The organism is Halochromatium glycolicum (assembly GCF_016584085.1).
GTDB lineage: Bacteria > Pseudomonadota > Gammaproteobacteria > Chromatiales > Chromatiaceae > Lamprobacter > Lamprobacter glycolicus.
In genome coordinates, this window is record NZ_NRSJ01000001.1 from 217,672 (window position 1) to 275,342 (window position 57,671).

Annotated in this window: 46 protein-coding genes, 2 tRNA genes and 1 pseudogene (2 of these 49 only partly in view); 20 read left to right on the top strand and 29 right to left on the bottom strand. The window is 59.9% G+C overall.

Annotated features, from left to right (window positions below):
* Both CKO40_RS00915 and htpX read right to left on the bottom strand, forming a co-directional pair.
* Positions 1 to 1,403: the 5' end (the start) of a 2-oxoglutarate dehydrogenase E1 component gene (locus CKO40_RS00915; RefSeq protein ID WP_200343839.1), read on the bottom strand. The gene continues 1,522 nt to the left of window position 1, outside the view; the window shows 1,403 of its 2,925 coding nt (coding positions 1-1,403); the start codon lies at positions 1,401 to 1,403; its stop codon lies beyond the left edge, outside the window.
* Between the two features lie 334 nt (positions 1,404 to 1,737).
* Complete coding sequence (htpX, locus tag CKO40_RS00920; RefSeq protein ID WP_200343841.1) at positions 1,738 to 2,625, bottom strand: protease HtpX; 888 nt, start codon at positions 2,623 to 2,625, stop codon at positions 1,738 to 1,740.
* Positions 2,626 to 2,795: 170 nt separating this feature from the next.
* Here htpX and CKO40_RS00925 point away from each other — a divergent pair.
* Positions 2,796 to 2,871, top strand: a tRNA-Ala gene (locus tag CKO40_RS00925).
* 66 nt (positions 2,872 to 2,937) lie between these two features.
* Positions 2,938 to 3,013 (top strand) — tRNA-Glu (locus CKO40_RS00930).
* A 140-nt stretch (positions 3,014 to 3,153) separates the two neighbouring features.
* Here CKO40_RS00930 and CKO40_RS25055 read toward each other — a convergent pair.
* A pseudogene (locus CKO40_RS25055) lies at positions 3,154 to 4,814 on the bottom strand (diguanylate cyclase).
* Between the two features lie 253 nt (positions 4,815 to 5,067).
* Here CKO40_RS25055 and CKO40_RS24795 point away from each other — a divergent pair.
* Positions 5,068 to 5,196 (top strand): hypothetical protein, encoded by a 129-nt coding sequence (locus tag CKO40_RS24795; protein ID WP_276570753.1) that lies wholly within the window; start codon positions 5,068 to 5,070, stop codon positions 5,194 to 5,196.
* Between the two features lie 739 nt (positions 5,197 to 5,935).
* On the top strand, positions 5,936 to 6,850 hold the full coding sequence (locus CKO40_RS00945) for an oxygenase MpaB family protein (protein WP_200343848.1): 915 nt from the start codon (positions 5,936 to 5,938) through the stop codon (positions 6,848 to 6,850).
* Here CKO40_RS00945 and CKO40_RS00950 read toward each other — a convergent pair.
* From CKO40_RS00950 to CKO40_RS00975, 6 genes are all read right to left on the bottom strand, one after another.
* Positions 6,847 to 8,151 (bottom strand): agmatine deiminase family protein, encoded by a 1,305-nt coding sequence (locus CKO40_RS00950; protein WP_200343850.1) that lies wholly within the window; start codon positions 8,149 to 8,151, stop codon positions 6,847 to 6,849. The genes CKO40_RS00945 and CKO40_RS00950 overlap by 4 nt on opposite strands.
* Before the next feature lie 22 nt (positions 8,152 to 8,173).
* Entirely contained in the window at positions 8,174 to 10,072 is a 1,899-nt protein-coding gene (locus tag CKO40_RS00955; protein ID WP_200343852.1) for an ABC transporter substrate-binding protein, read from the bottom strand.
* A complete protein-coding gene (locus CKO40_RS00960) occupies positions 10,069 to 10,803 on the bottom strand; it encodes an MIP/aquaporin family protein (RefSeq protein WP_200343854.1) in 735 nt (244 codons plus the stop codon). Before CKO40_RS00960 ends, CKO40_RS00955 begins: the two co-directional genes overlap by 4 nt.
* 239 nt (positions 10,804 to 11,042) lie before the next feature.
* Entirely contained in the window at positions 11,043 to 12,725 is a 1,683-nt protein-coding gene (locus CKO40_RS00965; protein ID WP_200343856.1) for a glycerol-3-phosphate dehydrogenase/oxidase, read from the bottom strand.
* A 69-nt stretch (positions 12,726 to 12,794) separates the two neighbouring features.
* Positions 12,795 to 14,303 (bottom strand): glycerol kinase GlpK, encoded by a 1,509-nt coding sequence (gene glpK, locus CKO40_RS00970; protein WP_200343858.1) that lies wholly within the window; start codon positions 14,301 to 14,303, stop codon positions 12,795 to 12,797.
* Between the two features lie 135 nt (positions 14,304 to 14,438).
* Positions 14,439 to 15,047, bottom strand: coding sequence for an HdeD family acid-resistance protein (locus tag CKO40_RS00975; RefSeq protein WP_200343860.1), 609 nt, complete (start codon positions 15,045 to 15,047; stop codon positions 14,439 to 14,441).
* A gap of 421 nt (positions 15,048 to 15,468) precedes the next feature.
* On the opposite strand from CKO40_RS00975, the gene CKO40_RS23915 reads away from it, so the two are divergent.
* Together CKO40_RS23915 and CKO40_RS00980 are read left to right on the top strand one after the other, a co-directional pair.
* Positions 15,469 to 15,627 (top strand): hypothetical protein, encoded by a 159-nt coding sequence (locus CKO40_RS23915; protein WP_207173299.1) that lies wholly within the window; start codon positions 15,469 to 15,471, stop codon positions 15,625 to 15,627.
* A gap of 443 nt (positions 15,628 to 16,070) precedes the next feature.
* Entirely contained in the window at positions 16,071 to 17,261 is a 1,191-nt protein-coding gene (locus CKO40_RS00980; protein ID WP_200343862.1) for a hypothetical protein, read from the top strand.
* A gap of 24 nt (positions 17,262 to 17,285) precedes the next feature.
* On the opposite strand, the gene CKO40_RS00985 is transcribed toward CKO40_RS00980, so the two are convergent.
* The 4 genes from CKO40_RS00985 to CKO40_RS01000 form a co-directional block, all read right to left on the bottom strand.
* Positions 17,286 to 18,824 (bottom strand): oligosaccharide flippase family protein, encoded by a 1,539-nt coding sequence (locus tag CKO40_RS00985; RefSeq protein ID WP_200343864.1) that lies wholly within the window; start codon positions 18,822 to 18,824, stop codon positions 17,286 to 17,288.
* 61 nt (positions 18,825 to 18,885) lie between these two features.
* Entirely contained in the window at positions 18,886 to 19,887 is a 1,002-nt protein-coding gene (locus CKO40_RS00990) for an NAD-dependent epimerase/dehydratase family protein (protein ID WP_200343867.1), read from the bottom strand.
* A gap of 9 nt (positions 19,888 to 19,896) precedes the next feature.
* The gene (locus CKO40_RS00995) at positions 19,897 to 20,910 is read right to left on the bottom strand and encodes a glycosyltransferase family 2 protein (protein ID WP_200343869.1); all 1,014 of its coding nucleotides are present in this window, start codon (positions 20,908 to 20,910) and stop codon (positions 19,897 to 19,899) included.
* Between the two features lie 124 nt (positions 20,911 to 21,034).
* The gene (locus CKO40_RS01000) at positions 21,035 to 22,153 is read right to left on the bottom strand and encodes a glycosyltransferase family 4 protein (RefSeq protein ID WP_200343871.1); all 1,119 of its coding nucleotides are present in this window, start codon (positions 22,151 to 22,153) and stop codon (positions 21,035 to 21,037) included.
* A gap of 127 nt (positions 22,154 to 22,280) precedes the next feature.
* Between CKO40_RS01000 and CKO40_RS01005 the strand changes: the two genes are divergently transcribed.
* A complete protein-coding gene (locus tag CKO40_RS01005) occupies positions 22,281 to 23,222 on the top strand; it encodes an NAD-dependent epimerase/dehydratase family protein (RefSeq protein ID WP_200343873.1) in 942 nt (313 codons plus the stop codon).
* Between the two features lie 29 nt (positions 23,223 to 23,251).
* Here the strand turns inward: CKO40_RS01005 and CKO40_RS01010 are convergent, their stop codons facing one another.
* The 11 genes from CKO40_RS01010 to CKO40_RS01060 all read right to left on the bottom strand — a co-directional run bounded on the left by CKO40_RS01010 (position 23,252) and on the right by CKO40_RS01060 (position 36,511).
* Positions 23,252 to 24,046: an FkbM family methyltransferase gene (locus CKO40_RS01010; protein WP_200343875.1), complete on the bottom strand. Its 795-nt coding sequence runs from the start codon at positions 24,044 to 24,046 to the stop codon at positions 23,252 to 23,254.
* A 94-nt stretch (positions 24,047 to 24,140) separates the two neighbouring features.
* Entirely contained in the window at positions 24,141 to 25,304 is a 1,164-nt protein-coding gene (locus CKO40_RS25060) for a glycosyltransferase family protein (RefSeq protein WP_200343877.1), read from the bottom strand.
* A gap of 42 nt (positions 25,305 to 25,346) precedes the next feature.
* Positions 25,347 to 26,597 (bottom strand): hypothetical protein, encoded by a 1,251-nt coding sequence (locus CKO40_RS01020; protein WP_207173301.1) that lies wholly within the window; start codon positions 26,595 to 26,597, stop codon positions 25,347 to 25,349.
* A 72-nt stretch (positions 26,598 to 26,669) separates the two neighbouring features.
* Positions 26,670 to 27,254 (bottom strand): polysaccharide biosynthesis/export family protein, encoded by a 585-nt coding sequence (locus CKO40_RS01025; RefSeq protein ID WP_200343881.1) that lies wholly within the window; start codon positions 27,252 to 27,254, stop codon positions 26,670 to 26,672.
* 223 nt (positions 27,255 to 27,477) lie between these two features.
* Complete coding sequence (locus CKO40_RS01030; RefSeq protein ID WP_276570759.1) at positions 27,478 to 28,464, bottom strand: NAD-dependent epimerase/dehydratase family protein; 987 nt, start codon at positions 28,462 to 28,464, stop codon at positions 27,478 to 27,480.
* A 28-nt stretch (positions 28,465 to 28,492) separates the two neighbouring features.
* A complete protein-coding gene (locus CKO40_RS01035) occupies positions 28,493 to 30,196 on the bottom strand; it encodes an FAD-dependent oxidoreductase (protein ID WP_200343885.1) in 1,704 nt (567 codons plus the stop codon).
* A 16-nt stretch (positions 30,197 to 30,212) separates the two neighbouring features.
* Complete coding sequence (locus CKO40_RS01040) at positions 30,213 to 31,142, bottom strand: aldo/keto reductase (RefSeq protein ID WP_200343887.1); 930 nt, start codon at positions 31,140 to 31,142, stop codon at positions 30,213 to 30,215.
* Positions 31,143 to 31,344: 202 nt separating this feature from the next.
* Positions 31,345 to 32,769 carry a sugar transferase gene (locus CKO40_RS01045; protein ID WP_200343890.1) on the bottom strand — a complete coding sequence of 475 codons (1,425 nt, stop codon included), beginning with the start codon at positions 32,767 to 32,769 and terminating at the stop codon, positions 31,345 to 31,347.
* A gap of 980 nt (positions 32,770 to 33,749) precedes the next feature.
* Positions 33,750 to 34,691, bottom strand: a complete 942-nt coding sequence (locus tag CKO40_RS01050) for a glycosyltransferase family 2 protein (RefSeq protein WP_200343892.1) — start codon at positions 34,689 to 34,691, stop codon at positions 33,750 to 33,752.
* A gap of 6 nt (positions 34,692 to 34,697) precedes the next feature.
* On the bottom strand, positions 34,698 to 35,468 hold the full coding sequence (gene rfbF / locus CKO40_RS01055; protein WP_200343894.1) for a glucose-1-phosphate cytidylyltransferase: 771 nt from the start codon (positions 35,466 to 35,468) through the stop codon (positions 34,698 to 34,700).
* A gap of 71 nt (positions 35,469 to 35,539) precedes the next feature.
* Positions 35,540 to 36,511, bottom strand: a complete 972-nt coding sequence (locus tag CKO40_RS01060; RefSeq protein WP_200343896.1) for an NAD-dependent epimerase/dehydratase family protein — start codon at positions 36,509 to 36,511, stop codon at positions 35,540 to 35,542.
* Positions 36,512 to 36,675: 164 nt separating this feature from the next.
* Here CKO40_RS01060 and CKO40_RS01065 point away from each other — a divergent pair, with 164 nt between their 5' ends.
* The 5 genes from CKO40_RS01065 (at position 36,676) to CKO40_RS01085 (ending at position 43,425) form a co-directional block, all read left to right on the top strand.
* Complete coding sequence (locus CKO40_RS01065; protein WP_200343898.1) at positions 36,676 to 37,530, top strand: class I SAM-dependent methyltransferase; 855 nt, start codon at positions 36,676 to 36,678, stop codon at positions 37,528 to 37,530.
* A 208-nt stretch (positions 37,531 to 37,738) separates the two neighbouring features.
* Complete coding sequence (locus tag CKO40_RS01070) at positions 37,739 to 38,971, top strand: methyltransferase domain-containing protein (protein WP_200343899.1); 1,233 nt, start codon at positions 37,739 to 37,741, stop codon at positions 38,969 to 38,971.
* 46 nt (positions 38,972 to 39,017) lie between these two features.
* A complete protein-coding gene (locus CKO40_RS01075; RefSeq protein WP_200343900.1) occupies positions 39,018 to 40,253 on the top strand; it encodes a glycosyltransferase family 4 protein in 1,236 nt (411 codons plus the stop codon).
* A gap of 58 nt (positions 40,254 to 40,311) precedes the next feature.
* Complete coding sequence (gene rfbG / locus CKO40_RS01080; protein ID WP_200343901.1) at positions 40,312 to 41,379, top strand: CDP-glucose 4,6-dehydratase; 1,068 nt, start codon at positions 40,312 to 40,314, stop codon at positions 41,377 to 41,379.
* Between the two features lie 30 nt (positions 41,380 to 41,409).
* The gene (locus CKO40_RS01085; RefSeq protein ID WP_200343902.1) at positions 41,410 to 43,425 is read left to right on the top strand and encodes a GumC family protein; all 2,016 of its coding nucleotides are present in this window, start codon (positions 41,410 to 41,412) and stop codon (positions 43,423 to 43,425) included.
* 53 nt (positions 43,426 to 43,478) lie between these two features.
* Here CKO40_RS01085 and CKO40_RS01090 read toward each other — a convergent pair whose 3' ends face one another.
* Both CKO40_RS01090 and CKO40_RS01095 read right to left on the bottom strand, forming a co-directional pair.
* Complete coding sequence (locus tag CKO40_RS01090) at positions 43,479 to 44,480, bottom strand: hypothetical protein (RefSeq protein WP_200343903.1); 1,002 nt, start codon at positions 44,478 to 44,480, stop codon at positions 43,479 to 43,481.
* Positions 44,440 to 45,834: an O-antigen ligase family protein gene (locus tag CKO40_RS01095; RefSeq protein ID WP_200343904.1), complete on the bottom strand. Its 1,395-nt coding sequence runs from the start codon at positions 45,832 to 45,834 to the stop codon at positions 44,440 to 44,442. The genes CKO40_RS01090 and CKO40_RS01095 overlap by 41 nt, the downstream gene beginning before the upstream one ends.
* Positions 45,835 to 46,155: 321 nt before the next feature.
* Here CKO40_RS01095 and CKO40_RS01100 point away from each other — a divergent pair, with 321 nt between their 5' ends.
* Positions 46,156 to 47,100 (top strand): glycosyltransferase, encoded by a 945-nt coding sequence (locus CKO40_RS01100; protein ID WP_200343906.1) that lies wholly within the window; start codon positions 46,156 to 46,158, stop codon positions 47,098 to 47,100.
* Between the two features lie 67 nt (positions 47,101 to 47,167).
* On the opposite strand, the gene CKO40_RS01105 is transcribed toward CKO40_RS01100, so the two are convergent.
* The 3 genes from CKO40_RS01105 to CKO40_RS01115 all read right to left on the bottom strand — a co-directional run bounded on the left by CKO40_RS01105 (position 47,168) and on the right by CKO40_RS01115 (position 48,838).
* A complete protein-coding gene (locus CKO40_RS01105; protein WP_200343908.1) occupies positions 47,168 to 47,473 on the bottom strand; it encodes a hypothetical protein in 306 nt (101 codons plus the stop codon).
* A gap of 132 nt (positions 47,474 to 47,605) precedes the next feature.
* Positions 47,606 to 47,785 (bottom strand): hypothetical protein, encoded by a 180-nt coding sequence (locus CKO40_RS01110; RefSeq protein ID WP_200343910.1) that lies wholly within the window; start codon positions 47,783 to 47,785, stop codon positions 47,606 to 47,608.
* A 303-nt stretch (positions 47,786 to 48,088) separates the two neighbouring features.
* Complete coding sequence (locus tag CKO40_RS01115; protein WP_200343912.1) at positions 48,089 to 48,838, bottom strand: IclR family transcriptional regulator; 750 nt, start codon at positions 48,836 to 48,838, stop codon at positions 48,089 to 48,091.
* A gap of 369 nt (positions 48,839 to 49,207) precedes the next feature.
* Between CKO40_RS01115 and CKO40_RS01120 the strand changes: the two genes are divergently transcribed.
* From CKO40_RS01120 to glcF, 7 genes are all read left to right on the top strand, one after another.
* Complete coding sequence (locus CKO40_RS01120; protein WP_200343914.1) at positions 49,208 to 51,433, top strand: phosphoketolase family protein; 2,226 nt, start codon at positions 49,208 to 49,210, stop codon at positions 51,431 to 51,433.
* A gap of 368 nt (positions 51,434 to 51,801) precedes the next feature.
* Positions 51,802 to 53,133 carry a four-carbon acid sugar kinase family protein gene (locus tag CKO40_RS01125; protein ID WP_476702794.1) on the top strand — a complete coding sequence of 444 codons (1,332 nt, stop codon included), beginning with the start codon at positions 51,802 to 51,804 and terminating at the stop codon, positions 53,131 to 53,133.
* A 64-nt stretch (positions 53,134 to 53,197) separates the two neighbouring features.
* Positions 53,198 to 53,410, top strand: a complete 213-nt coding sequence (locus CKO40_RS01130; RefSeq protein WP_200343918.1) for a type II toxin-antitoxin system HicB family antitoxin — start codon at positions 53,198 to 53,200, stop codon at positions 53,408 to 53,410.
* On the top strand, positions 53,407 to 53,592 hold the full coding sequence (locus tag CKO40_RS01135; protein WP_200343920.1) for a type II toxin-antitoxin system HicA family toxin: 186 nt from the start codon (positions 53,407 to 53,409) through the stop codon (positions 53,590 to 53,592). Before CKO40_RS01130 ends, CKO40_RS01135 begins: the two co-directional genes overlap by 4 nt.
* A gap of 147 nt (positions 53,593 to 53,739) precedes the next feature.
* Positions 53,740 to 55,224: an FAD-linked oxidase C-terminal domain-containing protein gene (locus tag CKO40_RS01140; RefSeq protein WP_200343922.1), complete on the top strand. Its 1,485-nt coding sequence runs from the start codon at positions 53,740 to 53,742 to the stop codon at positions 55,222 to 55,224.
* A 55-nt stretch (positions 55,225 to 55,279) separates the two neighbouring features.
* Positions 55,280 to 56,449 carry a glycolate oxidase subunit GlcE gene (gene glcE / locus CKO40_RS01145; RefSeq protein ID WP_200343924.1) on the top strand — a complete coding sequence of 390 codons (1,170 nt, stop codon included), beginning with the start codon at positions 55,280 to 55,282 and terminating at the stop codon, positions 56,447 to 56,449.
* A 190-nt stretch (positions 56,450 to 56,639) separates the two neighbouring features.
* On the top strand, positions 56,640 to 57,671 hold the 5' portion of the coding sequence (gene glcF / locus CKO40_RS01150) for a glycolate oxidase subunit GlcF (RefSeq protein ID WP_200343926.1). 330 nt of this gene lie beyond the right edge of the window; 1,032 of the gene's 1,362 nt are visible here — the first part of the coding sequence; it begins with the start codon at positions 56,640 to 56,642; the stop codon falls past the right edge of the window.

The window sequence follows — 57,671 nt, forward strand, 5'->3', positions numbered from 1 at the left end:
GCCTCGTTGTGGCCGAGGCGGCGATAGCAGATGAGGTCGACCACCACATCGCGCTTGAACTGGTTGCGGTAATCGAGCGCGAGCCGGGTCACGAAGATCACGGCTTCCGGATCATCGCCATTCACGTGGAAGACCGGCGCCTGCACCATCTTGGCGACATCGGTGCAGTAGAACGTCGAGCGCGTATCGAGCGGATTGCTCGTCGTAAAGCCGATCTGGTTGTTGACGACGATGTGCACGGTGCCGCCGGTGCTGTAGCTGCGCGTCTGCGACAGCTGCAGGGTCTCGGTGACCACCCCCTGCCCGGCGAAGGCCGCATCGCCATGGATCAGGATCGGCATCACCTGATCCCCGCTGTCGTCGCCACGGCGGCGCTGGCGCGCCCGCACCGAGCCCTCGATCACCGGGTCGATGATCTCGAGGTGGGACGGGTTGAAGCCCAGCGCCACATGGGTGATCCCGCCGGGGGTGTCGACATCGGTCGAGAACCCGAGATGATATTTGACGTCTCCCGCCAGCTGGCGCGGACTCATCCGGACCTTCCCCTCGAACTCGGCGAAGATCTCCTGCGGCGGCTTGCCGAGGATGTTGACCAGCACGTTCAGGCGGCCCCGGTGGGCCATCCCGATCACGATCTCCTTGACCCCCTTGCGCCCGGCGCGCTGGACCAGCTCATCGAGCATCGGGATCAAGGCCTCGGCGCCCTCCAGCGAGAACCGCTTCTGTCCCACGTAGCGGGTGTGCAGATGCTTCTCGAGTCCTTCGGCCGCGGTCAGCAGCGTCAGCAGCCAGCGCCGATCGGCGGCATTGAGCTCCGGGCGCGCCTGATAGCCTTCGATGCGTTTCTGCACCCAGCGCTTCTCGCTGGTCGAGGTCATGTGCATGTACTCGGACCCGACCGGCCCGCAATAGATGCGCTGCAGCAGGTCGATGATCCCGCGCAACGGCATCCGGTCCGGCGCGTATAGCGAGCCGGTGTGGAAGACCTGGTCCAGGTCGCTGTCTTCAAGCCCGTTGTAGCCGAGCTGCAGATCGGCGACCTTCGGAGCCGGCCGCAGCTTCAACGGGTCGAGGTTGGCGACCTGGTGCCCGCGATAGCGATAGCTGTTGATCAGCCGGATGACGGCGGTCTGCTTTTCCGCGGCGGCCGGCTCCAGGCGTTTCAGCGAGCGGCGCTGAGCCCGATTGCGGCTCTCGTGGGCGAGGCGCTGAAAGTTCTCCCGTACCGGTCCGTGCGGCACCTCGTTGGCCGCCTCCCGATGCATCGCCTCGAAGCGTTGCCGCCAGGCCAGGTCGATGCTCTCGGGGTCCTTGAGGAAGCGCTCGTAGAGGTCTTCGATGAAGGCGGCATTGCCGCCGTAGTAGGCAGAGCTGTTGCGGAAGAGCTCGAGAATGGCGCTCATAGCCGGGAGGGGTTGCTGCGCTGATGCGGTTGCTGAGCCAATCCCTAAGTCTAGCGCAGACCGCGCGCGTTCCGTGCACTCCGTGATACAGCGGTTGGCTCAGGCTGGGCGGGCGATCCGTTCTCACGACTCTGAGAACCCCGAATAAAAACGCTCTCGACTGAGCTGAATCGACTCGTTCGTGCGCCTGATGCGCTCATCAGGATAATCGCCTCAGGTCGCCTCAGGAGTGCGAGCGGCCGGGCCCGCCAGATGGGGCCCGCCAGCTGGGGCCGGCATCCTGCCCAGATTGAGAGGCGCTGAACGAATCAGCGCCCCACGATCCGGGACAGGATCAGCGTGCCGCCTGCAGCGCCGCGATACGCTGCTCGAGCGGTGGATGGCTTGCAAACGCAGCCTTCAGTCCCTGGGCGATCTTCCCGGAGATGCCAAACGCTGCGAACTCGCCGGCCGGCAGGTCTTGCGGCTCGTGCACCCGCTGCAATGCCCGCAGTGCGCTGATCATCTTCTCGCGGCCGGCCAGCCGGGCGCCCCCTGCATCGGCCCGGTACTCGCGGAAGCGCGAGAACCACATCACGATCATCGAGGCCAGGATCGACAGTAGGATCTCGGCGACGATGCTGACGACGAAATAGCCGATCCCATAGCCTTCCTCGTTCTTGAACACGACCCGGTCGACCGTGTGGCCGATCACCCGCGCTAGGAAGACGACGAAGGTATTGACCACGCCCTGGATCAAGGCCAGCGTCACCATATCGCCATTGGCGACATGGCTGATCTCATGGCCGACCACGGCCTCGATCTCATCCTTGTTCATGTGCTGCAATAAGCCGGTGCTGACCGCGACGAGGGCGTCGTTTCGGTTCCAGCCGGTCGCGAAGGCATTCGGATCGGGCTGGTCGAAGATGCCGACCTCGGGCATCTGGATGCCGGCCTGCTCGGATTGGCGTCGGACCAGGTCGACGAGCCAATGCTCAAACGGGGTCGAGGGCTGCTCGATGATCTGCACGCCCATCGAGCGCTTGGCCATCCACTTCGAGATGAACAGCGAGATCAGCGAGCCCGAGAAGCCGATCACCGCGGCGAACACCAGTAAGGCGCCGAGGTTCAGGTCGACGTTGTTCGCGGCCAATAGCCCGTCGATCCCGAGCAGCCGGAAGACGATGCTGACGACGACCAGCACCGCGATGTTGGTACCCAAGAAGAGCAAGATGCGCATCATTTGCGTGTGAACCTCATCAGGAAGTTAGAGTCCAGGCGACAAACTGCGCTAAACATGCATCCTGAGCAGGGTCTTGGCAAGAGGTGGTTCGGCGTTGCTGTCGCCGCGTTGTTCCAAAATGGGGCTGGACATCCGAGACCACTCCCCCTATACTTCCCGGCTCGCTCATCGGGGCCATAGCTCAGCTGGGAGAGCGCAACACTGGCAGTGTTGAGGTCGGCGGTTCGATCCCGCCTGGCTCCACCAAACATGACGAGTCCGGCGTCTCCGCAACGCATCTCGGAACGCCGGATTTTTATGTCGACCGCCTCTGTCCCCATCGTCTAGAGGCCTAGGACACCGCCCTTTCACGGCGGCAACCGGGGTTCGAATCCCCGTGGGGACGCCAACTCGATCAAGCGCCTGCCGACCCTCGGCGGCGCTTTTTCTTTCCCGGCAACCGCTCGCTAACGCTGGACGCTCAAGCGTTTCCGCCGAGCTTCGCCGTCTATTCGCACCCGATCATGACCTCCCTGCGCCGGCTCCGTTTCAGGCTTGCGGGTACCGGCCCGGTCCGGGAGCGCCGGGATGATGTCGCTGTGTCTTTGCGGCGTACATCGCACGATCAGCGGTGCGGGTTAATGTCTCGCGGTCCTCGCCGTCGTGGGGATGCATGGCGACGCCGATACTCGCTGAGACGGAGACCGTCGCGCCCGATTCGAGCGCGATCCGGCGCTCAATGGCGGCTCCGATCTTTTCGGCGAGTGCCTGTGCACTCTCGCGGGCGCTTGCGCGCGGCAGCAGAATCATGAACTCATCGCCGCCGACGCGCGCACCTGTTGCTTGAGGCGGATGCCCGTTTCGAACAAGACCTGATCGCCGGCGCGGTGGCCGAAGCGATCGTTGACCGGCTTGAAACCGTCGAGGTCGAGGTAGAGTAGAGCGAAATTCTGATCCCCGCGCTCGGCGCGCAGGCACTCCTGATCCAAGCGGTCTTCGAGCATGCGACGGTTCGGGAGCCCCGTCAGCAGGTCGTAGGTTGCCTGCTCCCAGGCGAAGAGTCTGTCGTCATGCGCGGCGCCGGAGAGGAGCGCGACGGCGACCGACACGGCGAAGATCATCTGGATCGCGATCGGTTGGATCGGGTGGGCGGTCCAGGCAACGCTCGCGTGGAGGTAGACCAGGCAGGCGATGCTTGCGACGAGGAAGCCGATGCGGATGCCGTTGGAGAGGCCGGCGAGGATGATCGGCAGAAAGATCAGCAACGCCATGCTCTGCGTGTCCAGCTGAAGCGCAGCGGGAAGCCAAGCGGCAGCGAGTGCGGTCCCGGTCGCAACAAGCGTGTAGACGAGATCACGTCCCAAACGATCCCAGCTGAGGTTGGGCCGCTCGCGGCGGGCGATCTTGGTCACCAGCTCGCGCAGCATCAGGATCGCCGGCACGCCCATCACGACGCCTGCGAAATCGCCGCCAAGGAACACGATGGCCGTCTCGCCGTTGGCAAGCAGGCCCTGAAACGGCGGGATATGCTGAATCAATAGCGCCGAGACCGCACTGGCCGCCAGTGCGACCAATAGGAAGATCGTCGCGGTCTTCAGCGTCACCAGCCGCGAGGCGTGCCTCCAGATCGGCCGCAGCGCCAGGCCGCCGAGTCCGTAGACCAGGGTTTCGCGCAGCGGATCGATGTAGCCGAACCCGGCAAACGGAAGCCCATAGATGAGCACTGCCATGCTGCAGATGGCCAGGTAGATCACGGGCAAGTAACCGGCACCCAGCATCATCGTGACCGCGACCGTCACGCCGGCGGGCAGGTAGGCGGCGCTGACGTACGTCGTGATCTCGAACACCGCGGCAAGGTGGTTCGCGACCCAGTAGGCAAGCACGATGACCGGCACGGGCAGCATCGCTGCGAGGAGCCGCCGCCAGTGGAGGTGGGCGAGACGGAAAGACGGGTTGGTGAGTGCGGTCATCGGCAGAGCGTAACCCAGCGAGCGTCTGCGGCGAACGGCGCCAGGGGGATCAGCGGGCTCGAGTGCCCGGGGCCTTGGCGGGGCCGGATGGCGGCGATCAGAAGGCGGTGGATTGTCGGCGGCCTGCCCGTTCCCTCGCAAGCCCCAGTTCGCAGGCGTCACACTTGAACCTAGAAACCGCAGTTGACCGCTTAGCCCAGCATGCAACCCTTGCCAATGGTTCCACTGTTGGCGCTTCATGAAGCGCACCCGTGGGTGACGGCCGCTACGACCACCCGTGCACGCCCCGCGCGGTGCCCAGCGTTGTTACAACGCGTTGAAATAGAGCGACTATTCACCCTCGTTGTGCCTCGCTGGCCAATTCCCGATCAGGCACGCGGGACGCACCCTGGCGGCCGTCCAACTACGGTTTCTAGGTTGAACTGTCGGTGGGTAGGGCGCCGCTCGGCTAGCCGCGGGCCTGGCGCGCGGCGGATTTTCGGACGCGGCGCTGATGCTGATCGAAGGGCTCTTCAACGCGGCGATCCACTTCGATCTGCACCGGCTGCCGGAACTGTTCTGCGGCTTCGACCGCAAGCCCGGCCAGGCGCCGGCCCACTATCCGTCGGCCTGTGCACCGTAAGCCTGGGCCAGCGGCGCGGTGTTCATGCTCGTCGAGACGATGCTCGGGCTGGACTTCTGAGTCGTTCCTTGTTTCAGACGGCTTCGCGCTAGAACCCGCCAGGTTGTTTGAAGGAGTGTTCTCCGTACTGGGCATTAAGGACGCCTCTTACCGAAAGCTCGGTCGAGCGATCGCCACAGCACCTTATCGACCTTTTTCGCTGCCTGATCAACCCTCGAAACGACATTTCGCTCGACACTCTTGGCTGTCACCGCTCGCATGAGTGTCTGGAAGTCTTTTTCACTACGCTCACCGGCTCTTCGCAGCCTAACCAGCTTTCCGGTTACATGGCTCAACGAACGTCTACTTACATCACCCATTGCACGCAGATCGTCCGCAGACTCGGCTTCCCGGTGCAGCAGAAAAGGGTGCGATAATCCTGTCGTTGGCGTCGACCGTGATTCAGCCGCTAGGTATCTTGAAACTGCCATCAAAAGCTCCTGTCTCATCGGAGATCCCGCACGACTCTCCGGGATCGTCAATTTAGAGATTTCGCCCCAACATCGCTATGCGCGGCACAGACACCAACTGCAGCACCGCGCTAGGACGAGATTCCTGGCTTGCGCGACTATTCCTCGAGCTTGCCGGTGAAGCCGACGAGGGGCCAAAGACCATGTCGACGCAGTCTTGGATCGTTCCCGTCGGTCTGCGCGATTCGATGCAGGGCGGGTGAAAGGGCGTCACGCCGCTGAGGTGATCAATGCGCTCAACGCTTTCAGTCCATTCTCCGGCGCTCGAGGCCCTGATCCCGCCCGAGATCCGCGCCCCGCGCTCGCGTTGGACCCGCGCCCGTTACATCGCCGGCCTCGATGCCGAGCGCGACTGCGAGCAGATCGGCTATCTCCTGGCCTCCTACGAGTTTCCTTGGGACACCACCCGTGCGCTGGAGCTCGCGCTGCTGCGCACCTTCGGGGTCGCGAAGGGCGCGCCGCTGCTCGCGCAAACCGGCGAGCTGACCGAGCGCACCCAGAAGCGCTACGACGATACCGTGCTGATCCTCGCCGAGATTCAGGAGAACGGGGTCGATCACCCGCGCGGGCGCGCCGCATTGCGGCGAATGAACACGCAGCACGGCCGCTATTCGATCCCGAACGATGAGTACGTCTACACGCTCTCGACCTTCGTCCTGGAGCCGATCCGCTGGAATGCGCGATTCGGCTGGCGCAGGCTGACCCGGCACGAGTGCGATGCCACCTATTATCTCTGGCGCGCGATCGGCCGCCGGATGGGCATTCGCGATATCCCGCCGAGCTACGCGGCGCTGGAACGGTTCAACGTTGCCTACGAGCGCGCCCAGTTTCGCTACGCCGACGCCAATCATCGGCTCGCGGTTGCGAGCCGCGACCTGATGCTCGGCTGGGTGCTGCCGCGCCGCCTGAAAGGGCTCGGAGCGCCGGTGATCGATGCGATGCTGGATCAGCCGATGCTCGATGCCGTCGGCCTGCCGGCGGCGCCGCGAGCGCTGCGGTGGGCCTTGAACCGCGGGATGCGCGCCCGCGCCCATCTGCTCCGACAGCTGCCCCCGCGCCGGCGACCCTGGCTCGCCACCCGGCGGCCGAACCGCACCTATCCCGACGGCTACCAGATCGAGCAGCTCGGGGCCGATCGGCGCTAGGCGCAGGGAAGATGCCCGGCGTCTGCTGCCGGCAGCTGCATCGTGATGCAGTGCAGGCTGCCGCCCTGGCGGATCAGCGCTCGGCAGTCGACCGGTTCGATCCGCCGGCCGGTAAAGCACTGCTGCAAGCGCTCGCAGGCCAGGGCGTCCGCTGGATCGCGATAGACCGGTACCAGCACCGCCCGGTTGATGATCAGGAAATTCGCGTAGCCCGCTGGCAGCCGCTGGCCTTCCGCGTCGAAGATCGGCCCCGGCTGCGGGAGCGGGACGAGCCGGTACGGCGCGCCGTTCTGCCGGCGCAGGCCGCGCAGCTCATCCGCCAAAAGCCTGAGTGACGCATGATCCGGGTCGTTCGGATCATCGCTCGCCGCATAGCAGATGGTCTCCGGATCGCAGAAGCGCGCGAGGGTATCGATATGGCCGTCGGTGTCGTCGCCGCTGAGCTGGCCGTGCTCGAGCCAAAGGATGCGCGCGACGCCGAGCCGCTCTCGCAGCTCTTGCTCGATCGCTGCCGCGCTCCATCCGGGGTTGCGCGCCGGATCGACGATGGTGCGGCGCACCGCGAGCAGCGTGCCGGCGCCGTCGCTCTCGACTGCGCCGCCCTCGAGCACCAGCGGACTCGACTCGAGGCGCGGGTGCGCTGAGGCGTTCGGGTGCGCCGTGGTCAGCGCCGCAAAGCCGCCGGCGGCGTGAATGGCCGCGGTGATCCGGTCGTCCAAAGCGGCCGGATACTTTCCACCCCAACCGTTGAAGCCAAAATTGACTAGGACGCGGTCTTCGGTCCCGCCATCGATGACGGTGATCGGCCCATGGTCCCGCGCCCAGGTGTCGTTGCTCGGTGCGAGCGCGAACTGGATGCGGCCGTACAGGTTCTGGCCGCGCCCCTGCTGCACTGGGTCGCGCTGCACTGGGTCGCGCTGCACTGGGTCGCGCTGCAATGGGTCCCGTTGCATTGGGTCGAGCTGCAATGGGTCGGGCTGATCGGGCGCGTCATTGACGCGGGTCCGCGGGCTGCTGGTCAGGTCGGCGAGCTGCGCCTGGACCGCGCGCTGATGCGCCTCATCACGACAGACGATCAGCAACCCCTGCTCGCGCGTGATCAGCTCCGCCAGGCGTCGGTAGACGGCTTCGACCGCATCGAGCTGCTCGGCCCAGTCGGTCTCGGCATGCGGCCAGGTCAGCATCACCGCCGCCTGCGGCTCCCATTCAGCCGGTAGACGACGCATCGCTAGACGCTGATTCCGGACAGCATCGGCCGTGCGGCGGGCGTCTTGACGGGGCTGCGGATGTCGCTCTGCCATCCAGCTTGTTGTGGGCTCATAGTCAACCCCCTGACTTCCAACTTGCAATGAGGTTCCGGTAAGCAATGGTGCGCCCCGGCGGCTTCTCTTTTTCGAGCGGGGGTTTGGGAGAGCCCGGCCGGGCCAACCAACTGGCCGGATCTTGAGTCTCGGCCAGGATTGGCGCACAGCGCGCATCGGCGCTGGCTTGCTCCAGCCGCTGCAAGGTCTCGTCTTGGGCCTTCGCCAGATCGTCCATGATCTCTTCTGGGCTCGCGCGCCCGCTCACCGCCTTGCCGATGCGCGTCCACCAGAGCTGGGCCAGCAGCGCATAGTCCGGCACATTGAGGCCGGTTGGGGTCCAAGCGGTGCGCGCCGGACTGCGATAGAACTCGACCAGCCCGCCGAGGCTCGGCGCGGCCTCGCTCATCGCATCGGAGCGGATGTCGCTGTCGCGGAACGGCGTCAGCCCCACCAGGGTCTTCTTCAACGAGACCGTTTTGCAGACGCAGAACTGGGCGTAGAGCCAGGCCGCCTGCCGCCGCTTCAGCGGCGTGCTGGCCGGCAGGGTCCAGGCGCCGCAGTCCTGATAGCCGAGCTTCATGCCCGGCTCCCAGTAGGCCCCATGCGGCGAGGGGGCGACCCGCCACTTCGGCGTGCCGTCCGGATTCATGACCTGCGAGCCCGGGCGGACCAGCTCTGGTGTGAATGCGCTGTACCAGAACACCTGCTGGGCGATGTCGCCGCGGGCCGGCACAGGTCCGGCCTCGCTGAATGTCATCTGCTTGGCCTCGGGTGGCGCGAAGCGCTCGAGCCAGTCCAGATAGGTTCGCAGCCCATAGACCGCGGCCGGGCTGTTGGTCGCGCCACCGCGGCTGACCGAAGAGCCAACCGGGTGGCAGTCCTCGACGCGGATGCCCCACTCGTCGACCGGCCGGCCGTTCGGCAGACCCTCGTCGCCGACGCCGGCCATCGCCAGCCAAGCGTCGGTGAAACGCCAACCGAGGGACGGGTCGACCTTGGCATAGTCCATGTGTCCCCAAATACGCCGGCCGTCAAGTTCCTTGACCCGGTTGGTGAAGAAGTCGGCGATGTCCTCGTAGGCGCTCCAGTTCAGCGGCACGCCGAGCGGATAGCCATAGCGCGCCTCGAACGCGCGCTTGAGGTCCTCCCGCTCGAACCAGTCGTGACGGAACCAATAAAGGTTCGCGAACTGCTGATCCGGCAGCTGATAGAGCTTGCCCTCGGGACCGGTGGTGAAGGGCAGACCGATGAAGTCGTCCAGGTCCAGCGTCGGCAGTGTAACCGCGGCGCCCTCACCGCTGATCCAGTCCGAGATCGGCACCACCGCCTTGTTTCGGCTGTGGGTGCCGATGAAATCGGCGTCGTTGATATAGGCGTCATAGAGGTTACGGCCGGTGCGCGTCTGCTGGCGCAGACGCTCGACCAACTCTCCCTCATGCAGCAGATCATGCTGGACGCGGATGCCGGTGATCTCGAAGAACGCGCGGGCCAGGAAGCGCTGTTCGTAGACGTGGGTTGGGATGGTCTCGGAGGCGATATGGATGCGCTCACCGCTGAACGGCCTCGCCTGCTGGATGAAGAAGGCCATCTCGGCCAGCTGCTCCGGCTCGCTCAGCGTCGAGGGCTGAAACTCGCCGCGGACCCAGCGGCGGGCGGCGGCCGCGCGCTGGGGCTCGAGCTCGCCGAGAGGGGCAACGCCCGGGCGCGCGCTAGCGAACTCTGCGGCGCCGGGGACCTGGCGCCACGGCCAGGCGGCAGCACCGAGCGCCGCAGCGATGAGGAGCTGCCGGCGCTTGCGATCGGCGACGGAGGCATGGGGAGCCTCGGCGCTCGCTGTACGACGTTGCTCGCCCGGGCCGGCGCCTTTGGGATTGCGAGCGCCGTCGCCGCTGGCGTGATCGCGCTGGCGATGGCTCATCGGAACTGCACGCTGGTCGGGTCTGCCAGCAGCAGATAAAGGCCGGCGGCCAGCGCGGCGCCGATCAGCGGTCCCACCACCGGTACCCAGGCATAGCTCCAGTCGCTATCGCGTTTGCCGCCGGGCATCGGCAGCAGGGCATGGACGATGCGCGGCCCGAGATCGCGCGCCGGGTTGATCGCATAGCCGGTGGTGCCGCCGAGGCTCAGGCCGATCGCCAGCACCAGCAGACCGACCGGCAGCGCGTCGAGCGCGCCGAGCCCGAAGACCGAGACCGCCAAGAACAGCACCGCGAACACCAGCACGAAGGTGCCGACGATCTCCGAGATCAGGTTCGAGACCGGATCGCGCACTGCCGGCGCGGTGCAGAAGCAGGCCAGTTTCAGGTCCTGATCCTCGGTGCGGGCGAAATGCGGACGATACATCAGCCAGACCAGCGTCGAGCCGAGCATCGCGCCGAGGAACTGGGCGGCGACGTAGCCGGGCACCAGCGCCCAGTCGAACTTGTCGGCGATCGCCAGACCGACTGAGACGGCCGGATTGATATGGGCGCCGCTGAATGACGCCATCGTGAACACCGCGACGAACACCGCCATGCCCCAGCCCCAGGTGATGACGATCCAGCCGGCGCCGTTCCCCTTGGTGCCGTTGAGCACGACATTCGCCACCACCCCGTTGCCGAGTAGCATCAGCAGGGCGGTGCCAAGCAATTCGGCGAGAAATGGCGTCATGGGCGAGTCCTCAGGATCATCGTTCTTGCTACCGCTCTTTTGAGTCCGTCCGGCCTGCCGACCTGTAGATTCAGCGTGCGCAAAGCCTAGGCCCTCTTTGCTCAACCTTGGTGGCGCGGCGCGCGATCCGGCCAAGTCGCGCCACGCACGCGGGCCTCTCTTTCAGAGCGCCGATGCGCGCGCATTGGTGCTCGGTCCGAAATGCCTCTGAAGGGCGGGTGGGCCGGCGATGGGACAGCTCAGGCCTCGGGCTGCTCCGACTGCGCCGGGGTGATCCGGCAATCCTCACAGAAATACTCGTCGTAGCGCGCCTGCGCCTGCGCCTCGCCGAACAGGATGGCGCAGGCCTCCATCAGGCCCTCGGCCTCCTGGATGGTCTGACGTGGCACCACCAACGCGATCTTCGACCGCCGCCGCAGGAAGTCCTCGAGCTTGACGATCATCTCCTGACGTTTGGCCAGCTGGATCTCGCAGCGCAGATAGTCGGTGCCCTTGATCAGCACCTCGGCCTGGCGCGGGTCTTCGCGGATCTGCGCAAGCAGCTCGAACGCCTGTTGATCGTAGCGGCGCCACAGCCGGCTCGAGAGCGGCTCGATCGACTCCGGCGCCGTGTAGCTGTCGAGATCCATCAGCCGCGCCTGGTGCATGTACTCCTCGTAGACCGACCGATGCGGCTCGCCATACCAGCGATAGCGCGGATGCGGCAGCTTGATCCCGAGCTCGGCAGCGATTGCCGAGACCTCGTTACCCACATTGACGCAGTCGGTCAGCTTGCCGCCGTAGATCGAGACATGCGCCTGGTCGTGATCGACATCGATCTCATGCTTGCGCGAGAGCTGCATCCAGTCGCGCTCGGCGCCTGCACCGTCGCCGCCATCGCCACCGTTGTTGCGCTCAGGCGTGCGCTTGACCACGAGCGGCCGCACGCCGCAGCGCTCGGCGATGATGTCCTCCCGGGTCAGCGGCCGCTTCAGGTCGAGGCGCTTGTTGATGTTCTCGAGCACGAAGTCGCGGTCGTCGTCGGAGACCTCGGTGAACGGGCTCTCGACCCGGGTGTCGGTCGTGCCGATGCAGGTCCGCACCCCCATCGGGATCACGAAGAACAGCCGCCCATCATCGGCGAAGAAGGTCAGGATGTGCTGCTGTTCCGTGACCTGCGGCACGATCAGATGGATGCCCTTTGAGAAGAGGTGCTGATGCTCGGTCTGCTCGCCGCTGTGCTGATTGAGCTCATCAACGAAGGGGCCGGCCGCGTTGACCAGCATCTTCGATCGGATCTGAAAGGTCTGGCCGCTCTGCGTATCGCGCGCCTCGGTGATCCAGAGATCAGCCTCGCGCCTTGAGCCCAGCGCCTCGACATAGTTCGCGGCGATGGTGCCGCGGTCCATCGCCGCGCGCACGAACTGGAAGACGAAGCGCGAGTCGTTGTCGTGCAGGTAGGCATCCGAATACTCGAAGCCGCCGGCCGCCTTACTGGTATTGACGACCGGCTCCTCGCGTTCGATGCGGGCCTTACTCAGCAGCCGCGGGATGCGCGTGTAGCCGTTGCCGAACAGCCAATAGACCCAGGTGCCGAGCCACAGGAACAGCGGCGAGAAGCGGAACCCTTTGTCGATGGTGGCGAAGAAGCGGATCTCCTGCACCCGGCTCGGGTAACTGTCGATCAGATGATTGCGGCTCAGACACAGCTTGCGCACCAGCCCGTAATCGCCGCTCTCCAGATACTTGATCCCCCCCCAGGCGAGATTCGACGACTGCTGACTGGTGAAGCCGGCGAAATCGCGCTGATCGATCAGCGCGACGCTCGCCCCCTTCCCGGAGAGCGCCGCCGCCGAGACCGCGCCGTTGATCCCGCCGCCGATGATCAGCGCATCAAAGACAGGCTCCCGCAACTTGGCGATATTGCTATCCCGCAGACCCATCGCTTCCCCCTTCACCCGTCAAACTTCCCACTTCAAACTTCCCCCTCTTCACCCTTCAAACTTCTCACTTCAAACTTCCACCGCCCAGCCCTTGGCCAGCTCCACCGCTCGGTGCCAGCGCTTGAACAGCTTCTCACGCTTGGCATCATCGATGCGCGGGCGGTAGCGCACATCGAGCGCCCACTGCTCGGCGATCTCGTCCCGGCTCTCCCAGAACCCGACCGCGAGACCAGCCAGATAGGCGGAGCCGAGCGCGGTGGTCTCGACGATGCTCGGCACCTCCACCGGCACGCCGAGGATGTCGGACTGGAACTGCATCAGCACGCTGTTCACCGATGCACCGCCGTCACAGCGCAGTTCCTTGAGCTGGATGCCCGAGTCGCGCTCCATCGCCTCGATCACGTCACGGGTCTGATAGGCCATGCTCTCGAGCACTGCGCGCGCGATATGGCCGCGGCTGGTCCCGCGCGTGATCCCGATCAGCAGTCCGCGCGCGTAGGGGTCCCAGTGCGGCGCGCCCAGACCGACCAGTGCCGGCACGAAGTAGACATCCTCGTTCTCGGGCACCGAGCGCGCCAGCTCACGCGTCTCCTTTGCGTGCTCGATCATCTTGAGCCCGTCGCGCAGCCACTGCACCGCCGAGCCGGTCACGAATATCGCGCCCTCGAGCGCGTACTCGACCGGCTGGTCGCCGACACCCCAGGCGATCGTGGTCAGCAATTGCTCGTTGCTGCTCACCGCCTCGGTGCCGGTGTTCATCAGTACGAACGAGCCGGTACCATAGGTGTTCTTCGCCATCCCGCGCTGATAGCAGGCCTGACCGAAGAGCGCCGCCTGCTGGTCACCGGCGATCCCGGCCACCGGAATGCCGCGCGTGCCGAAGAACATCTGTGGATCGGTCTCGCCATAGACCTCAGACGATGGGCGCACCTCGGGCAGCATCACGGCCGGGATATCCAACAGCTCCAGCAATTCATCATCCCACTGCAGCGCGCGGATGTTGTAGAGCATGGTCCGTGACGCGTTGGAATAGTCGGTGATGTGGCGCTTGCCGCCGGTCAGACGGAACACCAGCCAGGAGTCGATGGTGCCGAAGCAGACCTCGCCGCGAGCTGCCCGCTCGCGCAGGCCCGGCCTGTTGTCCAGCATCCATTTGACCTTGGTGCCGGAGAAGTACGGGTCGATCACCAGCCCGGTCTTGCGCTGGACCAGCTCGGCGTGGCCCTGGGCCTTGAGCTCATCGCAATAGGGCGCGGTGCGCCGATCCTGCCAGACGATCGCATGACCGAGCGGCTTGCCGCTCGCCCGCTCCCAGAGCACTGCGGTCTCGCGCTGATTGGTGATGCCGATCGCCTGGATGTCGTTGGCCGCAACGTTGCCGGCGCGCAGTGCATCGGCGATCACCTTCATCGTGACCACGATGATCTCTTCGGCATCGTGCTCCACCCAGCCCGGCTTCGGGTAATGCTGGGTGAACTCGGAGTAAGCGCGGGCGCGGATCTGGCCCGCGTGGTCGAAGATCAGCACCGTCGTCCCGGTGGTGCCTTGGTCGATCGACAGGATGACGCCGTCTTTCATCAGGGCCTCCTTCAGTGGTGTCGGCCGCCTGGTGCGTGTCGGGGCCGTTGTGGTGTCTCGCGCTCGGTGTTGGTTAGGCGACAGAGGGGTGTTGAAGGGCTTGGTTTGTTTCTTCTCGAGTTTGGCGCGCGGGCGTCAGGCGCTAACGGACCCGCCTCCCGCACGCCGCTGCTTGCCGGAACGGCGCGCGGCCAATGCGATGAACAGGTAGGACCAGCCGTTGAAGATCAGCTCGATCGCGATGAACAGCCCGATGATGAACAAGCCCGACTGGGGCCATTCGGCTAGGATCAGGCCGCCAAGCAGGAGCGAGATCAGCCCCGAGACCAGCGGCCACCACCAGCCCTTCGCTGGCTTAACCTGGAACGCCATGATCGCGCGCAGGATACCCACTGCGATGAACATCGAGCCGAGCAGCAGCGTCAGCGACACCGCCGCCAGCGTTGGGTGCAGCGTCATGTAGACACCGGCGGCGACATAGAGCAGCGCGATCAGCACATGCCAAGCCGTACTCTTCCAGCCGTTGCATTTGAGCGCGTCGAGCAACTGGAAGACCCCGCCGACGATCAGCAGGGCCGCGAAGAACACGATCGCGAGCTCGGTCAGCATGAAGGTCATCCCAAGGCCGATGGTGCCGAGGATGATCGACAGCAGCCCGAAGGCAAGCAACCAGCCCCAGTTCTTCTCGAGGTCGCCAAACGGTGGAATCGGCGCGACGGATGGGTTGGTGTTCATGTCGGTCATGTGTTGCTCTACTGTAGATGGTGGTCAAGACGGGGACGGGACAGCTGATGGTAAGCGATTCCGGCAAGCACTGGCTCGCTCGATCGCTGCGGCTGGATCATCCTTCAAACACAGTGGCTCTCTTCGAACTCTCGGATCAGGCGAAGCTAGCCACTGACAAGCCGTTACCTCTCGGCGACGAAGCGCCACCTGCAGGTGCGTTCTGCAAAGCAGGCCCCGCCAGACAGAGCGCGTTCATCTTAGCCTTGAGCGCTACGGGTACGACGTCGCAGTGCATCAAGGGCAAGTTGCAGTCACCGAAAGCGGAAGGTGGGGCCAGCATGGCGCAAGCCGGTGAGTGCGGTACGAGAGACGGGCGCCGATGCTTTCCCCATTTGTCGCTAACCCCATAATCCGTATTAAGGCGAAGTGAAATTTTCCGTTGTTCCTTACCAAGCATTGCTGGCTGAACAACTACCACCGTCCGATTCCGGCACGGTTTGCGGAGTTCCTGGAGCGGAATGGCAACTCGGAGGCTGTAGCGGCTATTGCCGAGGCCAAAGACAGCGAGATCGCCGTCTACAAAAGCAACGCGGCATAGACACGAGCTGCGGCTCTTACATCGCAAGAAGAGTTTCCTAATCATGGACCGTCAGCAGCGTGACCGCGGCCGTGTTCGTCTTGCCGCTGGCCGCCTTCTAGCCACCATCTGGGTGGCGGCTGAACGCTCAGACTGTGATGGAGTTCAAGAATTTACCTTAGACGCCTGGGCACAGGGCACAATCTAGGGCTGGGCCTTGCGCCACCATACCAACAAACCGTCAGTCGTTGGAGGCATCGTCAACATTCTGAGCCCGTCACCCTTGAGCTCGATGCCGGTGGCTTCACCGACCTGTTACCGCTATCACATACTGCGTCACAACAACTGCCTATAATTTATCAATTACTGAGCAGCTCGATCTATGCCAGGGTCCCTTTGCCCTTCTGCAAACCCTTGGCTCTTTACAGTGTTTTTTTTTGATCAACGACTTTGTGAGTTACAGCATGAACAAGAGTCCTGCGCTAGTGAACCTAATGCGAGTGGTCGTGTGGAGTTTGGTGATGGGCGCGCTTTCTGGACCTGCTAACGCTTTTTCCCTACTCGACAGCGGAATCTATCTAGGAGTGCAACCGGGCTTCGAGCTGAACGATCCCGATGGCGCCTCAGCTGCGGTCCAGACCAAGCTCCAGGAAGCATTCGATGCGGGTGTCTCTGTAGTGCCTGTCGGCGCCGAGTGGCCTGAGCTCGAACCATCGCGTAACAACTACAACAAGCAGGCGCTTCGGCAACGCTTGGAGTATGCGAAGCAGCGCGGGCTTAAGCCAGTGCCGTTGCTTTACCTCATTGACTCCGAGGGCGTGCTTCTTCCCAGTTACCTTAACCCTGATGACGAAGAGTTAATATCATTGAGTCAAGTCGATATCACAGATTCGGCGATCATGGAGCGCTACAAAGCCCTCCTAGATTGGGTCGTGCCAATGGTTGCAGAATACGACGGTTTCGCGATCATGGTCGGGAATGAGCCAGATAATCACCTAGAGGATCATCCAGGGGAAGCCGCGGAGGTCTTAGAGTTTCTGCGCCAAGCAAAGAGGCATATCCGCGGGATAAATCCTGACATGGCCGTCGCCATCGCGCTGTCAGATGGTTTCGATAAGTTACAGCCGTATTCGATCGATATCGTAGACGAAAGCGATTTCGCCAGCTTCAATTTTTACTGCTCGCTCGAAAACTTCGAAATTGATTCGGAACAGATTGCTGCGCGCCTAGACCGTCGCATAAACGCGGCCAAAGGGAAGCCGGTGATGATTCAGGAATTGGGCTGCGCGTCCGGTATAGACACTGATTCAGCCGCGGCAGCCGCAATGCTAGAGCGTCAGAAGCAGTGGTTTGAAACCACCTTCACGCTCATGGAGTCGCGCCCTTCTATTCGCGTTGCCATGGTCTTTCAGTTGATGGATTGGGGTGACTGGTTGCTTAACTACTATCGAGAACTCCTGCGGCCGGTTTTCATGGAGGAGACAAATAATAATGAGGAAATGACGAATATGATATTGGATACGGTAACGGCATCTCTGGGCTCAATTGGCCTCCTCAAAGCCGATGGGTCGCCAAAGCCGGCTTGGAACTCCTTTTTGAGCGAGCTGTCACCGCCTCGCCCAATCCCAACACCGAAGAATTTGCGAACCCCTTAAAGGGTTTTCCCTAGCTCTGTGTGCCTACCTCTGGATCGAAAAGGGATGCAGCCCTGCGATAAGGAGGCTGGCGATCGCCATTCCGATTAAAGAGAGCATTGAAGCCGCAAGGATTAACGAACCAATACCAGAGCCCAATGCTGTCGCTATCGGGTTGAGCAACCAGACCGCCGCTGCTATTATTAGAACTAAGAAAGTAGACAGAGTAAAAGAATACATGCTGCGGTCTCTCATTACGCGAAGGTGCGCAATAGAAAATAATAAGATGAGTGTGGGTGCCGTGGCCACGCGAGCCCAGCCGGCACCTTCAAGACCGGACGAAGGAATTAACATGAGCGATAGGGTAACCACGATAGCCCCGCTCAGCAAGTTGGCCACAGTCAACCAATGGGCGAACCCGGTGCCCATAAGCATGTAGACCGAGATTACACCGAGGCTACTGAATGTGAAAGCGACCACAACCAACCGCAATACCTGAGCCCCTTGATTCGCAAATGATTCGCTGATCCACAGTTGCAGCACTTCGGGCGCTAGCGTCAGCAACGGTAACGACGCTCCCGCGATGACTACTGCACTCAACTGCAATCCATAACGGTAGTGACGTCGCAATTCTGAGAGATTCCCCTTCTCATAGAGAGCAGAGGCGACCGGGAGAATGAACGCCATCGCTCGCAGCAGCAATGTCTGGACCTGCTGCCCGACCTGCATGCATACGCTGTAGACCCCCGCGCTGGAGGTATCGAGCAGGCTTGCAATAATGAACCTGTCCGACTGACCGCCGATCGCGGTAGCAACAAGTTGGTACCAGAGTGGGAGTCCCGTGTTCCATAACACCCGCACCTCCTGCAAGTTCAGCAACGGCTTCCACTTTAGCTCGGGAAGGAAGCGCCGGGAAAGCAGTTGCGCTTTCAACGCGGCCTGTACGCAGTAGGTACCGATCAGGGTCAGAAAGACGGCATTCAGGCCATAACCCGAGACAACGAGACCAATACTAACAAGCATGCCTGACGAGCGGGCCAGCATGTTGATACGAGCAGTTAGGTCGAAACGTTCGAAACCGTGCAGGCCTGCCTCACCAATCTGATCGACGAACAAGAGCAGGATCACGAGGCCCGTGAGACGGAACGCATTCGTTCCCGCATCCTGATTAGGGGCGCTGATCGTGAACAGATCAGAAGCCAAGAAAGGGGATAGTACGTACATCGCAGCCGCCACCAATACGCCAAGCACAACATGCAGCATGATTGCGGTGCGAAGCAGTCGCACGACCGCTGACCGGTCGTCTTGGGCCATGCGCGCCGCTACGAGCCGAATGGTTGCGTCGCGGATGCCGAGGCCGAAAATCACACTCGAGGCAACGAAGGCATTGCCGATCATCCAGATCCCGAACAGCTCGCTCCCCAAGCTGCGCAAGAAAATCGGGGTCGTCACCACCCACAACAACAGCAGTATCACATGGTCGCCACTGCTGTAGAGGATGTTCCGTAGCTGAGACCGAAACGCGCCCAGGTTGTGCAACCGCTGTCGCAGAAGGTCAATTATTACCAACATCGCCTCCTGCATTCGCGGTTGCTATCTCAACCTCGGGCTGCGTTCTCGATCTAAGGATGACTAGCTCGAGTCATCAATACAAATGCGTGTAGTCACATTCCCGATGCCAGTCGCGCAATGCGGCGGCAAGGTCATATTTCGGCGTGAAGCCAATGCTTGCTAGAGCATCGGCGTTCATGTGAGTCGAGTAGTAGAGCTTTTCAATGCGGCGATGATGCACAGCGGATTTCAGCATGCCGATCGCGTTCAGCCACTCGAACAGGTAGCCCCCTAGCAAGGCCAGCCGATACGGCACAACAGGAATCCGCTCCGAAAACCCAAACACCTTGCACATAGTTTGGCAAATTTCGCTAATGCTGGTCGGTTTTGGATAGGTTAGGTTGAATACCTCGCGTTGGCCTGAATCCTCGCTCAAGGCGAGCAGGAATCCGACAACATCCTTAACATAGATCCAGCTCTTAATGGTGGTTTTGCGCCCTATGTAGAAGAATAGGTGTCGCCGGATCGCGTGATAAAGGCGCGTGAAGTTCCCGTTCTCACCCAATCCAAATACCACACCAGGACGCACAATCCGAATCCGGCGACCGTCCGCAAGCGCTTGCCAGCGAAACACCTCCAGTTCACCAAGGAGCTTTGACATGCCATAGGCGGTATCCGGCGCAGTCAGGCTGTTTTCAAAATTCTCACGCTCTCCGGCTTGGAACACCATTTCGGTGCTCGTATAAACCATATTGTCAATGCCACAACGTTCTGCAAAGCGGCAGGTATGTAGAGTACCGACATGGTTGCTGCTAAAGTATTCGTGCCAAGGGAACCCCGGCTCCTTGCAGATCGCTGCTAGGTGAAAACAGGTGCCACCCGGCACGTCGAGCTCTAACCCGAGAGGTCGCCGAAGGTCAACAGCGTGATAAAAAATCCTCGAATCCGTGACCTGCGGAGGATTCAAGTCAAGCACGTGGATCGCCTGCCAACTCTCATCGAGCAACAGGCGCCGAAGTAAGTGTGTACCGATAAACCCCGAGCCCCCGGTAACGATACAGGCGCGAGCATTGGTTGGATTCTGGCTTGCGTCCATGATCGATACCTATTCAGCCTGCGGAGGCCGGTCGCCGACGCGAAACCTCGGATCACCGCTGATTCGCTTAAGTGTGCCGCGTGCTAGCCCCCAAGCGAGAGATCCTGCCCGACACACAATAAATAGCGGCGCAAACAGACCAACGAGGGGGTCGGCTCGCAAGCAGCGCAGTGTCAGAGGGACGCTGGACGCAAAGAACGTGAACACAAGGGCAAACAGGACTAACGAGGCCGATGGTATCAGCAAGGCGAGCGCGCTCAGCGGTAAGAACGCCGCGGCCAGCAATATCTGAATCTTCAGCGTTATCGGCGTGTGGCTGTCCCCGCTCGCCTTATTTGGGTTTTTAGCCAGGACCAAGACCTTCCAGAAGCCAATCTTATATTTCTTGCGGCAATATGAGCCGAGCGTGGTGGTATGCCGATGCCAAACACGAGCCTCAGGCACGAACACCATCTTGTGACCCGCATTGGCCAGCCGAAACGAGAACTCCTGATCCTCGACCGAGGCGGTTGTAAACGCGGTATCGTAGCCGTCAGCGGCTAGGAATAGGTTCCGCCGAAACGCGGCAGAATAGGTATCGACAAAGTCAATGTATTCGTGGCGCTCTAGTTCTTTGTACTTCTCCTCGTACTCCAACTGCACAAAACGCGCAATAGGCTCGCGCTGGTCACAATAGTAGGCGCCCTTTGCGCCTGCGACCTCCGGGCGCCCGAAGGGCGCAACAAGCTGTTTTAGCCAGTCGGGCTCCGGTATACAGTCATCGTCGGTGAATACGACAATCTCGCCTCTCGCCTGAGCAGCGCCATTGTTTCGGGCTGCTGCAGGACCAGCATTGGTTTGTGAGATCAAGCGGACATTTGCATACTCTTTGATGACCTCCGCCGTCTCGTCTGTTGAACCATCGTTGACGACAACGACCTCGAAAGGTGGTGCCTCCTGCTGCATCAGCACAGCATCCAGGCACTGCCTGAGGAGACGCCCCCGGTTATACGTTGGTATGATGATCGATACCTTGATGTCCATAGTGGAGTTGCCGGTTGGCATAGGGCAGACTTTGACAGACCTGGATCGAGCTACTGAAGCTATGGATGAGGGCTGAGATGACAATCTTCTAGCATCACCTTAGGGGCATCGAGCTAGTCGAGCGCTAAGCCGATTTTGGCGCGGTGCGTCCCAAGACATTCAGGTAGCACTGCTCGGTTAGCTCCGCGACCTGACCCCATGAATGCCTGCCTGCTGTTTCGGTAGCGCCCGCACAAAGTTCATGGTAAACCCTGCCATCACTGAGCATATTAATCAAAGCTTGTGCGAGGGCCGACGAATCGCAGGGTGGTATCAGCAATCCATTGTAGCGATCAACCACAACTTCGTCGAATCCACCCACGCGGGTCGCGATTACTGCTTTGCCATAGCCGAACGCGGACGCCAGAACTCCGCTGTTCCAACCGTAGCGATAGGGTAACGCCACGATATCGCAGCGTTCAAAGTAGCCGGCCATTTCGGCGAACGTCGCGTAGCCGGGCCGAAACGAAACGTGCTCAGTTAGGCCAAGGCATTCAATCTGCGCCTCGAGCGGCTTGGTATTCATGTATGCTTTGCCGGCAATAGCGAGATGTATGTCCGGTACCTGCCGGAGGGTCTCAGCAAATGCATCGATTAGGAGATCGACACCTTTGCGTTCCTGTATCTGGCCAAAGAATAGTACGACGCGACGGCCGTCCGGAATCGGCGGCGGTACGGCAACATCCTGCTCGCGCATGAACGCCAGAAGATCGGGCATTGGCAGCACGGTCAACTTGGCCCGGTCGACACCGAAGAGCTTGGTTGCGGTGGCAAGATTCTGCTGCGCATTAAGAAACACATGCGCCATGCGGCCATAGAAAAACCGCAGCATATGAGTGTGGTGACTACGCTCAGAAAATGGGAGAATATCCTGAGGGGTGTAAACGAATCTCGCTCGCGTCAGAAGCCGCAGCGCGATCCACGCAACGACATAGGTTGCCGGGCGCTGCGCGCCCTGAAAGTGGATGATCTCAGGACGCAAGACTCGCAACAGCCGTAGCAGAGCGGCTAGCCGCGAATATTGCAGGCGATAGCGGTCAATGACCTCTAGCAGCTGATAACGACGTGGGAACTCTGCAAGTTCGTAGCCCAGGCTGGTAACAAGGGTGATCTCGTGGCCCCGATCGGCCAGAGCATTCATCAGGTTATGATTGTACTGCGCAGTGCCTGCCTGCGCGGTCGGTGACAAAAACAAGATTCGCAATGGATTATTCCAACAACGATGAGCGCTGTGCATAAAGCCTCATGCAAGCTATTAACAAACGAGATTGTGCTAATAATAATACGCTTCCGAGCTCAAAGATAGCGTGGGTCTCGTTGAGGGACTGCCAGTGTTAGATTCACTCAACGGCCAGCGGGTACTTCTGACCGGCGCAAACGGCTTTATTGGCTCCCATCTTCTAGGCGCCCTGCAGACTATCGGGGCCGAGGTTACGGTGCTGGGTCGCGACAATGAAAACCTGGCATCGCTCCGAGCGCGAAGCAAGTGCGTCCACACTGTGCAGGCCGACCTAATCTCTGCAGCCTCAACCGCAGCGGCCGTAGCGCCGCTTCAGCCACAGATCGTGTTTCACCTCGCCGGTTACACGAATGTCGGGCGCGGAATGGAGCACGCGGTGCCCGCAATGCAAACCAACCTTCTCGGTACCATAAACCTCGTCAATGGGCTAAAAGCAAAATCTGTTAAGCGCTTTATCGCTGTCGGCTCTAGCGAAGAGTACGGTCTGGCGACGGCGCCCTTTGACGAAACTATGCCACTGGCCCCCGTATCTCACTATGCAGCCTCCAAGGCTGCTGTCAGCCACTGGTGTCGCATGGTCCATAGCACCCTCGGCTTTCCAACTGTGGTTTTACGGGTGTTTCTCGCCTATGGGCCAGGGGACCGCAGCGACCGGCTAATCCCAAGCGCGATTACCGCAGCGCTGCGCGGCGAAGATTTCCCGATGACCTCTGGCCGCCAGACCCGAGAACTGACGTACATCGACGATCTCGTACAGGGGTTTCTGCGCGCCGCAGTGGCGCCGAGCGCCGTAGGAGAGATCATCAACCTCGGCACCGGGGTCGAACATCCGGTGCGGGAGATCGTGCAGAAAATCTACGGACTTGCCGGAAAGGGGGGGCGCCCGCTGTTCGACGCGCTGCCGCACCGCAACGGAGAGTTATGGCACAACTACGCATCCGTGGATAAGGCGACCGAGCTTCTAAATTGGCGAGCGCAAGTCGGAATCGACGAAGGGCTTGCCCGCACCGTTGCCCACTACCGTTCCCTTTAGGCTACGAACATCCAAACCCGTGGCGTTCTCTATACCGCAGACGCAGGCAATGCTGAAACATTGACTGGCTTCAGAGGATGACGCAATAATAGCTCGCCTACGAATACCCAGTCGGCATGGGTTAAAACCGGCCGAGCGGGATCGCCATTCGCTTGCATGTAAATGCCAAAAAGAACAAACCCTTTATTGCGAAGGTAGCTATCGAGCTCAGCGTAGCCGATATGTTTGGCGGGAGTTGGATTCATGCCGCACTCAACCTGCACGATCCCGCACCGTTGAGAGGTCAGCATCCCGTCAGCACCATGCAAAACGTCAAGATCGTGACCTTCAGCGTCAATCTTCAGGTAATCAATGAAGTCGATTCGATATCGTTCGCAAAACGCATCGATAGTTGTTACGTCTACATCCTCAATGCCTGTACTCTTGCCGTCATTGCGAACAACTGTATCGCTCTGCAACCGGTTCGCAACATCACCCGGACCATAAATTAGCATCTTCGCCGTGCCTGAACCGGAGCTCATCGCTAGTCGATGACAATGAACCCTGCTAAATGGGCGCATGTTGGCTGCTAGCATCCTATAGGTGGAGTCGGCCGGCTCGAAGCAATGGATGCTCGCGTCGGGATACCAGCGCAGCAGCCGATCTGCAGACTGGCCTATGTTTGCGCCAATATCGAAAATCGTCCTTGGAGCAAAGGCCGGCAGGCGCTTAGCCAGGTCGCGGTATTGATCAACTCCATGCAGAGATGAAGCAAACTCCCAGAGCTGACTGTAAAACTTTGGACCAATAAGTTGCTTTAGCTTGATTCGGCCTACTCTGTTCAACTGTGCTCTCTACCTAAACCTAAAACTCTAGGTGGCGTATAGCATAAACGCGCCGATTGTGCCGAAAAATTATGCGCAAAGGCATGCACAGCCGTTAGAAGGTCAGATCAAGCATTTTGCCGATTCGGCGAAAGCGGGCGAGCCAGGTATGCTCTGCCTCAGAACGGAGCCTCGCTCGTTCACCGATTCTGCGGCGTTCCGCGTCCTGTTCGGGACGCAAGTAGAATCCCGCCTTGTCGACGAGCTCTTCCGCGCTTCCGTAGAACAACATCTCACGATCTGGCTCAAAGTATTCTTCGAGCTCCGGGAAGCGATTAACGAGGTGCACCCCACCGGACATCGCCACCTCGAACTCGCGTAGCCGGATAAACAGCAATGGTTGCCTAAACACATAGGTGCTGCAAAGCTCAATCGAACCGAGACTCAGGGCCATGCGGCTTAAAGCCGCGCTCATCCCTTCGAACGGCGGGCCGGGCATGTACTCTATGCGGCTGTTGTCAAGGCGCTGCTCCGGAAGATGTCCAGGCAACTCTTGTATCGACCGCCAGAGCAGGCTGAGCATGCACTGTCGTCCCGCGGGAAACCGGATGCCGTGGCGAAAGCGCTGCCAGGATTCGGGAAAATTGGCGATTGCCCGGGCAATCGGATTGCTTCCCTTGCCATCGGTCTGGTAATACTCATCCGGCGAGCGCCCGTGTACGCGCACCGGCAAGCCCGCCTGCTGCAAGTAGGCGATGTTGCGAGCCCGAGCGCCATAGGTTGTGCCGATAAATCCAATGACCCGATCTGCTGGCCCGGAACCGGGCTTAAACACATGCGGATTTGCGCCCCAGGGCATTGTGATGACGCGTGCGCCGTATCCCTGGATAATCGCAAGGTTTTCACGCACTGTGCTCCAGTTGAGGTCGAAGCGAGAGGCCACGCGAGCAACACGAAAGGGATGCGAATAGTCATCTGTAGACAGATTCACCGCAACGAGACCGCGACGGCGTGCCTCGTCTATCGCATCGGGCACAATCGTGTCATCTGTCGCCGTGGCGAAGAGCAGGTCATAGCGGTCGGCACCACTGGTCGGGGCCGCAATCTCATCGAGCAAGACCTGAGAATAGTCCGCTGAACTGCCAGTCCGACCAAGCACTGCAACCGGGTTCAGATAGTGAACGTCATGGCCCGCACGGCGTAGCTCATCCACCATGTGAAACTGGTGCCAGTCATAGATGAAGCCGCCGGCGTGAGCGCAATAGTGAAGGATGTTCACTCGTCAAAACCTTTTCTAAAGACGGATTGCCATCCGAGGCAATTACAGGCCCTTTACGATGCTGAAGGTCAGGCTGTTTGCATGCGTGGTGTCACCGGAAACTTCCTGTTGGCGACGGTTTAGTAGCCCCTCCAGCCAGATGTTGCTGCCAAGCGCGTAGCGAACGGCGACACCGATATCGATGGTATCGAACTCTTGCGGCTCGCGGTCTAGTGTTTTGAACCTGGTCAACGCGATAGTGCCGCCAACACGCAACCCTGCAAAAGGGCGATTCTCGACGTCGAATGCCAGTCGGTTTCTCAACAACGGTGCACCGATGCCTGCCACGACCGTCGTGTCGCGCGAAGCATCAAGGGTGGCCAGCTGGTTCGTAGTCGCAGCCCTAAGTTGGGCTCGACCCTGCCAGTCTTCGTCGGCAAACGGACCGGGCTCCAGAAAACCCAACTCGATGTCGGCTGCGAGATTCCGCGCCAGCGCGCGCTGGTAGCCGACCCGCAAACCTTGGATTATCCCGTGATCATCCCGCGCGTTCGCCGCAGCACTGCTGAGCGTCGCCGGCGGTAGATCGAACCTCAGGTACTGCGCGTTATAGCGAGCAGTGAGTCGAGCAGCGCGCCCGAGAAGCCAGCGGGCCTGGGCGTCGAATGCGTAGGCCTGAGCATCAGCGCCGTCATCGTCACTGGTCAGCAGCAACTGATGGCTAACGCCCAGGTTGACATCCGACGTCCGGTTAGGACGAAGCGTAGCTAAGGTGCTGAGGATGTTGGTGGTAAACCGCGTCGCAGGCGACGCCGCGGTAACCAGCGCCTCGGCCGTAGGATCATGGGTCTGTTGGAACAGCTCGCTGACCGTGATCCCGAATAGCGGCGATGCGTTGTAAGTTGCTGATAAAGAAACTGTTTGCGCGTCGAGCAACCGATCAAGCTCAGTATTGTCCCGATAAGCGGCTGCCTCAAAACCGTAGTCGAGTCCGACGCGCCACTGAGGGCTGTTGGCGACATAGTTAAACCCCGGACTCAACAAGGCGATGACATCATCCTCCTGTTCGGTATTGGAGAAGGACAAATTGTCAGTATATTCGAAGCCAAGCCCGATCCGCGGTTCGAAGCCGGTGAACTTTTGCCGGGGTGGCGCGCTAATGCGGCCACCCCACTCCTCGAGCTCTCGTTCCTGCAGAGGGCGTCGCTGCGACAAGCCGCTCGCGTAGCGAGGCTGAACCTGCTGGAGCAGATCGAGTTCCGGGTTGCGGTCATCGTTACCGGATACCTCGGCGTACGCCGATTGGCAGCTCAATGCAACAAGAATACTAGCCAGAGTGCCACAAAACCGGGACATCGTTACCGTTGGCCTATTCGCAACAAGAGGTCAACGGACTATAACCGTGTCGCCAGGCAACAAGAGCGGGTCCTCGCTATCTTCCGCTCCGTCAATGAAGGCTTTGTAATCGAAGCGAATTGGCGCGCGATCCGCCTTCCGGTTGTACACCAAGATGTCCTTACGTTTGGCATAGGCGGTGAACCCGCCGGCCATCGCGAGCGCTTGGACCAGTGTAATGGCGCTGCGCGGGGCGAGCTCACCAGGCGACATCACCTCACCCATGACATAGATGCGATAACTGTTGAGCGCTTCGAGACTGACTGTGACCTCCGGCTCCTCGTCTTGGAGCATGTGGCGCCTAAGCGCCTCGGCTAGCTTCGCGCTCAGTTCGGGCGCGGTGAGTCCGGCGGCTTGAATCTCGCCAACGAGCGGATATTGGATCTTACCGGTTGGGCTGATCACGACGCGCTGCGACAGCTCCGGCAGACGCCAAACAATGACCTGGATACTGTCTCCGGGGCCTAGCCGGTCAAGGGCTCCAGGTACTTGATCCTCGCCACCCCGAGCTCCAAAGGCTGCACAAAGCACGAGGCAGCCCAGAATCGCCACAACCAGTGTCTGGCGCAGGTACAAGATCATGCAGAAACACCTATTTATGCGCAGGCTAACCGTGTGTGGGCGCGCCGGCCAGGCGCTCTAAGAGGCCCTGTCAAGACGGCTGCGTGACTCGCGCAAGCTCCGGATTTATCAAGCCGCAGGAGCCATTCTGTTAGGGCTTCTAAGTCACTCGCCACTTGAGTCAGTCTCAACTGGTACTACAAGTTAGATAAAAAAAAGGATAAATGAGTGCCTAAGTCTAGCAGCGCTCTGCGACCCATTGATAAAGCGAAGACATGCCCGTCTTTAGATCGACCTCTGGAGCCCAGCCGAGCACTTCGCGAGCTCTACTAAAATCGGCACACCGGCCGCGATCGCCTTCTGGCTTAGATGTGTCGAATTCGATCGAGATATCTTTGCCCGACACCTCGACGAGGGCCTCGGCGATATCCTTAATTGACGTACACACATCAGGTCCGATCTGGACCAGCCCCTTACCAAGCCCCTTCTCCATGGCAAGCACCAGCGCAGTCACGACATCGTCTACATGCACGAACGCGCGACCCTGGGCGCCGCTGCCCCAGACTACGAAAGGCTCGGCCGGATAACGCGCGGCCTTGCGCGCCAATGACGGGATGACTTGCGAACGCTCGGCGTCGAAGTCACATGGCGTGCCATAGACGTTGTGCAGACTTAATACCGATACTGGGATGCCAGTTTCACGCTCCATCAGCAAAGCCTCATATTCGCCCATCAGCTTACTCCAACCGTAGGCCGATTCCGGCCATGCTGGATATTGATCTTCCTCCCTGAGCGGCGGCGCATCGACCCCCGTCTGTTTGTCGGCCGGAAAGCTACAGGCGGTGCCGACGTAAATGTAACCTTTAAGTGGGCGATCGCGCAGCGATGCAATGGTATTCGTATTGATCAGCAGGTTTTGACGGAAAACGCTGCCCTCATTACTGAACACATAATCTACACCTGCCACCACATCAGCAAGATGATAGACATAATCAATGCCTTCGGTGATCATATCAAGCGCACCAGGCACAGTAAGATCCAGCTCATGGAAGTCCCGCTCCATATTGATAATATACTCCCCATGCTCGTCTAGAAGGTTCTCGCGTTGGCCTCGCCAAAGGTTATCAACAGCCTTTACTGAGTGCCCCATGGACACCAACCGCTTGATAAGGTTGGAGCCGATCATCCCTGCACCTCCAGTGACCAAAATACATGCATTGTTCATAAGCAATCTCGCTATCTAGCTCGAAACATTAGGCATGCACCGCCACTGCAGAATTGTCAGACGTCGGTGACATCATTCTTTGATCCATACTCTCCCACGGTTGCCCCTTCAGATGATCAGCGAGCCGGATGGCGAGCGCGACGATCGTCAGCGTGGGATTCGCCTGGCTACTCGTAGGAAATACTGCGCTGCTGGCAACATATAGGTTCGCTGTGCCAAAAACCCGACACTCGGGGTCAACGACGCCCTGGCGCGAGTTCTCCGCCATTCGGAGGCTACCAATATGGTGGCCGAGAGTTGCCTTTTGGGCGCGTATCTCGTCATCCACGTCGTCAGAATTGTACTCTAATTCGCCGACACCGGATTTTCGAAACGCTGTATCAAGCAGTTCATGAGAACGCCGCAAGCTGTCAACATCCATGTCTGTGATCCGGAAGTCGACCATTAAGCGCGGCTGACCTAAGGCGTCGCGTTCCTCGCTTAAAGCGATGCGGGAAGACATGTCTGGTACCTGCTCGGCGTGGAAGTAAATGTGGAACAGGTTGTTCTTGGGCTTCACCAGAAGCGAAGGCATCCGTCGTTCTTGCAAGAAACGACTTCGGCTCCAAGACGGCAGCACACTGAGCATTTCAGGTGATCCAGCAAGCACATTGCGTAGGTGCTTCCAGTACAGTTCGTACTTGCCTGACCTGGTGCTATCGCTCGACTCCAGCTTGCCCGCTAAAGTCTTGACAATAAAAGCCAACGACATGATGCTGCTGCGATGATCGGCATCCTCGAGTAATGGCCGATCCAGCGTAAAGTAACTGTTGAGTAGCCGAAACCGCCGTTGCACTGCTGCGGGAATCCAGAAACGGCGCCGGCAATAGACGCCATGGCGATCGATTTCATACCCAAACTTGACCCGTACATCGGGCTTGAAACGCGCTCGGGCGATCACCCCGTTAAGGTGGCACATGTAGCCTCGCCCAAGCCACGGCGAGTCTTCGCCTAAGTTTGCGCCATCGCGTGCGTTGCTACTCAGCAGTAAACGAGTGCTTTCGAGGCACCCACCGGCGAGCACGGTGCGGCTGGCGCGAATTTCGAAAGTCGTTCCGCTTAAAGTAGCCACTTCCAATGCCTCTATATGGCCGCCAGTTTGCGCTACGCGCAAATGGTGGCAAGCCGCATTGAGTAACACGCGCAGGTTCCGCAGTCGCTGCAACTGGCTAGCGTAGCGTTTACCAAAACGCGTGGGCGGCCCCCAACGCTCGATCGTATCTGTACTAACGTCGGGATCGTGAAGGCCTTCGACGAGCTCGCCTCCTTCCAGCGCGCTCGTCGCCTCGTAGTCAAACTCGCCGCACTCACAGTAGACGTGGGCGCGTCGGTAGTACGGATCGAGATCAGAGCGATCGATCGGCCAGCCACTATCTCGCACGTAGTCGCGTTGCTCGAAATCAATCGCGTCGTACGGGACACAGCGTCCACCCCACAACGCCGACGTACCTCCTAACTGGCGATAACGGGCCTTCTGCGTCGGCAAGTGGTAGGCCGGGTCTACCAGTTCGCCGCGGTACAGATCCAGGCTCTTGCCAGCATGATTGCGGCCACCCGCTTCAAGCACGATAACGGATCGGCCGCTCTCGCCAAGCTCTAGTGCCAGGGTAATGCCAGCTGGGCCTGCTCCGACGATGCACAGGTCACATCGCAGCACCGAATCTCGTTGAATGTGATAGGCGTCTTCGATCATTTGCAATGGCCGCCGGTCAGGTCACGCAACGAAACTGGGTCATGAGCTCTTGCGGCAAGGGCTGCGACGCCAATGCATTGAGATTGGCGTTAAGGTGAGCGCGGGTAGTGACGCCTATCACGACGGTACTGACCTCCGGCATTTGCTGGACGAACTGTAATGCGAACTCAAACCATTGCAACCCTGGCCGTTGCACAGATAACTGGCGAATTGCTGGATGATCGCGCAGCCGCCCGCCCGCAAAGACCTCCCGGGCGATAACCCCGACACCACGGGAAGATGCCATCGGCAGTATTTCGGGCAACATTTCCCGGTAGTCGAGACTCACTGGCACCTGAATGCTATCGATCTCCTCCCAGGCCAGCGCAGCCCGAGCGCTAGCTACGTCATCACAAGAGACCCCGAGATACCGAATCTTTCCGGCGTCGCGAAGATCGATTAGGAGACGGTGCACATCCTGGTTCTGCAGCACCTCAACCGGCGGTGAATGCAGCATGAACAGATCAATATAGTCAGTACGCAAGCGCCTGAGGCTGGACTCGATACGTTCACGCAAAAAACCTGGCTCAAAGCGTTTGCGCTCACTTGCAAGGCGATTCTGCGCCACGCTCCGCCGCCCACCTTTCCAATGACGTAGTAGCGGATTGGCAAGCGGTTTTGCAAGCCGAATCATCGTTTGCGATATGCTCAGCGTCAGGCCAGCTTTGGTGGCAAGAATAATGTCAGCACGACGGCCGGAAAATACGTCGCCAAGCATTCGCTCGCTATCGCCCTGGCCATAGATATCGGCGGTATCAAAAAAGTTCACACCCGCATCAAAAGCCGCATCTAGCGTCGATCGAACGGCCCGTGGCGAGCATGCTGTGGTCAATGATGCGATGCGGGCACAACCAAACCCGAGCCTTGACACTCGCAGCGACGTGTGGCCGAGGTTTACATACTTCACTTAGACATATCCCAGCTGTTACTTCATGGCCGATATTGGCAAGACGGCTTGCAGTAGGCCACTAGGACGCCCTATGAAAATGCCCACTCGCCTACACAAATAGTTAAATTCTAGGCCGAAAAAGGTATTCTGTTCGGGTTTTTGAGGTATGCTTCTAGCATCCATCCATTCCCACCTACCAAAATTGGTGATAGACGTTTTCTTAGTAAGCCCCTCTACGCAACAATACAGCAGGAATCGTTCCGAGCAAAATGGCAAAATCGCGCGCGAGAGACCATCCATCAATATACTCCATGTCCATCTCCATCCAACGCTCAAAACTGATGCCGCTGCGGCCGCTTATTTGCCAGGTACATGTCAGGCCCGGCGGAAAACTAAAGCGTCGACGATGACTATGTTCACTGAATAGAACGACATCCCGGACCGGCAATGGTCGTGGGCCGACTAGACTCATATCACCTCGCAGTACGTTCACTAGCTGCGGCAGTTCGTCGAGGCTAGTGCTGCGCAAGAAACGTCCGAGGCGAGTAACGCGTGGGTCGTTCTGAATTTTGAACGCTGGGCCAACCAACTCGTTAGCTCCTTCCAGTTCCACCTGCAGTGCTTCTGCATTCTCAACCATCGTACGGAACTTATACATACGGAAGATTCGCTTGTTGCGGCCCACACGGTCCTGCACGAAGAGTACTGGCCCCGGGCTGCTCATCTTCACCGCTAGAGCGATCAACAGCAAAACCGGACTCATCGCTACCAACACGGAAAACGAAACAATCACGTCGATAAGTCGTTTGACGGAAAGCTGCCAATCGATATTCGGGCCATTATATAGCGTTATTGTTGGCAGTTGAAAACGATGCTCGACACGCATCTTGAGGCTGTCGATATCGAAAAAATCCGTCGCTAGCGTAACGGGTATGCCCTGCTCTTCACACCGCACGAGCACGTTCTCGATCTCTTCATAACACGACTTTATCGGTAGCGTCAAATAGACCTCATCGACTGAATGTTGGGCGAGAATAGAAGACAGCTCTTTAATGTCACCGAGATAAGAGATAGATTGACCCAGCAGTTTTTCCGAAATCACATCAGGACTCGTGTCCACGAAACCGACAACGCGGTAGCCAATCTCAGGCTGACGCTTTACAGTCTGGGCAAAACGGAACCCACGGTCTCCCGCGCCGACTACGATGACATGGCGAATGTTATGGTTGTGCGCCCGGAGCTGGCTCAGGAAAACGCGGAGGACAAGTCGAGACCCAAGTGCCAGCAAGGCAAGCATGGCCCAGAACAGCCAGACAAACTCCCCGGATAGAAACTTAACGTCCATGATCACACCTGCCGTCGCCACCGCACCGGTGGCGAGAAAGGTGGACCGCAGAAGCCGCGCGAATTCCGCGATAGGGCGTTCCAGTCGCCGTGATCGATAGGCGCCACTATTAACTAGCGACAGATGCCAAGCTAGCATCACGATCGCGACCAGAGCCAGGGCTCGAACGTCAACCAGAGGGGTAAGGGCGTGATGGTCGGTCGTTAGATAAAGCGACGACACGATAGCCGCCAAAATCAGTAGAACCTCGTAGATCTGGTACGCTATAATGAGTAGGAATCGACGGTGTAGCTTATACATGATCAGCGTTCCGGAAAGCGCTATGAGCGGCGCCCTGTTAGTGCTTCGTTTACTCGTGTCAAGGCGAGACACTCATTCAATGGAGACCAGTTTGCGTCGACGAGTTTGCTGCACGGACGAACACCAAAAGAATTGTTATGTGAGCTAGGGGCTTTTTTGGGGCCTGTCCTGCAGATACGTCAAATGAGCAACCCTGGCTACGTGTGCCGGCGAGCATAAGCGACCGTGGCTTGCCGCAGCCCTTCTATTGCATCTGTTGGCCCGACACAGGCCAGCTCAGGCCGTGAGCGCTATAGGTCTTGAGTGGGCCAGTGAAGTCGAAGCAGGCCCCGTTGCGACAAACTATTGATGGCATGGCTCGCCTCAGCCAAGCACCCCTCGCAAAGTGCAAATTACGATCAAGCGGACGGCCCAGTTTCATCCTGCCGTCTTGAGCGGTGCACGCCGGCAATTCCCGCAGCTAGCGTACACCCGTCCGAGAGCGTATGGTCTTCTATCTAATCCGTGGCTTAAGAAGCCTAATCTCATGCATCAAACATGCCGGAGAGGCTGCTTGCCGCCAACGAGCCAATCCTGAAGGTATCTGATTAAACTGAACCCGAAAAAACAAGCACTTACGGGACTGAAAACGCTATGTCTGTCGTAAAGAGCGTCATCGCTGTAAGGTCACGAGGGGCATCCTGGTGTTTCTTTGGAGTATTCTTTACAGTCGCAGCAGGCTAAATCACCCTCGAATTTGTAGAAAGAGTCGTGAAAAGAGCTAAGTCCATGAAAAAAAAGGAGAGTTTTTGAGCGTGCATGTGTAAAGGTTTTCGACACTTGCGCCCATTCCAAAGAAGTCTTTCGCTGCTTTCAAGCGATTAGTTTTCGAAGCTTTTTCCGAGCATAACGTGCTTGAGGACCGCCTGCTCAGGCTCAGTTTGCATCCATAGCTTCTTCTGTCAGCTCGATAAGGTCCGGTCTTGAATGTGGGGTTCCACTCAGGGGTATCGGCTAATTCGATTCAAGGCCCAACCGACCAACTTCTTAGTCTTCAGCTTGGCGGTGCTGATTCGTGGCAGAGCAGGCATCAGATCGTCTCGGATGATGAACCGACCGTCGTGTTCGTCGCGCTCTAGCGTTGCCGCTTCGACAATCCGCTCTTTCCACTCCTGTCCGGAAAAGCTCAGTAAGTGCTGCGCGGCCTTTTTCGCGTTCTGATCCACATCCTTGTCGAGGAAGCTGTTCGGGTTGTCCATCACCTGTTGCCAGTCCGGTAGCACCTCGTGAGGGAACGAAAATCCGCCCTTGGCAGCGTTGCTGCGCCTTACTTCGATGCGCCGCTGGATCGATTCAGGTGATCGGTATTGGTAGTGCTTGATACGGATGCGCATTGGTGCCGAGCGACCGAGGATCGGCCAAGAGCGTTTTGGCGGCCAGTAGATGGTACGGTCGTAGCGGAAAGCGCGCGGCTCTGACCAATTGTTCAAGTAATACCGGCACTTCTGTTCCACCGGCAGAGAGTCTGCGTAGGCCGATGGGTCTTGTTCATAGCGACGCAGGTCTTCATCGGTAAAGTAGTACTGCAGCATAGCGCCCCACACGACGTCGTAATCACGCGGTACTCTGGGTAAGAACTGGCGCGGGTCGTCAACATAGATTTCATCGGAATCGAGGCGTACCCACCAGTCGCCGGGCGCGTTGTTCTTGGCATAGTGGAGAAAGATGTCGCGGCGCAGGCTCTCGACGAAGGTACAGTCATCTTGCTTGAATGGGACGATTGTAGGGTTATTGGCTGCTAGCGATTGAACGATCTCCCAGGTACCATCACCGCTTCCGTTGTCAAACACGTAGATATAATCGCACCATTGGGCGGCGCTGGTTAACGTCTGAGCAATGATGTCAGCCTCGTTTTTGATCACGCACATGCCATGGATGTTCATTGGCGCCTACCAGACCTTCCACGGGGCTCGACCGGAAGCCCATGCTTGCTCGAGGGCCAGCTTGTCGCGCAAGGTATCCATTGGTTGCCAAAAGCCTTCGTGCCGGTAGCTTCCAAGCTCGCCGTTCCGTGTCAGACGCTCGAGCGGGTCGCGTTCCCACACTGTCTGATCGTCCTCGATATAGTCGAATACACCGGGCTCAAGGACGAAGAATCCGCCGTTGATCATGCTGCCGTCCCCCCCAGGCTTTTCGTGGAAACGTTGCACGGCACCTGAATTGTCAATCTCAAGCGCGCCGAAGCGGCCTGGTGGGCGAACGGCGGTGACGGTCGCGAGCACTCCTTGTGAGCGATGCGCCGCGATGGATGCCCTGATGTCTACGTTGCCGAGGCCGTCGCCATAGGTCAAGCAGAAGGTCTCGTTGTCTAGGTAAGGCGCTACACGCTTGAGTCGGCCGCCAGTCATTGTGCTTTCCCCGGTATCAATGAGTGTTAACCGCCATGGTTCTGCTCCTTTTTCAAGGATATGCGTCTCGTGCCGGCTGAGGTCAATGTGCACATCTGACATATGCAGCATGTAGTTAGCGAAGAACTCTTTGATCATATAACCCTTATAGCCTAGGCAGATCACAAAATCGTTGATGCCGTGCGCGGAGTAGATTTTGAGGATATGCCAGAGAATCGGCCGGCCGCCAATCTCGACCATGGGTTTCGGCCTATTGCTTGTTTCTTCACTGAGTCGCGTTCCGTACCCGCCGGCGAGGATGACAGCTTTCATTTTACTACCCGGTAATGCCTTCGCTGTGGTTGCTCGTGGACCGGATGTCTCCGCGGGCAGGGTTCAGGTTGTTACCCAACCGTGTCCTGCCGTCCTCCTAGAAGGTCATCGAAATAGGCGATGGACTGACGTAGGCCGTCAACTAGCGCAACAGTTGGCCGCCAGTCCAACACTTCAATGGCGCGCGAGATATCTGGCTGACGCTGGGTGGGATCGTCGCTGGGCAACGGCTGATAATGTATCGTTGAGGTTGAGCCGGTCAGCTCGACGATCAACTTAGCCAGCTCATCGATCGTGAACTCGCTCGGGTTGCCAAGATTGATCGGCCCCGTAATGCTGTCTGCGGAATCCATCAGTCGTACAAAGCCGTCAATCATATCGTCGACATAGCAGAACGATCGCGTCTGCTCGCCGTTACCGTATACCGTTATCGGCTGATTTTGCAGTGCCTGGACGATAAAGTTCGATACGACGCGACCATCGTTAGGATGCATGCGCGGTCCGTAGGTGTTGAATATGCGGGCGATCTTGATCCGTAAGTTGTGTTGACGATGGTAATCGAAGAACAGTGTTTCCGCGCAGCGCTTGCCTTCGTCATAGCAGGAACGAATGCCGATTGGGTTGACATGACCAAAGTAGGTTTCAACCTGAGGATGGATCTGCGGGTCTCCGTACACCTCGCTGGTCGACGCCTGCATGATCTTCGCTTTGACGCGCTTGGCAAGACCTAAGACGTTAATGGCTCCGTGCACACTTGTCTTAGTCGTTTGCACTGGGTCGAACTGATAATGGATCGGTGATGCCGGGCAGGCAAGGTTGTAGATTTCATCGACCTCGACGTATAGTGGAAAGGTGATGTCATGGCGCAGCAACTCGAACCGAGGATTATCCAATAGAGCGAGCAAGTTGCTCTTGTCCCCAGTGTAGAAGTTATCTAGACAAAGCACCTCGTGGCCATCGGCGATCAGCCTTTCGCACAAATGCGATCCAAGAAATCCTGCACCTCCTGTAACCAGTACAGATTTGCGAGTTGGGTCGCGCACGATCTTCCTCCTGTGTCTGAGGGGATCAAGATGGAGTGGACTGATGAGCGAAAATTTTTCGGCTCAAGAAACAGTCCCTAGGTTATATTGTCCGCAACCGCAATATACAATCGTATGCGGATCGAAAGTCTTGCGAAAAGCGGCAACCCAAGAAAGTACGCATTATGGCAAAAATACTTGACAAGTTGTTGAGGTCTATCATACCTTCGACGGCTATCCTTTCGCACTCGAAGTTATTCGGCTTTGTGCATGCTGTTGCGGAGTTTCTGCCGCGCCGTGCGATTCGCCTGTTTACCGACGCGCCCCTCCCGCCAGGCCGGCTGATCGTCAGAATTGGTGTCGGCAACACGATTCTCCGGCCCCATCTATGGTATCTCACGTCTAGTGCTCACTACTGGATGTACTACATGTCCAGGGGGAGTGTCAGCCTCGACTCTATCATCGTCGATGTTGGTTCCGGTGTCGGCCGCTCAGCGGTTGCGTTGAGGGACTTCAGGTACCACGATGCCCGGTTTACCGGGCATTACTTCGGGTTCGACGTTGATGCCGAGATGGTTGACTGGTGCCAGCGCAACTTTCCCAGCGATCGGTTCACGTTCACCCAAGTCGATGTACCCAACAGGTTGTACAACGAGTCAGGCACGAATCAACGGGCACTACTCAACATCGGTGATGCTGCAGGCAGGGTTGATTTCATCTTTTCTCAGTCGTTGCTGACGCACCTGCTCGAAGACGATGTGCGCCATAATCTGTCCGAAGCGCACCGTTTGCTGCGGCCGGGTGGTGTGCTGGCGATGACATTTTTCTGCATGGAAGACCTCAAAGAGCGCAACTTGTTGGGTGGCCGCTGGCGTTTCCAGCACCGCGTCGGTGATGCCTATGTCGAGAACCCCAAGCACCCTGAAGCGGCGGTCGGCTACCAACGCCAGTGGATGCTCGATGCCTGTCGGGGTGCGGGCTTTAGTGAGGTGGGTACTGAACTACCGGACTTTCAGACGACGGTCTACGCAATCAAGTAGATCAAGGCTGTGGTTGGGTATGCTAAGAGCGCCTAACGGGTAGCCCTCTACGCCCTAATACTCAGCAACTTGTGTAGGCTAAGAAGCGCTATCAAAGCGCCCGCTGGACTTGCGCAAATGTCTGATTTCGAAGGCCGCGGAAGTCATTCTGTTAGGGCTTCTAAGCGGGGATTTTGGTAGGGCGTCTAAGCTAACGAGGGGGTATAAGGTGACGAACTTTCGCTGCAAATTCTGTGACACGAAGCTAGAACACACTTTCGTCGACCTCGGTCTGGGCCCGCTCGTGGATGCTTACGTCGACGCCGATGCGCTAGATCGAATGGAGCCTTTTTTCCCGCTGCATGCCTATGTTTGCCATCAGTGCTTTCTCGTCCAGTTGCCGCCTGCGGTGAGGCCAGATGAAATGTTCATCGACTACCCCTATTTCTCCTCGGTCTCGACGTCATGGCTCGAGCACGCCAGGCGGTATGCGGACGAAGCTATCAAACAATTTGGTCTTGGCTCCACATCTCGTGTCAAAGAAATTGCCAGCAATGACGGCTACTTGTTGCAGTATTTCCATGCCGCAGGCATACCGGTACTAGGGATCGAGCCTGCGGCTAATGTTGCCGAGATTGCCAACGCTAAGGGCATCCCGACGGTCTCGCGGTTCTTTGGGCTGACGACCGCAGAGGAGGTGCGCACTGAGCATGGTGCCGCAGACCTACTTATTGGTAACAACGTTCTCGCCCATGTGCCTGAGCGCAACGATTTCATCGCCGGCCTCAAACACCTGCTAGCGGAGGACGGCGTGCTCACCATGGAATTTCCGCATCTGCTGCGCACGATGCAAGAAAACCAGTTCGACCAAGTATTTCACGAGCACTTCTCTTACCTATCATTGGTCACGGTCGAGCGCATGTTCAGCGCACATGGTCTGGCGCTGTTCGACGTCGCAGAGCTGCCTACGCACGGGGGGTCGCTGCGCATCTACGCCCGCCATGCTGAGCGCAGCGAGCCCGCTGCGACGCCCAGGTTAGATGCGTTGCGAGCGCGAGAACAGCGTTTCGGCCTAGAAGATGTCGTGACGTACGCCAATTTTGCTGAGCGCCCGAAACAGGTGAAGCATGGGCTGCTTACTTTTCTGCTCAAGGCGAAGCATGAGGGCAAGTCGGTTGTCGGATATGGCGCTGCGGGAAAGGCGGCCGTTCTTCTGAATTTCTGCGGGATTGGTGTGGACTTCCTGGACTTCATTGCCGACCTTAGTCCGCACAAGCAGGGAAAATATATGCCTGGTGTCCGAATCCCCATCGAGCCACCGGAGGCGATCGATAAGGCCAAGCCGGATTACGTGTTGATCCTCTCGTGGAACCTGAAAGACGAGATCATGCAGCAGCTCTCGCATATTCGCGACTGGGGCGGGCAGTTTGTTCTGCCGATTCCGGAAACGCGAATCTGCTGACTGGTGCCGTCATACTTTTCCGCGAAGACGGCAAGCACCTGTACGTATGAAAGCACCTCGAGTCTTGTTTGTCAGAGGCGCCCGCGGGATTGAGGATTTCTCCGGCGCTGAATCCCTGATTGTCACCTCAGTGCGTGGCCTTGAAGCCTTGGGCAGCCGCTGCATGGTTGTCTTAGTCGTTCGATCTCAGCAGGCAGGGTCAGGCTGGATCCAGCGCTTCCGTGAAGCGGGGGTAGACCTGAAACTCGTCTTTGTGGATCGCGCGTACAGTACGCGAGACCTGTTCGAGTTGCCGAAACTGATCCGTCACTACAACGCGGACGTCGTACACCCCGTAGACCACCGAGCCGACGTTGTTGGCGTTGCGGCGGCGAGGCTGACAGGACGTGCCGCGATAGCAACCTATACCGGCTGGACCAATTGGGACGAAAGCTTCGCCCGCGGTGGCTGGTATGAATGGGCCGACCGCCAGGCATTGAAGAGCGCCGATGCGATCATTGTTGATTCTCGTTCTCACGGCGTGACTCTGGGGTTCGGTTCCGAGCACACACCGCGGGTCGTGATCCCCAACGGCATCAACATTAAGAAATTCGATCCGGATGTCATCGGCCGTGATTATCGCGCGCGCTTGTTCGACGAAGACGATGTCATCATCGTTGGCATGGTTGGCCGCATTCATCCCAATAAGGGCCAGCATGAACTCGTTGAGGCAGCTGCGATGCTGGCCGAACGCTATCCGCGAGCACGCTACGCCATCGTCGGCGAGTCCACGGTTGGATTTGAAAGCTATAAGTCCGATCTGCTTCAAAAGATAACAGAGCGTGGCCTCAATGACGTTGTCCGAGTGACCAATTTCTCCCATCCCGAGATTCCACAGGTGTTTGCGGCCTTCGATTGCCTTGCTGCGCCTTCCTACATTGAGGGCATCAGCTTCACGATTCTCGAGGCCATGGCGATGCGCCTTCCAGTAGTTAGTACCGACGCGGGCGGCACACCTGAGATCATCAGCCACGAGGAAAACGGTCTGCTGGTGCCCCCGGGCGATGTTGGGTCATTAGCCGATGGCATTAGCCGTCTGTTCGATGATCAAGCCTTGCGCGAGCGGCTGGGTAGATGCGCTTGCGCGACAATAGAGCAGGGCTACACCATTGAGGTGATGGCGCGGCGCAACCAGCAGACTTACCACGAAGTGCTTGCATGGCGTGAGAAGGGCGCAGCCGGTCGGCGCGATGACAATGGCCTGCGTAGCCGGCTTGCCAGCGCAGGACTTGGAGTGCTTTAGAGGTTTCACGGTAGACCGCAAGGCATTTGGCTTGATGTTCTTCTAGAGGTGCAACGCAGTGAACCCCGAATTCTGGCGCGGCAAGAAGGTTCTCGTCACAGGGCACACGGGTTTTAAAGGAGGCTGGTTGTCCTTGTGGCTGCAGCAGCTTGGCGCGCAGGTCATAGGCTATGCACTAGCGCCAAACACTGACCCCAGCATGTTCGAGGCCGCTGAGGTAGCGGATGGTATGACCTCGATTATCGGCGACCTTAGGGACCTGTCGAAGCTCACTCGCACACTTGAGGAGCATGCCCCGGAAATCGTCATTCACATGGGCGCTCAGGCTATCCTGTCGGTGGCTTATCAGGACCCGGTTCTTACCTATACGTCCAACACCATTGGTAGCATGAATCTGCTAGAGGCTATCCGTTGCACCAACTCGGTGCGCGTGGCGGTCATGATTACCACCGACAAGTGCTATGAGAACGTCGAGTGGGTCTGGGGTTACCGTGAGAACGACCGGCTGGGCGGTCACGATCCCTACTCCAGCAGCAAGGCGGCAGCTGAACTGATCATTCGCGCTTACAGGGAATCCTTTTTTCCTGATTCACAGTTCGACGCACACCGTGTTGCGATTGCAAGTGCCCGTGCGGGCAACGTCATTGGGGGTGGCGACTGGTCTCCGGATCGTTTGATCCCAGACTTGATGCGCACGATGCTGGACGGCAGGCTGACTACAATACGGCGTCCCACTGCGACACGGCCCTGGCAGTTCGTGCTCGAGCCCTTGAACGGCTACTTGGTTCTCGCCGAACAGCTCTGGCGGCGTGGCTCAGCGGTCACGGAGGCATGGAACTTTGGGCCAAGCGTTGACGAGTTGTACGATGTGGCCTGGATATCGAATTACATCGCTGACAAGACCGGCGGTCGCTGGGATACACCGGAGGGAGCGGTCGATCTGACCGAATCTAGACTGCTCAAGTTGGACTGCACTAAAGCCCGCATGCGGCTTGGCTGGGCACCTAAGCTTGATCTGCCCACCTGTCTCGACTGGGTGCTTGAATGGTATCGGGCACACAATGAAGGCCAGGACGTGCGTTCTGTATGCCATCTGCAGATCGAGCGGTTCCAATCCATTGAGTAACTGACCTTCCCAGGCCCAAACCAGCCCGCTATGACACATCAGAACGCTGAGATCGGAACGCGACGTACGTTCGGGTTGCGAGAGCATGTGCAGGTGCTGTCGCGGCATGCCGGCAAGATCATCCTTATTCCGCTGGTTGGGTTTGTTACCGCCCTTGCCATCTCGTTTTCGGTCTCAGAAGTCTACGTCGCAGAGGCCCGGCTGTTGGTACAGTTGAGCCGCGAACCCTTTCGTCTGAGTGCTGTACTGAATCCCAATGCAGTGAATACTGTGCCTCGCAGCGCCGAGGATGAGCTTCGTACTGAAGTCGAGATCTTCAAAAGCCCGGTGGTCGCGCAAAAGCTCGCCGACAGGCTTGGGCCGGAATACGTTGTCGAGAACATGACCTGGCGCTGGGACTGGCTGAAAAAGATCCCTGCCGAGGTCAAAGATCGTGTGTTGATTACGCTGTACGACTGGGGTCCGACTGCCAGGTTGCTCGGCTCCCTTGGCGTCGAGCGGCCAATCAGTGGGCCACCGGACTGGCGTACTGTTGCCGCCGGCAAGATCCTAGACAACATTGAGGTCGGCACAATACTGAAGACCGACATCTTTGTCGTTTCATTGGCTGCGCCTGATGGCGACTTTGCGGCGCTGGCTCTCAACACGATGCTCGAGGCCTATTTCGATCATCACTCAGACTTGAGACAGCCGCGCCGCGCGCTCGAAGTGCTCGCGGAGGAGGCGGAGCGGCTACGTGAGGCGGTCGACGATGCCCAGAGGCAGTTGCATGATTTTAAGCGTGAACACGGCATCGCCTCGTTAGATGACCAGAAAAGCGTACTAGTGCGCCGGATCGACACAATTGAGGCAGAGGTATCAAACGCTCGTGTGGCGGCAATCTCTGGGCAGAAGGGCATCCAGGCAATCGAAAGACAATTATCGGCTCTCGGCAACACAACGCTGGGCGGTTCAGTGTATTCCGAGCTCCAGAAGAGACTGGCGCTTGAGCGCGCCGAAGTGGCTGCCGCAGAGGCTCGTGCGGAGGCATTGAGTGTGCAGCTCGCGCAAGAGCGGGCAACGCTCGCGATGCTTGATGCCCGTGAGGCCGAATTGAACTCACTGACGATGCAAGTCGACATCCGCCGACAGGCCCTCGACGCCTTTGTCAAGAAGCAGTTTGAGATGCAGACAGCGGAGTCGTTCGATACGCAAAAATTGGCCAATGTGCGTCCAGTCGAGCCAGCGCAGGTACCGCCCTTCCCGTCGAAGCCGCGCAAAGCGCTCAATGCGATTCTTGGGCTAGTGATCGGCGGCATTATTGCGCTAACCATCGCCTACCTCTCAGAATACATGCGGCGAACGCTCATAACGCGGCAGGAAGCAGAGGAGGTACTGCGTCGACAGGTGCCGGCCGTTTTGCGCTGGGAGAAGCCTAGCAAACGTGCGAGCCGGCTCAATGAACTGGAATTCCGTCGGTTTGCCGAAGCACTGGAAGGAAACGGAGAATCAGCATCCCCTCGCTGCGTACTCATTACCAGCGCCGTGTCGGGAGAAGGGCGCTCCTTTGCTGCTCATGGATTGGCGGCCGCGCTCCGTGCAAGGGGCAAATCCGTGTTGGTCTTGTCAGTCCGAACAGATCAGACTTTCGATTCAGATTGTCCAGAATCGAAGGGCAGCGGTTCACAAAGCTCGACTAATGTGATCTCTGATTCAGAGTCTGACGTCGTCGTTGGTCGCGGGGCCGAACTGTTGCGCGACCATGTGCGTTCACTGCGTCGCGACCATGCGGCCGAGCTCGACTACATCTTGGTCGATGCGCCAGACATGAATCGTTACCCAGAACAACAGACGTTGGTACCGGAAACGAGCGATGTTATATTTGTGATCGAAGCGGGGCGAACTTCGTCGATGACCGCCTGGAATGAGCTGGAGGCCATTGATTCAGCTAAGCCGACGCGCGTCGTCGTGGTACTCAACAAGTGGAGACCCGCTATTCCAGAATGGATTTATGCACGCCTCAAGCCTCCGGGCCGCCGCGACGATGTTCGGCAGGCGCGGAATTAGAATCCCGCAGGCAGCTTAAAACGCATTCTGCTACCCGCTAGAGTGGCTTGAGGTTAATTCCGAGTGCGCAGTCGCCAGACTCGCCAGTAGATTTGGACCAGACTGGTGATCAATACTATAGTGCCAACTATGATCAAGGGTATGGCCACAATGGCCGGCGGTAGGTGAATGTCCAAAGCAAAATAGATGGGGTACGTTAGGCTCGCAGTTGCTGGCATTAGGAACAGCAGTGGATAATTCCAAAGGGCCGTTTGCCCTGAAAAGTGACTGAATAGGTCAGCGCCGTTCTCGAGTAACCGGTTTCTACTCAAAGCATGCAACACGATGCCGGCGACTACCGGTAGTGCCAATTGCAGCGGAGTTAACGGGTACATCATCAGGGCCCATAAGAGCACTGAAACTGCGACAAAGAACCAGATTTCTAGCCGGGACGGCTGGTAGGTAGTGCCACCGTAGCGGTCGATCAGCACGTATCCTAGCGTGCATAGCAGCGTCGCTCGAAAGGAGAACAATCCAAACTGTGTCGGTGAAAGCCGGTCATACGTGCCATCGACCCAGAACCAGGTTGCCCAGATCCCCCAAAAGAGACCAAGGCCAACGGCCAGCAGAGCTGTAAGCGAAGCGCGATTCATCAATAGCACGCGCCGCACCAGCCACCAGCCTAAAAGTATGACCACCAACACATGCCAGCCCACTGACGGCCAGATCAGTGAACCGGGGAGTGAAGAGTACATCTCGGGCACAAGAATGCCCTCGGTCGCCCAGCCAAATAGGCACCCTGCCAAGAACACCGAGCGAAAGCTGCTTGCCTTGAACTGTGCGACTGAGAGCGTGAACCAAGCTGTGAAAATGGTATACCACAGCGTCATTTCAACTGCGAAAGCAAGGAAATCTCCGAGCTCAGCAATCAGCGGTCGTTCCTCATTGGCAGCAGCGACATTGAGAAAAAATAGCTCCGAGTAAAAAAGGAGTACCAACGCACTGCCGAACAACATCGCCATGCGGTTGAATGTATTAGGCAACGTTCGATTTATAACGTGGTGTTGAACTTGCATCGGATACAGCGGGCTGCGACGGCGTTGCTTGAGCCATGCGCGCTATACAAGCGAGCAACGCAACGACCAGGAATGGCTCACGCATCGCGGGATTGAAAATGTTGACAACCAGCTGGCCGGACAGCGCAATTAGCCAGATCTGAGCCTGAAAGCGAGTCTCCGATCTTCCAAGTCCGACAATGCCCCAGCGGAATCCCATGAGCCACATCATCGTATATGCAACCAAGGCGAAGATGCCAACCTCGGATGCAACGTGAAAAAACGAGTTATGTACGGTGATGATGACAAATTCAGAATAGCGCGATTCCGCAGGTAGGTATGGAAACAGCTTGCTGCCGGCAAGTCCGGGCCCTGTGCCAAACCAGATGTGGTCGAGGAATAAGCGCCAGCCGGCCGTCCATTGTTCGAGTCGCCACCGCAAGGTTTCTGCCCATTCTAGGCCAGCGCTGTACTTGGTGAGCGCAGCCATGAACTTGAATTGCCGTTCGGCATCGCTGACAAGCTCGTAGATAGCAAACTCATAGGATGCAAGCACGATGGCGGCGATAATCATGCTCAGTATCGCGAGCATGCGAACGAAGCGATACCGGATCATCAGTGCTACACCAGCCATGATCGCGAATGCAACCAGCGACGTCCGTGAGTAGGTGTGGTACCAGGCAAATACCATTGCGGCCGTCGCGAGTCCATAAGCCGACAGTGCCAAGGGACGGCGCTCACGTGTCAACATGGCAAACGCGTATATTATCGGTATTTGTAGGAAACCCGCGAGCACCGTAGAGTGCCCTGTGGTGCCTGGCATGCGTGCTGACCCGGCGGCCCATTCTTCTTCGTGCGTAATATCGCCTACCGAGAACACGAGGCCTACATGAATTTGCAGGGCGACGACTGCAGCCTGCAGGAGACCTAGGCCAATCATAAATAGCCCGACCTTGTGTAGATCCTCTGGTGTCCTAACAAAGGTTAACGTGAAGAAGTAATAGAGCAGCATAATGCCCCAGGAACCTGCCTCTGCCGCCGATTCGCCAACCGATTCGGACATGATAACGCTCGCGCCGATAGCGAACGTAAAGGCCAGGCCAATCACTGCGTCCGGCCAGCGTGATATCACTAGCCATGGCCCGCGCGACTGTACGGCATTGAATGCCATGAGTCCCAATCCCCCGACCAGTGCTAGCCGGGCTACTGAAAGTCCAGCGCCGATCGGTACCCAAAAAGGGATGCTGAATAGCACTAGGTAGTAGGCTCCCCAAGGCAAAATCAGCAGAGCCGTTATTGCGGTTAGCCCAACTGCGAGCAACACCGCCTTAATTGATAGCGTTACCGCTGCGAGACCGGCGGCGATGCCGATCAAGAGGTACAGACTGGTGTCGGATAGACGTGCTAGTACGGCGAGAGTGCCCGCCGTTGCTCTCGGTGGGCGCTTACTAGTCATTGCCGGTGTTGCGCCGATTACCAAGGGACGACCGATTAACGAGGGTTGTGGTCACGCTAGCGCCTAGCAAACCCAAAAAAAACTCTAGGTTACCGCAATTACGCATCTTGGTACAAACGGATAATCGGTGTTCGGCGCTAGTCGAGCTAGGCCACGTTTGCGTAAAATTGAAACTAAGCAAGCAGTATCAGTGCCGCTCGTATAGACCTCATCTTTACCATGACATTAGCTGCGCCACAGGTGTCCGTTATCATCCCATGTTACGAGGGCGAGGCTTTTATTGCCGACGCGATTCGAAGCGCTCTCGATCAGCAGGACGTTACCCTAGAGGTTGTGGTCGTGGACGATGCTTCACCGGATGGCTCAGCGAGTGTCGTCGAAGGGTTTCTCGATACCGACCATGTCCGTCTCCTGCGGCGCCGCCGCAACGGTGGCATAGCCGCGGCGCGTAATACCGGCATCTGCAGCGCAGCGGGCGAGTATATCGCTTTCTTAGATCAGGATGATCTTTGGTATCCGGGACGACTGAGCAAAGCGGTAAAAATCCTCGACAACGACAAGGATATCGGGCTGGTATTCGGTAACGAGACGACACGCAGCTTTGCAACGGGCGCGAATGAGACGTCACGGCTAAGACCGCCAGCGGACATCAACTGCAGATCGCGCGATGCTGTGCTCGCAGCACTACTGCAACGAAACTTTATTCCAACAGCAGCCAGTCTGGTGCGACGAACCTGTTTCAACGAATTGGGTTTGCTGAATGAATCGATCCGCAGTGGTGTCGATGACTTCGATCTGTTTGTGCGCATTGCGGGTCGTTACAAAATTCTGCACATCGACGAGTTGCAGGCGGTGCGGCGCATTCATGGGCGCAACTACACACGTTTGCAGCGCATGGTTCCTGACATGCTAGAGATCTTGGAAACTGCCGCTGCTGCCCGACCGGCAGTTGCTTCGGTCGCCGGGCACGCCCGCGGGCAGTACCTATACCTACTAGCTAAGGAACAGCACTTAGAAGGTCGCTACGATGAAGCGATCGCCAGCTACTGGCGTTCAGTCAAGGCGGCACCGCCGAACTTCGTTGCGCTGGCTACAATGTTGGTATGTGCATTTGGGCCGGCAGGCAATGTGCCACTTTCAATTCTGCGCAAAACGAACAGGTGGTTGCGACGCAGGGGCTCATAAAGACATCTTGCTCGTCTCTCAGCGGAAGACCTTGGCGGTGGGTCGGTGGTCGGGGTTCTCCAGCAGGTCAACGGCTTCCTGCACGCAACGAAACATCGCCGCCAAGGGTGGCCAGGACGCTGCCGTCGCCGCCAAGGCACGGCTGAGGATGCCGGGTCAGCGTTGGAGCGGTTTCGGCAGGCTCCGTTTTTTGCGCCACGCGCTCTAGGCTGGCATCGATTTGCTCGAGGCGTTCGTGTAGGCGCAACCCGCCGGGCACCAAGGGTGCGTGGCCCTCATCACAGAGCGCGCCAGGAACCGCGGCGCAATAGCCTTGCACCAGCTGCGCCTCGTCATCGACGCGCTCACTGACGGTGTGCTCGAGTGGACGCATCGCGCGAACGCGTTTCTTCAGCTCCTTCTCGGCATGACGGTTGGCCTCCCAGGCCGGTCCTCTTCCTAGGGCACCAGGATGCGCCTCCCTACTGCTTGCGACCGCCCTCAAGCGCCTCTTGCTTCCATAGTTTTAGCCAGTCCTCTCTTCTACCTGCAGCTTGCCGATCTGCTGGTAGAGGCGGTCGCGCTCAGCCTCACGCTGTGCCTCCTCGCGCTCTCGATTGTGACCAAACACCCCCGGCAATGCCTCCAGCGCATGCTTCTTTAAGATGTTGATCTGGTGGGGATAAAGCTCGTACTCCGCCGCCAACTAGCCTGACCCAGGGGGCTGGCTGTCTTCTGGCCCTAAATCGCCGCCAGCGCCGCCAGCGCCGCCAGCGCCGCCTGTGCCTTGAACTCTTTGCCGTACCGTTTGCGCTTCATCTCTGCCCTCTTGATGTCCCTCGCTCTACCTTGAGGGGCTATCTCAAATCTGGGACCAAAATACCCGCTCGCGGGGATCTGTGCGAGGGCAGCGGGTGGCAGCCGTCCCTACCACGACCCGTCTAGTGTCGCTGCGCTGAGCCGGCTGAGCCATGCGGTTGATTGGCGCCGATTGCGGCTCGCCGGTGTACTAGCCGAGCTGCTCGGAGATCGCGCGGCAGGCCTGCTGGAGATCGCCGATCCACTCGAGCCTGCGCCGTTCGATTGGCGCCGAGATCGACAGCCCGCCGGCGACGCGGCCGGTGCTCTCGTAGAGCAGGACCCCGATGCAGCCGACATCGAGCTCGGCCTCTTCGTTGTCGAGTGCGTAGCCGCGCTCGATGGATTGGAGGCAGTCTTCACGCAGCGGCGCAAGGTCGCTGAGGGTGTTGCGGGTGTAGGCGGGTAGGTTGGTGCGCTCGGCGTAGGCGCGAATGGCCTCGTCGCCGCCGGCGCCGAGCATCAGCTTGCCGACGGCGGTGACGTGCAGCGGCGCGCGGGCGCCGATGAGCTGCTGCACATGGATCATCCGATTCGGTGTCGCCTTCTCGATGTAGACCACCTCGTCGCCCTCGCGGATGGTCAGGTTGATGCTCTCGCCGATCTCGTCGCGCAGGGTCTCCATGATCGGGCGTGCAATCGCGCGCATGTCGACATCGCCGTGGAGACGCACGCCAAGCTGCAGCAGCCGCAGACCGAGGCGATAGCGGCCGGCCGGGTCGCGCTCGACGAGGCCGTTGTGGATCAGCGAGGCCAGGATGCGGTGGGCGGTCGAGGCGTGCAGGCCGGTGTCGGCGGCCAGGACCTTGAGGCTGACGGCGTCTGGGTAGCGGGCGATGGTCTCGAGCAGGGCGGCGGCGCGGTCGATGACCTGGATGCCTGAGCTGGGGGCGTCCTTCATCGGGCCGATCCGCGCCTAGCGCCAGATTGGATGGCTGAGCCAGATTGGATGGCTGCGAGAGATGAGTGCGCTCGCGTCGAGGAAGGCGTTCACCAGTCACGCTCTGCTGCGAGGTCGGCGTTGATGATGGCCGCTATTCCGCGGCGCTTGAGCTCGGCAGCTGTGAGTACGTTTTCCATCGGGATGTCCGCGCGGTACTGAGTGTTCTCTCAATGGTACCGGTCTTGGTTGCCGTGATGAGAATTTTCCGCATCGTGAAAACGTTTTCTTATTGCGGAATCCTAGTCCGGTCGTATTCTCAAGCTCGACATGCCGGATTCGGTTACTGCAAGCGGTCCGGCCCTGAACTGATCGACGAGGATTCTGACGATGAGCGCTCCAGCCCCGACCACTTCCAGCTATTCCGCGACGGCCATCCCCGCTTTCTGCGAGGGCGTGCTGCATTTTGGTGATGCATCGCCGCGGTTCGCGGCGCTGAGTGAGCCGGCGATCGCTGAGGGTGCCTCGGCGATCGCCGAGGTCGATGAGGCGGCGGTCTATCAGACGCGCCTGATCGCCGATGCGCTGCGTTATACGACGCTGCAGCTCTGTGCGTCGAAGGAGTCGGGGCATCCGGGCGGTTTTGCGAGCTCGGCCGATGCGATCGCGGCGCTGATCATGCTCGGGCACAAGAACATCGTGACCGAGGTCGGCCACCATGCGCCGGGCTTCTACAGCAGCCTATTCCTGGACGGGTCGCTGGAGGCGATGGGCATCGGCACGATGACGCAGATGCAGGAGCGCTTTCGGGAGCGTGAGGGGCTGCTGGGGCATCTCTCGGGTGCGATCCCGGGTCTGCTGGCGCCGGCGGGGCCGCTCGGGCAGGGGCAGCATTTCGCGATGGCCGGGGCCTATCTGAATCGCGACACGCTGTTTCCTTGCACCATCGGTGATGGTGGGCTGGGCGAGCCCTATGTGCTTTCGGCGATGAAGCACTTCCATACCAGCTATCCGGATGTGACCAATTTCCTGCCGGTGCTGGTCTGGAACGGGTTCAGTCAGGAGCACCATTCGATGGTGTCACTGATGGATAACGCGCAGATGACGGCCTATTGGCAGGTGCACGGGTTCGAGCGCGTGATCCTGATCGACGCGAAAGACTTCGATGACGCCGATCAGCCGGAGGCCTATGCCGACAGCACCCTGTTCAGTGATGAGGCGCGCGATGCGTTCACGCGGGCGGTGATCGAGGGGATGCAGGAGGCGGCCGAGTCGGCGATGAGCGGGACGCTGACGACGGTGATCGTGAAGCAGTTGAAGGGCGCCGGGGTGCATGCGCGCGGCGCCAAGTCGCACAACCTGTACCCTGGCGATAAGCCGGAGCAGCCGGCAATTGCGGAGGCGCTGGAGCATGGTGCGCTGGCGCCGGAGGCCTGGGAGCTGGTGCGGACGCTGATGGCGCGGGCTGGCGGCGGGCCGGCTGGGTGTGTTGCGGTCACGGAGTCCGAGCGTGTGCTGCCGGAGGTCGGGGAGCTACCGACGCAGGCGTTCGAACCGGGTGGGAAGGCGGTGCCGTCGACGGCGATGGCGCAGATGGTGGCGGCGCTCGGTGAGCGCGATCCGCTGTTCGTGGTGACCAATGCCGATGGCAATGAGGCGTCGGCGATGAAGGTGATCAATGAGCGGCTGAAGATTCGACATCCGACTGTTGATCCGATCTATAACCAGGCGCCGAGCGGGCAGGTCTATGAACCGCTGAGCGAGGATGCCTGTGCGGGCTTTGCGGCTGGGATCGCGCTGTTCGGAGGGCGCTCGCTGTGGCTGTCGTATGAGAGCTTCGCAATCAACGGCTGGCCGATCGTGCAGACGGTGGCGCAGGCGATGGCGGAACTGCGGCGGCGCACGCCGGCGATGGTGAGCATGTTCACGGCCGGGGCGCTGGAGCAGGGGCGCAATGGCTGGACGCATCAGCGCCCGGAGATCGAGAACTATCTCGGGGGGCAGATGCGCAATGGGAACAGCTACCTGCTCTATCCGTCCGACGCGAACATGATCCAGGCGGCCTATGGGTGGGCGACGTCGCAGTGGAACAAGTGCATCAGCATCGTTGCGAGTAAGTCGGCGCTGCCGGTCTATACGACGCCGGAACAGGCTGAGCGGGCAATCGATGAGGGGGCGGTGGCGCTGTATGAGTCGTCGGCTGGCGCGGGGTCGTTGGTGGTGTTCGCGGTGACCGGGGATATGGTGCTGTTGCCGGTGTTCGAGGCGAAGGACGCGCTTGAGGCCGCCGGGCATCGGGTGCGGGTCGTGGCGGTGGCGAATCCGCGGCGGTTGTTCCGGGCTGAGGATGTGGCTTGGGCGCAGAGTGCGGAGGCCGATGGGCGGTTCATGGAGGATTCGGACTTTGCTGCGCTGTTTGATGAGGATGCGTTGGTGGGTGTCAGCGGTGGCGGGACGGCGGCGTTGGAGCCGGTGTTGCTGCGGTCTCGGGCGGCGGGGCGGGACCTGGTCGGCTGGCAGCGGGGGGAGACGACGGCGTCGCCTGGGGAGATCATGGCTTTCAACGGGTTGACTGGGGAGGCGTTGGCTGGGCGTGCTCGGCGGCTGGTGGGGTGATTGCTTAGGCGGTGGTGCTTTGAGTTTGGCTTGGGTTTGGGTTTGGGCTTGGGCTTGGGCTTGGGTCGGGCTCAGGGGGCGTTGCTTGCGAGCTTGTCGGGTGGCGCCGAAGCCGGGTGCCGCCCGTCGGGGGACGCCGTGAATACGTCCTTGTAGGCTCGGCGATCGCCGTCCTGGCGATCGACGCCCCCTCCGGGCGGCACCCGGCTCCGGCGCTTCGGGCTACGGTGGCTGGGTTCCGGGGGCTGGTTGCGAGCTTGTTAGGGCGGGCTCCGGCACTTTGGCTATGGTGGTTGGGTTTGGGGAAGCGGGTACAGCGGGTGGGCCTGGGCAGAGTCGGGTGAATTGGGAGTAGCGGGATGGCTGAGGTGACGACCAAGATCATTGCGATCGATGATGACCCCACCGGTTCGCAGACGGTGCATGGGTGCCTGCTGTTGACGCGGTGGGATGTAGAGACGTTGGTCGAGGGGTTGCGGGATGCGTCGCCGTTGTTTTTCGTGCTGAGCAATACGCGGGGGATGGATGCTGAGCGGGCGGCGGTGGTGACGCGGGAGATTTGCGTGAATCTTCGGGCGGCGTTGGAGCGGATGGAGGCTGAGGGGTGCGTGGTTCAGCCGGTGGTGGTGAGCCGGTCGGATAGTACGTTGCGGGGGCATTATCCGGTTGAGACGGATGTGATCGCGGCGGAGTTGGGGCCGTTCGATGCGCATTTTTTGGTGCCGGCGTTCTTCGAGGGCGGTCGGTTGACGCGGGATGGCGTGCATTATTTGGTTGTGGATGGCGAGCCGGTGCCGGTGCATGAGACGGAGTTTGCGCGGGATTCGGTGTTTGGGTTCAGTACGGCGTTCTTGCCGGATTATGTGGAGGAGAAGACGGCGGGGGCCATTCGGGCGGATGAGGTGGTGCGCTTTTCGCTGGATGCTGTGCGCGGGGATCTCGGGGAACGCCTGGATGCGCTGAGCGGGAATGTCTGTTGTGTGGTGGATGCGGAACGGCAGGCGGATCTGGATGGGTTTGCGCGGCAGGTGTTGGCGGCGGCGGAGCAGGGTCAGCGGTTCTTGTTCCGGAGCGCGGCGAGTCTGTTGACGGCGTTGGCGCAGTTACCGCCGCAGCCGGTGCCGGCGGGGGGGATGGCGGCGTTTGTGCGCGGCGGTCGGCCGGGTGTGGTGTTGATGGGCTCGCACGTCGGTAAGTCGACGCGGCAGTTGGAGCGGTTGCTGGCGGAGACGGACGCGGTCGGGCTGGAGGTCGATCTGGATCGGCTGGATGAGGCCGAGGCGCTGGTCGGTGAATTGATTGCGGGGGTTGAGAAGGCGCTGGGTGAAGGACGCGGGGCGGTGCTCTATACGAGTCGCGGCGAGCGGCAGTTCGAGACGAAGGCGGAGCGGTTGGCGTTCGGGGATCGGGTGGCGGATCTGCTGGTGCGGATCGGTCAGCGGTTGCCGATGGATATCGGGTTTTTGATCAGCAAGGGCGGAATCACGTCGAACGATACGCTGAGCAAGGCGTTGGCTTTGCGCACGGCGCGGGTGCTGGGGCAGGTGCACGCGGGATGCTCGGTGGTGCGCTGCCCCGACGATCATCCGCGTTTCCCGGATCTGCCGGTGGTGATCTTTCCGGGTAATGTGGGCGATGATGAGACATTGAAGGCGGTCTATCAGCGTTTGTCGCCTGCGGCTGCTGGACCAAGCCCTTGAACCCTTGGCTCTTGGCCGGAGAAAGCAACACTCTTGCCCAATCTGATCTTCGGAGCTTTATGCCATGAAAGCAGAATTCACCGCTATCGTTAAAAGAGATGGCGATTGGTGGCTAGGCTGGGTTGAAGAAGTTCCTGGAGCCAATGCCCAGGAAAAGACGAAAGAAGACTTGATCTTGAGTCTAAAAGAGGCTGTCCAGGATATCCTGGAACTCCGCTGTCAAGAAGCGCGCGAGCAAGCAGAAGATGATTTTGAGGAGATTACGATCGCAATATGAAGCGCAACGCGCTGATTCGCCACTTGTCGAAACATGGTTGCGAACTGGTGCGTGAAGGCGGACGGCATTCGATATGGAAGAACAAGGATTCTGGTGAGATGACAACGGTGCCGCGACACAATGAGGTCAAAGAGCTAATGGCGCGCAAAATTTGCCGAGACCTTGGGGTTGTAGAACCATAATTAAGGCTGCGGTTCAGCTTGATAGCGAGGCCTTTTCCAAAAACGAGGACTTTTGCAAGACCAAGGGCTTGCTCAGTTCGTCAAACAGCGCGCGCTAGCCTTCGGCGACTCGAACGCCAACTTCAAAACCCATTGGCGAGTGCAGAGATGTCCAGAATCCCAGACGAACGACCCCTAAATCCGAAGCCCGAGGTGGTCGATGGGCTGCGTCGGCTGTTGCCGCGCGAGAGTGTGCTGACCACCGAGGCGGAGCTGGCGCCTTATGAGTGCGATGGGCTGAGTGCGTTCCAGCAACGGCCGCTGGTGGTGGCGCTGCCGGAGACGGTGGAGCAGGTGCAGGCGGTGATGCGGCTGTGCCATGAAATGGAGGTGCCGGTGGTGGCGCGCGGCGCGGGTACCGGGCTGTCGGGCGGGGCGCTGCCGCTGGCCGATGGGGTATTGCTGTCGCTGGCGAAGTTCAATCGGATACTGGGGATCGATCCGGCGAATCGGTCGGCGACGGTTCAACCTGGGGTGCGGAACCTGGCGATCAGTGAGGCCGCGGCGGGCCACGGGCTCTATTACGCGCCGGACCCGTCGTCGCAGATCGCGTGTTCGATCGGCGGCAATGTCGCCGAGAATTCGGGTGGGGTGCATTGCCTGAAGTACGGGCTGACGGTGCACAACATCCTGAAGCTGAAGCTGATCTCGGTCGAGGGGGAGCTGTTCGAGGTCGGTGCCGATGCACTGGATTCACCGGGGCTGGATCTGCTGGCGCTGATGACCGGGTCCGAGGGGATGCTGGCGGTGATCGTCGAGGTGACGGTCAAGCTGTTGCCGAAGCCGGAGCGGGCGCAGGCGCTGCTGGCGGCGTTCGATAGCGTCGAGCAGGCCGGCGCGGCGGTGGCTGAGATCATCGGGGCCGGGATCATCCCGGCGGGGCTCGAGATGATGGATCGGCCGGCGATCCGGGCGGCTGAGGATTTCGTCCATGCCGGGTATCCGACCGATGTGGAGGCGATCCTGATCTGCGAGTTGGACGGCTTCAACGCCGAGGTTTCGTTCGATGTGATGCGGGTCCGGGATCTGCTGCTCGCGAGCGGCGCGGCCGATGTCCGCACAGCGGCCGATGATGCCGAGCGGCTGCGGTTCTGGAAGGGGCGCAAGGCGGCGTTTCCAGCAGTGGGGCGGATCTCGCCAGATTATTACTGTATGGATGGCACGATCCCGCGGCGGCAGCTGGGGCCGGTGCTGCGCCAGATCAGCGCGCTGTCGGAGCAGTACGGGCTTGCGGTGGCCAATGTCTTTCATGCCGGCGACGGCAATCTGCACCCATTGATCCTGTATGACGCGAACAACCCCGGGGAGCTGGAGCAGGCGGAGGCGCTCGGCGGGGCGATCCTGGAGCTGTGTGTCGAGGTCGGCGGTACCGTGACCGGCGAGCATGGGGTCGGAGTCGAGAAGCTGAACCAGATGTGTGTGCAGTTCAATAGCGCCGAGCTGAACCAGATGCACGCGGTGAAGGCAGCGTTCGATCCGAAGAGGCTGTTGAACCCGGGCAAGGCGGTGCCGACCTTGCACCGCTGTGCCGAGTTCGGCGCGATGCATGTGCATCACGGCGAGCTCAAGTTCCCTGAGCTGCCAAGGTTTTGAGCGATGCGTTGCACTTCTTGAGGTGCCCTAATTTTTGACGTGCCCGAGCAGTTCGATGACTGAGACAGCGGAAACCGATGCCGAGCAGGCGATCGTTGAGCAGGTGACGACTGCCTGGTCGGCAGAGAGGCTGGTCGCGATCCAGGGTGGCGGTACGAAGGCATTCTACGGTAATCGCGTCGCGGCGGAGACGGTGCTCGATTGTTCGGTCCACCAGGGTGTCGTGGCCTATGAACCGACCGAGCTGGCGATCACGGTGCGGGCGGGAACGCCTTTGGCCGCGGTCGAGGCGTTGTTGGCCGAGCACGGGCAGCAGTTCCCGTTCGAGCCGCCACACTTCGGCGCGGCGGCGACCATCGGTGGGATGGTGGCGGCCGGTTTATCGGGGCCGCGACGGCCCTATGCGGCCAGCGTGCGTGATGCGGTGCTCGGGGTGCGCGTGCTGAACGGCAAGGGCGAGGTGCTGGAGTTCGGCGGCCGGGTGATGAAAAACGTCGCCGGCTATGATCTGTCGCGGCTGATGGCCGGGTCGCTGGGTGTATTGGGCGTGCTGCTCGAGGTGTCGCTGAAGGTGATGCCGGTCCCGCCGGGGCGCATCACGCTGGTGCAGGAGCAGGATCAGGCTGGGGCGCTGGAGTTGATGCAGCGTTGGGCCGGGCAGGCGCTGCCGATCTCGGGCACGGCCTGGCTCGAGGGGCGGCTGCATGTCCGTTTGGCCGGGAGCGATGAGGCGCTGACGCAGACGCAGCGGATTATCGGCGGGGCGCCGATGGCGGTTGCGGAGGCCGATGCGTTTTGGTTGGCGCTGCGCGAGCAGGAGCTCGACTGTTTTGCTGTCGATAGTCTTACTGGCGACGGTTTTGCCGGCGACGGTTTTGCCGGCGACGGTCTTGCTGGGGAGCGATCGCTGTGGCGGCTGTCGGTGCGCTCGGCGACGGCGGCGAAGGCGATTCCGGCGCCCGACTTGATCGAGTGGGGCGGGGCGCTGCGCTGGCTCAGGAGCGAGCGTTCGGCCGCTGAGGTCCGGGAGATGGCGCGGACGGCGGGCGGGCATGCGACGCTGTTCCGGGCTGGCTCTGGACGCTCGGCGCCGCGGGACGGGGTGTTTACGCCGCTGAATCCGGTCGCGGCGCGTCTCCATCAGCATCTGAAGCGGGCGTTCGACCCGGCCGGGATCTTCAATCCGGGGCGGTTGTATCCGGGGATGGGGAGGACGGCGGGATGATGGAACCGGTGACGCGCCGCCCTAGATTGCGGGATGGGCGGCGATGGCCGCGATGGGGCTGGTGGGGCTGGCGCGAGGATCGCCTGAGAGGCTGGGGCTCGACCGGGTTGTGGCGAGATGCCGCTGCGGCTGAGCGTCCCCAGAGGAGCGCGGGGAGCGATGGGCTCGACCGGATCGAGGGTCTTTAAGGATGCAGACCCGACTCATCCCTTCGCTGTTGGAGACGTCGGACGGCCGGGAGGCCGATCGCATCCTGCGCAGCTGCGTCCATTGCGGCTTCTGTACCGCGACCTGCCCGACCTATCAACTGCTTGGCGACGAGCTGGACGGGCCGCGCGGGCGGATCTATCAGATCAAGATGGTGCTCGAGGGCGAGCCGGCGACGCGCACGACGCAGCAGCATCTGGACCGCTGCCTGACCTGTCTGAACTGCGTGACGACCTGTCCGTCTGGGGTCGAGTACCAGAAACTGGTCGAGATCGGACGCGAGCAGGTCGAGCAGCGGGTGCGGCGGCCGCTCGGCGAGCGTTTGATGCGCTGGGGGCTGCGCAAGGTCGTGCCCTATCCGCGCCGGTTTGGGCCGCTGTTGAGGTTGGCGCAAGCGGCACGCCCCTTGGTGCCGGCGAAGCTGCGCGGGAAGGTCCCAGTGGCGTTGTCGACACCCGGCCCGGCTTCGCTTGCGTCGAACGATCATGGCCGCCAGCCACCCCGGAGGCGGAGGCCAGGCCGGTACACTCGGCGAGTGTTGATGCTCGACAACTGCGTCGAGCCGGCGCTGACGCCGGCGACGGTGGAGGCCACGGTGCGGGTGCTCGATGCGCTCGGCATCGAGGTGCTGCAGCCCCCGGGCGGCGGATGCTGCGGTGCAATCAGCCAGCATCTGGCTGCGCCGGAGGAGGCGAAGGGCTTCATGCGGCGCAATATCGATGCCTGGTGGCCGATGATCGAGCCCGATGCCGACGATGCCGATGCCGATGCCGATGCCGATGCCGGTGCTGATGTCGATGCGCCGGCGGCCGAGGCGATTCTGGTTACGGCGAGCGGCTGCGGGGCCGTGGTCAAGGAGTATGGCTGGCTGCTGCGGGATGATCCCGCGTATGCTGCGAAGGCGGAGCGCATCTCGGCGTTGGCGTGCGATCTCAGCGAATTGTTGACCACCGAGGATCTCGCGCGTCTGCCGAGCCCGAGCGAGCGCGGGCTGCCGCGGCGAATCGCGTTCCAT

What these genes read in the sequence shown, in the direction of transcription:
- htpX (WP_200343841.1), bottom strand. Translation starts at nt 2,625, where the DNA reads ATGATGCGCATCTTGCTCTTCTTGGGTACCAACATCGCGGTGCTGGTC.
- CKO40_RS24795 (WP_276570753.1), top strand. Translation starts at nt 5,068, where the DNA reads ATGCTGATCGAAGGGCTCTTCAACGCGGCGATCCACTTCGATCTGCAC.
- CKO40_RS00945 (WP_200343848.1), top strand. Translation starts at nt 5,936, where the DNA reads ATGCGCTCAACGCTTTCAGTCCATTCTCCGGCGCTCGAGGCCCTGATC.
- CKO40_RS00950 (WP_200343850.1), bottom strand. Translation starts at nt 8,151, where the DNA reads ATGGCAGAGCGACATCCGCAGCCCCGTCAAGACGCCCGCCGCACGGCC.
- CKO40_RS00955 (WP_200343852.1), bottom strand. Translation starts at nt 10,072, where the DNA reads ATGAGCCATCGCCAGCGCGATCACGCCAGCGGCGACGGCGCTCGCAAT.
- CKO40_RS00960 (WP_200343854.1), bottom strand. Translation starts at nt 10,803, where the DNA reads ATGACGCCATTTCTCGCCGAATTGCTTGGCACCGCCCTGCTGATGCTA.
- CKO40_RS00965 (WP_200343856.1), bottom strand. Translation starts at nt 12,725, where the DNA reads ATGGGTCTGCGGGATAGCAATATCGCCAAGTTGCGGGAGCCTGTCTTT.
- glpK (WP_200343858.1), bottom strand. Translation starts at nt 14,303, where the DNA reads ATGAAAGACGGCGTCATCCTGTCGATCGACCAAGGCACCACCGGGACG.
- CKO40_RS00975 (WP_200343860.1), bottom strand. Translation starts at nt 15,047, where the DNA reads ATGACCGACATGAACACCAACCCATCCGTCGCGCCGATTCCACCGTTT.
- CKO40_RS00980 (WP_200343862.1), top strand. Translation starts at nt 16,071, where the DNA reads ATGAACAAGAGTCCTGCGCTAGTGAACCTAATGCGAGTGGTCGTGTGG.
- CKO40_RS00985 (WP_200343864.1), bottom strand. Translation starts at nt 18,824, where the DNA reads ATGCAGGAGGCGATGTTGGTAATAATTGACCTTCTGCGACAGCGGTTG.
- CKO40_RS00990 (WP_200343867.1), bottom strand. Translation starts at nt 19,887, where the DNA reads ATGGACGCAAGCCAGAATCCAACCAATGCTCGCGCCTGTATCGTTACC.
- CKO40_RS00995 (WP_200343869.1), bottom strand. Translation starts at nt 20,910, where the DNA reads ATGGACATCAAGGTATCGATCATCATACCAACGTATAACCGGGGGCGT.
- CKO40_RS01030 (WP_276570759.1), bottom strand. Translation starts at nt 28,464, where the DNA reads ATGAACAATGCATGTATTTTGGTCACTGGAGGTGCAGGGATGATCGGC.
- CKO40_RS01035 (WP_200343885.1), bottom strand. Translation starts at nt 30,196, where the DNA reads ATGATCGAAGACGCCTATCACATTCAACGAGATTCGGTGCTGCGATGT.
- CKO40_RS01045 (WP_200343890.1), bottom strand. Translation starts at nt 32,769, where the DNA reads ATGTATAAGCTACACCGTCGATTCCTACTCATTATAGCGTACCAGATC.
- CKO40_RS01050 (WP_200343892.1), bottom strand. Translation starts at nt 34,691, where the DNA reads ATGAACATCCATGGCATGTGCGTGATCAAAAACGAGGCTGACATCATT.
- rfbF (WP_200343894.1), bottom strand. Translation starts at nt 35,468, where the DNA reads ATGAAAGCTGTCATCCTCGCCGGCGGGTACGGAACGCGACTCAGTGAA.
- CKO40_RS01065 (WP_200343898.1), top strand. Translation starts at nt 36,676, where the DNA reads ATGGCAAAAATACTTGACAAGTTGTTGAGGTCTATCATACCTTCGACG.
- CKO40_RS01075 (WP_200343900.1), top strand. Translation starts at nt 39,018, where the DNA reads ATGAAAGCACCTCGAGTCTTGTTTGTCAGAGGCGCCCGCGGGATTGAG.
- CKO40_RS01085 (WP_200343902.1), top strand. Translation starts at nt 41,410, where the DNA reads ATGACACATCAGAACGCTGAGATCGGAACGCGACGTACGTTCGGGTTG.
- CKO40_RS01090 (WP_200343903.1), bottom strand. Translation starts at nt 44,480, where the DNA reads ATGCAAGTTCAACACCACGTTATAAATCGAACGTTGCCTAATACATTC.
- CKO40_RS01105 (WP_200343908.1), bottom strand. Translation starts at nt 47,473, where the DNA reads ATGCGTCCACTCGAGCACACCGTCAGTGAGCGCGTCGATGACGAGGCG.
- CKO40_RS01115 (WP_200343912.1), bottom strand. Translation starts at nt 48,838, where the DNA reads ATGAAGGACGCCCCCAGCTCAGGCATCCAGGTCATCGACCGCGCCGCC.
- CKO40_RS01120 (WP_200343914.1), top strand. Translation starts at nt 49,208, where the DNA reads ATGAGCGCTCCAGCCCCGACCACTTCCAGCTATTCCGCGACGGCCATC.
- CKO40_RS01130 (WP_200343918.1), top strand. Translation starts at nt 53,198, where the DNA reads ATGAAAGCAGAATTCACCGCTATCGTTAAAAGAGATGGCGATTGGTGG.
- CKO40_RS01135 (WP_200343920.1), top strand. Translation starts at nt 53,407, where the DNA reads ATGAAGCGCAACGCGCTGATTCGCCACTTGTCGAAACATGGTTGCGAA.
- CKO40_RS01140 (WP_200343922.1), top strand. Translation starts at nt 53,740, where the DNA reads ATGTCCAGAATCCCAGACGAACGACCCCTAAATCCGAAGCCCGAGGTG.
- glcE (WP_200343924.1), top strand. Translation starts at nt 55,280, where the DNA reads ATGACTGAGACAGCGGAAACCGATGCCGAGCAGGCGATCGTTGAGCAG.